Source organism: Pseudomonas oligotrophica (genome assembly GCF_021726475.1).
Classification (GTDB): Bacteria; Pseudomonadota; Gammaproteobacteria; order Pseudomonadales; family Pseudomonadaceae; genus Stutzerimonas; species Stutzerimonas oligotrophica.
On record NZ_JAKJRU010000003.1, the window covers coordinates 333,707 to 386,758 of the forward strand.

The following is a 53,052-nucleotide window of genomic DNA, read 5'->3' on the forward strand; positions in this document are numbered from 1 at the left end:
AATGTCATGTCGGCTCTCCTCAGGCGATGCTGACGACTTCGATCTTCACCGCGCACTTCTTGTAGTCGGTCTGCTTGGAGATCGGGTCGGTGGCGTCGAGGGTGACCTTGTTGATCAGCTTGTTGGCGTCGAAGAAGGGCACGAACACCAGCCCCTGCGGTGGCTTGTTGCGCCCGCGCGTCTCGATGCGCGCCTGCATCTCGCCGCGCCGGCTGATCACCTTAACCACGCTGCCGCGCCGGGCGTTGAGCTTGCGCGCGTCCTCGGGGTGCATGTAGACCAGCGCATCGGGCACGGCCTGGTAGAGCTCGTCGACCCGCTGGGTCATGCTGCCGGTGTGCCAGTGCTCGAGCACCCGGCCGGTGCTGAGCCAGAACGGGTAGTCGTCGTCCGGCACCTCGGCCGGCACCTCGTAGGGCAGGGCGAAGATGATCGCCTTCTTGTCGGCATTGCCGTAGAACTGCACGCCGCTGCCCTTCTCGACGTAGGGGTCGTGGCCCTCGCGGTAGCGCCAGCGGGTCTCCTTGCCATCGACCACCGGCCAGCGCAGGCCGCGTTCCTGGTGGTAGGTGTCGAAGGGCGCCAGGTCGTGGCCGTGGCCACGACCGAATTCGGCGTATTCCTCGAACAGCCCCTTCTGGATGTAGAAACCGAACGCCTCGGCCTCGCGGTTGCGATAGCCCTCGGCGATCTCGCTGCTGGGGAAGCGGTCGACCTGGCCGTTGGTGAACAGCACCTGGTAGAGCGTCTTGCCCTTGAGCTCCGGCGCCTTGGCCAGCAGATCGGCGGGCCAGACCTCGTCGACGGTGAAGCGCTTGGAGAATTCCACCAGCTGCCAGAGGTCCGAGCGCGCCTCGCCGGGTGCATCGACCAGCTGGTGCCAGAACTGCGTGCGCCGCTCGGCGTTGCCGTAGGCGCCTTCCTTCTCCACCCACATGGCGCTCGGCAGGATCAGGTCGGCCGCCTGCGCGGAAACCGTCGGGTAGACGTCCGAGACGATGACGAAGGTGTCCGGGTTGCGCCAGCCGGGCAGCACCTCCTGCATGATGTTCGGCCCGGCCTGCATGTTGTTGGTCACCTGCGTCCAGTAGACCTTGAGCACGCCGTCCTTGAGCATGCGGCTCTGGTCGACGGCATGGAAGCCGGGCTTTTCTTGGATGGTGCCGGCCGGCAGCTTCCAGATCTTCTCGGTGGTCGCGCGGTGCTTGGGGTTGGTCACCGCCATGTCCGCCGGCAGCCGGTGGGAGAAGGTGCCGACCTCGCGCGCGGTGCCGCAGGCCGAGGGCTGGCCGGTGAGCGAGAAGGGGCTGTTGCCCGGCTCGCTGATCTTCCCGGTCAGCAGGTGGATGTTGTAGATCATGTTGTTCGCCCAGACGCCGCGGGTGTGCTGGTTGAAGCCCATGGTCCAGAACGACATGACGCGGGTCTTCGGGTCGGCGTAGAGCCTGGCCAGCGCCTCCAGCCGCTCGGCCGGCACGCCGCTTTCCTGGGCGGCATGCTCCAGGGTGTAGGGCTCGAGGAACTCGGCGAAGTCGTCGAAGCTGATGTCGGTCCAGGTGTTGGCCACCCCGCGGTTCTCGGCCTTGAGCTCCAGCGGGTCGGTCGGGCGCAGGCCGTAGCCGATGTTGGTCGCGCCCTTGGCGAAGCGGGTGTGCTTGTCGACGAACTCGCGGTTCACCGCGCCGCTCTGGATGATGTGGTTGGCGATGTAGTTGAGGATCACCAGGTCGGTCTGCGGCTTGAACACCATGGGGATGTCGGCCAGCTCGAAGCTGCGGTGCTCGAAGGTCGACATCACCGCAACCTTCACGTGCGGCGCGCTGAGGCGGCGGTCGGTGACGCGCGTCCACAGCACCGGGTGCATCTCGGCCATGTTCGAGCCCCAGAGCACGAAGGCATCGGCGGCCTCGATGTCGTCGTAGCAGCCCATGGGTTCGTCCATGCCGAAGGTGCGCATGAAGCCGAACGCCGCCGAGGCCATGCAGTGCCGCGCGTTGGGGTCGAGGTTGTTGGAGCGGAACCCCGCCTTCATCAGCTTGTTGGCGGCGTAGCCTTCCCAGATCGTCCACTGCCCGGAACCGAACATGCCGATGGCCTCGGGGCCGCCGGCCTTGAGCGCGGCCTTGTACTTCTCGGCCATGATGTCGAAGGCCTGGTCCCAGCTGACTGGCTGGAACGCGCCCTGCTTGTCGAACTGGCCGTCCTTCATGCGCAGCAATGGCTGGGTCAGGCGGTCGGCGCCGTACATGATCTTCGACAGGAAGTAGCCCTTGACGCAGTTGATGCCGCGGTTGACCTCCGCCTTGATGTCGCCGTGGGTCGCCACCACGCGGTTCTCGCGGGTCGCCACCATCACGCTGCAACCGGTGCCGCAGAAGCGGCAGGGCGCCTTGTCCCAGTGCAGGTTGGTGGCGTCGGCCTCGGTGATCAGGTTGCTGGCGCTGCTGGCGATCGGCAGGCCGGCCACCGTCGCGGCGATGGCGGCTGCGTTCGCCTTGGCGAATTCACGGCGGGTCAGGCTCATGGGGCTTCTCCTTCGAGGCTGAGGAGTTCTTCGTGATAGATCAGCGCGGCGTTGAGCACGCCGGGCAGCTGCTGGATCTGCTCCAGCGTGGCGAGGATGTGGCGCTCGTGCTCGGCTTCGAGCACCACCACCAGCTTGCCGGCCGGGCTGTGCTGGTGCAGTTCGACGCCGGGCAGCCGGCCGAGGTTGGTCTTCACGGCGTCGAGCCATTCGGGGCGGCAATGGACCAGCAGGCTGGCGATATGCAGGGCGGTTTCCATGAAAGGGCATCCAACCGGGTCGATGGAAAAAGCGGTGCTACGAGCGTTCGGCAGGGGAGGCTTTGCGCTCAGCTCGCCGGGCCCGGCGGGCCGAACAACATCTGCGTGATCCAGACGATGAAGCCGTAGCCGGACACGATCAGTACGCTGAGCAGGGGAAACAGGAACACGATGAGGAAAACGAAGAGACGGGTTTCTTCGCGCTTGCGGGAGGGCTGGTCAGGCGTTTGTGTCGTTGTCATTGCCTCACTCCGAACCGACGTTACAGGGAGTCTAGTAAGGGACTCGGCGTTGGCCAGTAGGTTCGCTGGCTGGCCGACCGGTGGAGCGTCTGCGGCGCCCGTTCGGCGATTTCGGCGCAGCCTGGAGCCGGGCTCGGCGACTGGCGCTTGCCGGGTTGGCGTGGAAGGCATCTGCCGTGGCGCTTATGCCGCTTCGCTGTGCTAGGCTCCGCAGCTTTTTCAGCCTGACGCGCTAGCCTGACGTAATGACCACCGACCCCATCCATAGCCATCTGCGGCAGGGCACACCTGCCTATCGCCGGGCGACCCTGGCGCTGTTCTGCGCCGGTTTCGCCACCTTCGCCATGCTCTATTGCGTGCAGCCGCTGCTGCCGCTGCTGGCGACGCATTTCGGCGTCTCGGCGGCGACCAGCAGCCTGGCGCTGTCGCTGACCACGCTGTGCCTGGCGCTCTGCCTGCTGGTATCCGGCGCGCTGGCCGAGAGCTGGGGGCGCAAGCCGGTGATGGCCGCCGCGCTCGGCCTGGCCAGCCTGCTGGGGCTGGCCTGCGTGCTGGTGGAGTCCTGGAACCTGCTGCTGGTGCTGCGCGCCCTGCTGGGCCTGGCGCTGAGCGGCCTGCCGGCGCTGGCGATGGCCTATGTCGGCGAGGAATTCGACCCGCCGTCGCTGCCGGCGGCGATGGGGCTGTATATCGGCGGCACCGCGCTGGGCGGGCTGCTCGGGCGCCTGCTGTCGGGCCTGCTGAGCGATATCGGCGGCTGGGAGCTGGCCCTGGGCGGTATCGCCGGGCTCGGCCTGCTGGCGCTGGCCCTGTTCGTCTGGCTGCTGCCGGCCTCGCGCCACTTCCGCGCGCAGCCGCTGTCGCTGCGCGTGCTGCTCGGCAACTTCCGCCTGCACCTGGGCAACCCGGTGCTGCGCGGGCTGTTCCTGCAGGGCTTCTTGCTGATGGGCGGCTTCGTCGCGCTGTTCAACTACATCGGCTTCCGCCTGGCCGGGGCGCCGTTCGGGTTGTCCACGACGGTGATCGGCCTGCTCTTCGTGGTCTACCTGGCCGGAATCTTCAGCGCCGGCTGGGCCGGGCGGCTGGTGCCGCGCTTCGGTGCGCGCCAGGTGCTGCGCGGCGGCGTGGGGTTGATGCTGGCCGGCGTCGCGCTGTGCAGCACCGCCTGGCTGGCGGCCATCGTGCTCGGCCTGGGGCTGTTCACCCTGGGCTTCTTCGCCGCCCATGCGGTGGCCAGCGGGCAGGTCGGCGCCCACGCCCAGGGTGCAAAGGCCCAGGCCTCGGCGCTGTACCTGTGCGCCTACTACCTGGGCTCGAGCGTGGTGGGCTATGTCGCCGGCTATGTCTGGGAACACGCCGGCTGGCTACCGTTGATGGCGGTGCTGGCCGGGCTATTCGTCATCGCCGCCTGGCGTGCCCGCAGCCTGTAGGGTGGATAACGGCGCCGCCTATCCACGCACCGGGATCGGCCGGCATCCGTGTTTCGCGAATCGGAACGCGTGGAAAACGCGTTGCGGTTTTCCACCCTACGCACCCTGGTTCGCCAGGGCGCATCACTCGACGCGCTGCTGGCCGCTGTAGGTCAGCGTGGCCCGGCAGCTGCGGCACAGGTAGCGGCGGCCCTTGCGTACCAGCGCGTGGCGTTGCGCGGTGAAGGCGAACTCCTGCTCGGGGCAGCGGCAACGGTACAGGTAGCGGGTGCGCGGGCGGTGCTGGATCTCGTAGGTGTGGCAGCGCTCCGGCGGTAGCTCGTAGACACCGCGCATGATCAGTTGCCATTCCTCGCCATGCGGCTGGATACGCGGCCCGAACATCTGGTGGGCGACCAGGTGGGCGACTTCATGGGCCACCGTCTGGCGCAGGAAATGCTCAGTGTTCTCGCGGTACAGCTGGGCGTTGAAGCGCAGCAGGTTCTGCTGCAGATGGGCGACGCCGGCCTTCTGCCCGCGCAGCCTGAAGCTCACCTGCGGTCGCTCGAAGCGGCGCGCGAAGAACTGTTCGGCAAGCTGGTAGCAGGCCTCGACGCGCGCATGAAGTCGTTCGGGCATAGGGCACTCCTGGGGAGCGCCGCATTATGCCAAACGACTCGCCGTGCGCCAGCGGTGGCGGACAGGCGTCACTCGCCGGGCCGCTCGTTGAAACGCCGCTCGTTGTCCAGGCCGCCGGGCGCTTGCTGCGGACGGTTCTGCTCGACGCCATAGCTCTGGTCCTGCGGTGCGTCGCGCTCGTAGGTCGGGTCCAGCGCCAGCGACCAGAACAGGATCATCGGCACCTTGAGATTGACCAGCACCAGCAGGCCGACGGCCCAGGTGCTGGCGCCGTAGAGGAAGGTGTTGCGGTCGTCGATGCGCATGAACTTCGGCAGGCCGACGAACAGCAGGTAGGTCGAGTACAGGCCGGCCGCCACCAGCACCAGGATGGCGATCCAGCGGGTGGGGTAGAGCGCGCCGAGCCCGGCGATGAAGAACGGGGTGATCACGTAGGCGATGAAGCCGACGCACTGGTTGAAGGTCGGGCGCGCGTCGAAGGTGCGCGACATCCAGCGCAGGAAGAAGCCCATGATGAAGGTGCCGAGGATGATCGTCAGGTAGATCAGCCCGCTCAGCTGCAGTGCGCTGCGGGTGTCCAGCCAGATGCGCTCGTTCTCCACCAGGCTCCAGCCGACCAAGCGTGTGCCGATGAACATGCACACGGCGGGCAGCAGCGCCCATAGCAGCAGGTGCAGCAGGTAGTTCGAGCTGTTCTTCTCCTCGTCGCGGCGGATTTCAGTCCAGGCCTGGTCGGGTCGGGTCATCAAGGTGAAAAAGTGGGGAATCATGGGGAGTCTCCATCTGCCTTGGATGGGCTTGCCACGGCAGCTCGGCCCTGGCCGGCGTTATCGATGTAGAACGGCGGATGGGCCAAGGGTTTCCGCCGTGCGGCGGAACCTGGAAACGCGAAGGGCCGCTCTATGGCGGCCCTTCGACATGGCGCGCGGGAGTCAGCGGACGTAGACCGGGCCCATGCCCATCCCCCAGAGGATCACCGAGATGGCGATGATCGCCACCAGCACCACCAGGCCGACCGCCAGCACCGAGCTGGAGAACATGAAGCCTTCGTCGTCCGGGATGTTCATGAACTTCGGCAGGCCGACGTACAGCAGGTAGGCCGTGTAGCAGACCGCCGCGGTGCCGACGATCATCGCCAGCCACAGGTGCGGGTAGAGCCCGGCCAGGCCACCGATGAACAGCGGCGTGGCGGTGTAGGCGGCGAAGACGATGCACTGGGTCAGCGAGGGGTTGGCGTCGTAGGTGCGCGCCATCCAGTGGATGAAGCCGCCCATGACCGCGACGCCCGCGAGCATCGCCAGGTAGGACATGATCGCCAGTTGCATGCAGCTCGCCTGCGTCAGCTTCACCGGCTCGCCGCCGTTGATGCTCCAGCCGACCTGGGTGGCGCCGATGAAGCCGGCGACCGCGGGGATGGCGGCAAGCAGCAGCACATGGGTCAGGTACATGTGGCTGACGGTCTCTTCCTCACCGCGGATCGTTTGCCACTCCTGGCCGGGGTGGGCGAACAGGCCCCAAACGTGATTGATCATGTCGGCGTCTCCTCAATGGTGGGAGGTCGCTTTGCCATGTTGATACAGTGGTCCCTGGTACGGCTGCTGCGACCTTATGCCGCAGTATAGGAGCGCACCCCGGCGGTGCCGATGGCTCGGTTAGAGCGAATGGAAGCTATGGGGTCAGTGGTAATAGCGCTGCAGTATTTCCAGCGCCAGGTTGATCGACTGCAGCCGCTCGGTGCTGCCGCCGCGGTCGGGATGATGCAAGCCGACCAGTTGCCGGTAGCGCTGCTTGACCAGCACGGCGGTGACCGGCTCGCTGCTGCGGTCCAGCTCGAACAGCTCCAGCGCCGCCTGCTTCTCGTCGCCGCCCTGCATGCGCGTCCAGAAGCTGGCCAGCAGCCGCTCCACGTCCGCCTCGTCGGTATCGCGCAGGTTGTCCAGGTCCAGATAGTAGTCACGCAGCGGGTCGCGTTCGGCCAGTGCGGCCTCGCCGGCGCCGTAGGGCAGCAGGCGGATCGCCATGGGGCTGATCGCCAGGTGCGCGCTGGCCGCTTCGCGCAGGCGGTCGCGCAGCCGGTAGAGGGCGTTGAACACCAGGAAATGGCTGCGGAACAGCACCAGCTTGTCGGTCAATGGCAGGTTGGGAATGTGCGTGCTGTGGCGCCGCTTGAGCGCCTGGATCAGCTCGTACTCGCTCAGGCCCTCGGGGCGTTCGCGCAGCAGCACCAGCAACTGCTCGCAAAGGTCCAGGGCGGGGGAGAGGTCTTCTGTCATCGGCCGACCCTAGCACGCGGCAGTAGCGGCCGGGTGGCGCGGCGTCACAGGCTGGTGACGGTCGGGCTGGGGCGGCGCGCGCTTTGCGCGTAAAATGCGCGGCTTTGCATTCCTCCGGACATCCACCATGGGCACCCTTTCGGTCAACCAGAACAAGCTGCAGAAGCGCATTCGCCGCCTGGCCGGCGAAGCCATCACCGATTTCAACATGATCGAGGACGGCGACAAGGTCATGGTCTGCCTGTCCGGCGGCAAGGACAGCTACACCATGCTCGACGTGCTGCTCTACCTGCAGAAGGTCGCGCCGATCAAGTTCGAGATCGTCGCGGTGAACATGGACCAGAAGCAACCGGGCTTTCCCGAGCACGTGCTGCCCGAGTACCTCAAGGGCCTGGGCATCGAGTACCACATCATCGAGAAGGACACCTACTCGGTGGTCAAGGAGAAGATCCCGGAGGGCAAGACCACCTGCTCGCTGTGTTCGCGCCTGCGTCGCGGCACGCTGTACACCTTCGCCGACGAGATCGGCGCGACCAAGATGGCGCTCGGGCACCACCGCGACGACATCCTCGAGACCTTCTTCCTCAACATGTTCTATGGCGGCACGCTCAAGGCCATGCCACCCAAGCTGCTCTCCGACGACGGCCGCAACGTGGTGATCCGCCCGCTGGCCTACTGCAGCGAGGCCGATATCGAGGCCTATTCGAAGATCAGGGAATTCCCGATCATCCCGTGCAACCTCTGCGGCTCGCAGGAGAACCTGCAGCGCCAGGTGGTCAAGGAGATGCTGCAGGAATGGGAGCGCAAGTCGCCGGGGCGCACCGAGATCATGTTCCGCGCGCTGCAGAACGTGGTGCCCTCGCAATTGGCCGATCGCAACCTGTTCGACTTCCAGAGCCTGCGCATCGACGACAGCGCCACGCCGCGCTTCGTCGAGGTGATGAGCCTGTAATCGGGCGCTTGCCGCTTCCGCAGGGCGGGCTTCAGCCCGCCATTGGCATCCACCCGCTGTTGCGCTGGGCCAAGCCCACCCTGCGGGCTTCTTCTTCGCCATGCGGGTTGAAAGCCGCACGCCGGGCGGAGTATGGTTCGGCCATCGTCTGGAGATCAGCATGTCCCTGAACCCCGTAGCCCTCCCCGTTGTCGATGCCGGTGCCATGTGCGCTGCGCTCGTTCGTGGGCAGGTTGCGGCGGCTGCCTATTACTTTTTCGGGTATTGGTTTAGCCACAGGCGCGCCTGATACCCCACAGGCGCCCTAGCAAGCAGGGTCGCCACCAGAGCAGTTTTCGAACCCCCGGTCGGCCACCCGACCGGGGGTTTTGTTTTTCCGACCGTCCACGATCCAACGCACCGAGGAACACGCCATGACCGCTTACCGCACCGACCGTTACTACCGCTACGACTGGCGATTTAGCCGCTTCACCGCCGCTGTCCTGAAACCGCACGACCGAACACTCGACTAGCGCCGCCGCGGGAACACCCGCGCCGGCAGAAGGAATCGCCAGATCATGACTACCACCGCAACCGTCCAGACCCTCATCGAGCCCAGCACCGCCTGCCGCAGTGCCCAGCCTTTGCCCAGCCCCGCCGTCCTGCGCCAGCGCCTGCCGCTCTCCGCTGAGCTGGCCGCCCGCGTCCACGCCGATCGCAATGCCATCCGTGCCGTCCTCGACGGCCGTGACCCGCGGCTGCTGGTCGTCGTCGGGCCCTGTTCGCTGCACGACCCGGTCGCCGCGCTGGAGTACGCCGAGCGCCTCGCGGCCCTTGCGCCGCAGCTGAGCGACCAGCTTCTGCTGGTCATGCGCGCCTACGTGGAAAAGCCGCGCACCACGGTCGGCTGGAAGGGCCTGCTCTACGATCCGCATCTCGATGGCAGCGGCGACATGGCCGAAGGGCTGCGCCTGTCGCGGCGGCTGATGCTGGATATTCTCGAGACCGGCCTGCCGATTGCCAGCGAGCTGCTGCAGCCGATGGCCGCGGGCTACTTCGACGACCTGCTCGGCTGGGCGGCGATCGGTGCGCGCACCAGCGAATCGCAGATCCATCGGGAGATGGTCAGCGGCCTGGACCTGCCGGTGGGCTTCAAGAACGGCACCGACGGCAGCCTGGGCATCGCCTGCGACGCCATGCGCTCGGCCGCGCATCCGCACCGGCACTTCGGCATCGACGCCCTGGGCCACCCGGCGCTGCTGGAAACCCGCGGCAACCCGGACACCCACCTGGTGCTGCGCGGCGGCCACGGCGCGCCGAACTACGATGCCGCCAGCATCGCCGCCGCACGCGCGGCGCTGCAAAAGCAGGGCATCGCGCCAGGCATCATGGTCGATTGCAGCCACGCCAACAGCGGCAAGGACCCGCTGCGCCAGCCCGCGGTGCTGCAGGCGGTGATCGCCCAGCGCCTGGCGGGCGACGCGAGCCTGCGTGGCGTGATGCTCGAGAGTCACCTGTTCGACGGTTGCCAGCCGCTGTCCGGCGAGCTGCGCTACGGCGTGTCGATCACCGATGGCTGCCTGGGCTGGACCGGCACCGAGCAACTGCTGCGCCAGGCCGCCGAGGCGCTGCGCGGCTGAGTTGACGACCAGCGCCGCGGTGGAAAATCGCCGCGCGGGTTTTCCATCCCTACGGATACCGGAGCCATGGCCGCAGCTGGGCCGCGGATGCCGTAGGGTGGATGGCCGAAGCCATCCACGCGGCTTGGTGGTCGGCCACGCTTCCACGTTCGGCTATGTACAGCGTGGAAAATCGCCGCGCGAGTTTTCCACGCTACGGCTTGACGCTTGCGGCGTACGGTCATCCCCGGCACCCTTTGCCGTCGCTTGCCCACCGAAAGGCCCTGCCATGCACGACTACAAATGGCTGCACGAATACTGCCTCAACCGCTTCGGTTCGGCCGCCGCGCTGGAGGCGCGCCTGCTGCAGCCGCGCAGCGCCGAGGAACTGCGGGCGCTGCCGGATGACCGCTACCTGTCGCAGATCAGCCTGCGCATCTTCCGTGCCGGGCTCAAGCACAGCCTGGTCGACGCCAAGTGGCCTGCCTTCGAGAAGGCTTTCTTCGGCTTCGACCCGGAGAAGGTCGTGCTCATGGGCGGCGAGCACATCGAGCGGCTGATGCAGAACGCCGAGCTGATCCGCCATCTCGGCAAGCTCAAGAGCGTGCCGCGCAACGCCCAGTTCGTGCTCGACGTGGCCCGGGAGCAAGGCAGCTTCGGCAAGCTGATCGCCGACTGGCCGGGCAGCAACATCGTCGGCTTGTGGCGCCACCTGGCCAGGCACGGCAGCCAGCTGGGCGGGCTGTCGGCGCCGCGTCTGCTGCGCATGGTCGGTAAGGACACCTTCATTCCCAGCAACGACGTGGTCGCCGCGCTCAAGGCGCAGGAAGTCATCGACAAGGCGCCCACCAGCCAGCGTGACCTGAGTGCCGTGCAGGCCGCGTTCAACACCTGGCAGCAGCAAAGCGGCCGGCCGCTGTGCCAGCTCTCGGCGATGCTCGCCTTCACCGTCAATCACTGACTTTCCGGGCTTCGCCGAGCCCGGTCGCTGCGCTGCGACGCTTTGTCCCGTTCCGCCGCTTCGGTGGCGGGCCTAGAGTGCAAACATGACCAGCGTCAAGATTTCCCGCAGCCCGCTCGCCTGGATGTTGCTCGCCATCATCCTGGCGAACCTCTATGCCTGCACGCTGGAGCACGGCCGCCACGTCGGCTTCCGCCTGGCGCTCGGCGATCCGGCGCTGTGCCTGTCGACTGCCGATCCGGGCGCTGACGTCGGCCAACCGCCCCTGGCCGGCGGACCTTTGTCCCACCAGATGCCCTACGACTGTCCGCTGTGCAGTGCCGGCCTGCTGGTCGTCGCGCTGCTGCTGTGCCTCGGCTGGCTAGGGCGCGCCGTACGGCGTCGACCACAGCCAGCCGGTGTGCTACCGCGCTCGCCTCGCGCCCACTGGCCTTCGCTGAACCCACGCGCTCCCTGAACCGAACCCGATCGTCGGGCCCCGGCTACCTTGGCCGCCGGGGTGTCTCGCCGCGCCTGCGGCACTCCTGGAGCGCTTCACATGACCGCGATGGAAAGATTTGCCCGCGCCGACGGCCGCGCTGCGTGCCGCCTGCCGTTTCCCGATTACCCGAGCAATGCGCGCAGCTTCGTCCACCTGGATGCCAAGCTGCTGCCGTACTGGCACGCGCTGTTCGACATCTGCCCCGGCCTGCTCAAGCTGGACCCGCCTGACGGCCTGGACTTGTTCCGCCAGTTCATGACCTGGGCCTACGGCCGGCAACTGGCGCTCAACTGGACCTTTCACCTGAACGTCTGCCGCTGGCTGCTCGGCTCGCCCTACGGCCCGCAACTGGACGAGGAACTGGTCGAGACCATGCTGGTGGCCGCGGCGGCGCGCTGGGTCAGCCGCGACGACAGTGCGGCCCTCGGCGTGGTGCTCGGCTGGCAGGGCGGGGTGCGGGTGTTCGACTGGAAAGCCCGGGCGCGCCTGGTCGGCCGTAGCCCGGCGGCGGAGCAGGAGGAACTGCCACCGCTGCCCTGGGACTTTGCCTGGTGCCCGTTGTCCAGCAGCAACGCGAGCGCCTTTCGCCGTTGGCTGAGGGTGTCCTGATGCGACAGTCTGCCGCAGCGAAGGCCGCGCCCGGGCGTTGCCGACCACTCGCTCGCTGCCGTTGGCCGGCCGGCTTGCGTCAGCAATCCGGTGCCGGGTTGATCTGGCGCAGGGTCGCGGCTGATTGCCGGGCGGCAAGCAGGCTGCGGGCGTCTAACCTGGCCAGGCGAAGCGAACCGACCGAGCCCCGGCCTGCGGCGGGCTGTCGCAATTGCCGCGGCAAAGTGCCGGCCGGAGACTACATCTGTCTTCGGCCCGGGCAATCCACGGCAGGGCTTGGGACAACGCGATTGAGCCGGGCAACCACTGCCGGTCCAGGCCCCCGCCCCATCGGGGGCCGTCAATCGCAGACTGCGCGTCGGCTCGCCGGGCGCACCGGCGGCAGGCTGCGTTGAAGGAGCAGACGCAATGTTCAAGTCATCCCTGCGGCGCGATGTCGTCATCATCCTGCTGGTCAAGCTCGCCATTCTCACAAGCATAAAAACCATCTGGTTCGATGCTCCCAGCATTCCCGAAAACGGTTCGGCGAGGGTCGCCGAGCATTTGCTTGATAAGCGGGATGCCAATCCCGAGGGAGGGCCGAGATGATCTCGGAAAGCGTTGTCGATCTGTCACGCCTGCAATTCGCCATGACGGCGATGTACCACTTTCTCTTCGTGCCGCTGACCCTGGGGCTCGCGTTCCTGCTGGCCATCATGGAGTCGGTCTACGTGATGACCGGCAAGCAGGTCTACAAGGACATGACCCAGTTCTGGGGCAAGCTGTTCGGCATCAACTTCGCCCTGGGCGTCACCACCGGGCTGACCATGGAGTTCCAGTTCGGCACCAACTGGGCCTATTACAGCCACTACGTCGGGGACATCTTCGGCGCGCCGCTGGCCATCGAGGGGCTGATGGCGTTCTTCCTCGAATCGACCTTCATCGGCCTGTTCTTCTTCGGCTGGGATCGCCTCTCCAGGGTGCAGCACCTGGCCGTGACCTGGCTGGTGGCGCTGGGCTCGAACCTCTCGGCACTGTGGATTCTCATCGCCAACGGCTGGATGCAGAACCCGGTGGGTTCGGAGTTCAACTTCGAGACCATGCGCATGGAACTGGTGGATTTCGGCGCGCTGCTGTTCAATCCGGTGGCGCAGGTCAAGTTCGTGCACACGGTGTCGGCCGGCTACGTCACCGGCGCGATCTTCGTGCTGGCGATCTCGTCCTTCTACCTGTTGAAGAAGCGTGACCTGGGCTTTGCCCGCCGTTCGTTCGCCATCGCCGCGGTGTTCGGCCTGGCCTCGACGATCTCGGTGATCATCCTCGGTGACGAATCCGGCTATGAGATCGGTGACGTGCAGAAGGTCAAGCTGGCAGCCATCGAGGCCGAGTGGGAGACCCATCCTGCGCCGGCCGGCTTCACCCTGTTCGGCCTGCCGGACCAGGACGCGCAGCGCACCGACTACGCGGTGAAGATCCCCTACGTGCTGGGGCTGATCGCCACCCGCTCGCTGGACGAGGAGGTCAGAGGCATCAAGGACCTGATCGCCGAGCACGAACTGCGCATCCGCAACGGCATGCTTGCCTACGAGCGGCTGCAGGTGCTGCGTAGCGGCGACAAGTCCGCCGAAGCCATCGCCGCCTTCAACGAGGTCAAGCAGGACCTGGGCTACGGCCTGCTGCTGAAGAAGTACACCGCCGATGTGGTGGATGCCAGCGACGAGCAGATCAAGCAGGCCGCGCTGGACACCATTCCCGACGTGTTCAGCCTGTTCTGGACCTTCCGCGCCATGGTTTTCTCGGGCTTCCTGATGCTCGTGCTGTTCGCCCTGGCCAGCTGGGCATCGATCAAGCGCAATGCCGAACGCAAGCCCTGGTTGTTGAAGTTCGCGCTGCTCAGCCTGCCGCTGCCGTGGATCGCGGCGCAGACCGGCTGGTACGTCGCCGAGCATGGCCGCCAGCCGTGGTCGATCGCCGAGGTGCTGCCCACCCATCTGTCCACCTCATCGCTGGCGGCCGGCGACATCTGGGGTTCGCTGATCGCCCTGGTGGCCTTCTACAGCCTGCTGCTGGTGGTGGAGATGTTCCTGATGATCCGCTTCGCGCGTCTCGGCCCGAGCAGCCTGCACACCGGTCGTTATCACTTCGAGCAGGGCGCGACCACGGCGGCCCATACCCCGTCCCACGCCTGAGGAAATCACCATGTTCGATTACGAGATTCTCAAGCTCATCTGGTGGGTGCTGATCGGCGTGCTGCTGATCGGCTTCGCCCTCACCGACGGCTTCGACATGGGCGCCATGGCGCTGATGCCCTTCGTCGGCAAGACCGACAACGAGCGGCGCGTGGCGATCAACACCATCGCGCCGCACTGGGATGGCAACCAGGTGTGGTTCATCACCGCCGGTGGCGCGCTGTTCGCCGCCTGGCCGATGGTCTACGCGGTGGCCTTCTCCGGGCTGTACTGGGCGATGCTGCTGGTGCTGTTCGCGCTGTTCTGCCGGCCGGTGGGCTTCGACTACCGTAGCAAGGTCGAGGACCCGCGCTGGCGCAACGCCTGGGACTGGGCGCTGTTCGTTGGCGGCGCGGTGCCGGCGCTGGTGTTCGGCGTGGCCTTCGGCAACCTGTTCCTCGGCCTGCCGTTCCAGCTCGACGAACTGATGCGCTCGACCTATCACGGCTCGTTCTTCGCCCTGCTCAACCCGTTCGCGCTGCTCTGCGGCGTCGTCAGTCTGAGCATGCTCGGCGCGCATGGCGGCGCCTGGCTGATGCTGCGCACCGACGGCGCGCTGGCCGAGCGCTCGCGCCGGGCGACACGGCTGTGCGTGCTGGTGTTCCTGATCGGCTTCATCGCCGCCGGGGTGTGGCTGGCGCTGGGCATCCAGGGCTTCAGCCAGCTGTCGGTCAGCGATCCGGGCGCGGCGCTCAACCCGCTGCTGGACAAGCAGGTGGCGCAGGACAACGCCGGCTGGCTGGCCAACTACAGCCGCTATCCGGTCACCCTGATTGCGCCGGCGGCGGGCATCCTCGGGGCGTTGCTGGCGCTGCTCGGCTCCAGCCGCAACAGCGGCGGGGTGAGCTTTCTCGGCAGCAGCCTGATGATCGTCGGCGCCATCTGCACGGCGGGCTTCGCGCTGTTTCCCTTCGTCTTCCCGTCGAGCCTCGACCCGGCCTCGAGCCTGACCATCTGGGATGCGGTCTCGAGCCACAAGACGCTGGGCATCATGTTCGTCGTGGCCTGCCTCTTCGTGCCGCTGATCCTCTGCTACACGCTGTGGAGCTACGTGCGCATGTGGGGGCGATTGACCGACAAGAACATCGAAGCCAACCCCCACGGCTTGTACTGAACGCGCGGGCGGGCCGCCGTGCCCGCCCGCCAAGGAGAGACGACTATGTGGTACTTCACCTGGATACTCGGCGTACTGCTGGCCTGCAGCTTCGGCATCATCAACGCGCTGTGGCTGGAAGCGACCCAGAACTTCGACGCGGAGCCGGCCGATGAGCGCGCCGAGCGCTGAGCGGCTGGCCTACCGGCCGGCGGCGCGTGCGCTGTCGCTGCTGCTGGCCGCACCGCTGGCGTTGCTGTTGCTGATCCATCCGGCGGCCATGCTCGACGGGCAGGGCGGCTACAGCCATCCGCAGCTGATGCTGGTGATGTGGGGAATCTCGGCCGGCTTCGTCCACGGGGTCGGTTTCGTGCCGCTGTTCCGGCCCTGGCGCTGGTTGCTCGGGCCGCTGCCGGCCTGGGCACTCTGCGCGCTGGGCTATGCCATCCTGGCCGGGGGTTGAAACGGCGCAGACGTTTTGTCGCACGCCGTGCGTCACATTGGCGTCAATAAAATTTGATTATGAAATCGATAGTGGGCATAGTCGCGCGATCCTGAATTCCAGACACGGTCGTGCCCATGCGCCTACGCTTCGCACCCCTCGTGCCCTATGCACTCATCGCCCTGCTGACGGCCTGTGCCGGCCAGCCGGTGCAGAACCCACCGTCCGAGACCCGCGCGCCGGCCCATGAACAGGCCAGGGCGCAGCAGGATTTCGAGCAGTTCCTGGCGACACTGCAGATCGAAGACGAGCCACTGGCCGAGTTCGACGGCGAGTCCGACTACGCCCTGCCACAGCTGGCCGACAGCGTGATCGAGCGCGGTTTTGCGCTGATGGGCACGCCCTACCGCTACGGCGGCACCTCGGTGAAGACCGGTTTCGATTGCAGCGGCTTCGTCAACTTCGTGTTCCGCAAGGAAGCCGGCCTCGAGCTGCCGCGCTCCACCCGTGAACTGATCAATCTCGACGCCCCGCTGGTCAAGCGTGACGAGCTGGAGCCCGGCGACCTGGTGTTCTTCAACAACCGCGGCCGCGGGCGTGTCAGCCACGCCGGTATCTACATCGGCGACGACCGCTTCATCCATTCCTCCAGCAGCCGCAGCGGCGGCGTGCGGGTCGACAGCCTGCACGACAGGTACTGGCGCGCCAGCTACCTGGAAGCCAAGCGCGTACTCGCCCTGGCCCCGGAACTGCCGCACGCCACGGCGCATCGCTGATCCGCGCGTTCGGCCTGCGCGGGGTTGCGTCGTTCCCCGCGCACCGGCAGAGTGAGGGCTCCCTTGCCAGGATCGCTCTGCCATGCCCCTTCCGGCTCGACTCTCGCTCATCCTGCTGACCCTCCTGCTGACCGCCTGTGCCGGCCGCACGCCGCTACCGGAACCGACCGGCGCGCCGTTCGAGCCGGCCGATGCCGCCTATGCCAACGATGTGCTGTTCCGCGCCCTGGGCCTGGTCGGCACGCCCTATCGCTACGGCGGCAACACGCCGGACAGCGGCTTCGACTGCAGCGGGCTGATCGGCTACGTCTACCGCGATGCCGCCGGGCTGGCGCTGCCGCGCACCACTACACAGATGAGCCAGCTGCGTGCCGCCACCATCGGCCGCGAGGCGCTGCAGGCCGGCGACCTAGTGTTCTTCGCCACCGCCGGTGGGCGCCGGGTCAGCCATGCGGGGATCTACGTCGGCGACGACCGCTTCGTGCATGCCCCGTCGAGCGGTGGCACCGTGCGCCTCGACAGCCTGAACAGCCGCTACTGGACCCGCGCCTACCTGGGCGCCAAGCGCGTGCTCGAGGGCGCGGCGCTGGCGCGCAACCCGTGACCGGCGCTACCAGCCGAGGTTGAAGTGCGAGCCCAGGACGAAGCAGTCGTCGAGCATGTCCCAGCGCTCGACGCAGACCTTCTTCGGCGAGCCGGGGTGCAGCTTCAGGCGGTTGAACGAATTGGGCGAGGTGCCGCGCAGGCGTGACGACAGCGCGGTGCCGGCCTGCACCATCCAGATTTCCCGCGACAGCCTGGGGTACTGCTTCGACAGCGGCAGCACGTAGGGCAGGTGGATGTGCCCGCCCATCACCAGGTCCAGCCCTTGTTCGGCCCAGCGTTCCAGCGCAACGGCGGCGCCGCGCTGCAGGTTGCTGAGGTCGCTCGGCAGCATGGCACCGAACGGCTGGTGCGCCACCACGATGCGGATCTTGCCCGGGTCGCTGGCGGCCAGGCGCCGTGCCACCTCGTCCACCTGTCGCGCGGTCACCACGCCGTCTTTGTGCCGGCGCGGGTGGGTGGTGTTGAGGCCGATCACCAGGGCCTCGTCGTCCTCGTAGACCGGCTGCAGGTCGTCGCCGAAATGCCGGCGATAGTTGGCGTAGGGCGCGAAGACGCGGGCCAGCAGGTTGTACAGCGGGATGTCGTGGTTGCCGGGGATCACCAGCGTGCGGCGCACGCCATGTCGCTCCAGGCGCTGCACGAAGGCCTGGGCGGCGGCGAACTGGCCGCGCCGGGCGCGCTGGGTGATGTCGCCGGAGAACACCAGCAGGTCGACCGCGTGCTCATGGACGTGCCGCGCCAGCGCCTCGACGACGTGGGGCTGTTCGGTGCCGAAATGGGTATCCGAGATCTGCAGGAGCGTAGTCATGGGTCGGCGCGGTCTCGTGGTTCTGGCGAGCAGGGGCATTGTTGCATTCGAAGCCTGCCGGCGTCCGCCGTTCCGCAGCGCAGCCCCGAACCGGGTCGCGGCAAGCGCGCGGTTGCGCCATGCCCGGCCTTGGACTAACCTCCGCGTCGCCTCAGGTGCCCCCTGGCTTTGTGCCAGATGGGTGAAACAGGGAAGCCGGTCCATTCTCACGAAGATTCCGGCGCTGCCCCCGCAACGGTAGGCGAGTCGAGAAACCGCAACGGCCACTGTGCTCAACGCATGGGAAGGCGCGGTTTCGGGTGCCGCACGGCATACGCTCGCAAGCCCGGAGACCGGCCTGTCGCATTTCACTGACAGTGCGGCGGGCGCTGGGCGGGTGCGTATCCCTCGCGGTATTCACTTTCCTTTTGCGGTTCCTCCGTCTGTCTTCGTCGACTTTCAGTCGTGCGGGTGGGCACGACGGAGACCTGAACCTTGACTGGCAAGCCCCGTTTCAAGCCCGCGGCCTATGTGCTGCTCGGCAGTTTTCCCGTTTCCATTGGCCAACTGGCCGCAGCCCCGCTGGATCTCCAGCAACAGGTGGTGACCGCCACCCGTACCGCCCAGACCGCCCAGCAGAGCCTGGCAGCGGTAACCGTGATCGACCGCGAGCGGATCGAGCGCAGCCAGGCGAGTTCGCTGCCGGAGCTGCTCAAGCAGGTGCCTGGCGTTTCGCTGGCCAACAACGGCGGGCTCGGCAAGTCCACCTCGCTGTTCATGCGCGGCACCGAGTCCGACCACGTGCTGGTGATGATCGACGGCATCAAGATCGGCTCGGTGTCCGCCGGCGGCGCGGCCCTGCAGGATCTGCCGCTGGAGCTGATCGAGCGCATCGAGGTGGTACGCGGCCCGCGGTCCAGCCTGTACGGCTCGGAGGCCATCGGCGGGGTGATCCAGATCTTCACCCGCAAGGGCCAGGGGCAGGGCGTCAAGCCGTTCTTCTCGGCCGGCTACGGCACCCACGACAGCTATACCGGCAGCGCCGGCGTGTCCGGCGGCGCCGGCCGTGGCTGGTACAGCCTGGGCGTCAGCGGCTCGGAGAGCGACGGCATCAACGTCAAGTCGCCGGACACCAGCGGCTACGAAAGCGATGCCGATGGCTATCGCAACCTGTCCGCGACGCTGAGCGCTGGCTACCGCTTCGATAACGGCCTGGAGCTGGACGCCAACCTGCTGCAGGCCAAATCCCATAACGACTACGACAGCGTGAACCGGGCCCGCACCTCCGGTTTCGGCGCCAATGCCGATGGTGAGTCGAGGGTCTTCGGAACCCGTGCGCGCTTCAGTCCGCTGGAACCCTGGCGGGTGACGCTGCAGGCCGGGCGCAGCGAAGACAAATCCGATGCCTATCAGGACGGGCAGTTCTATTCACGCTTCGACAGCCGTCGCGACACGCTCAGCTGGCAGAACGATATCGAGCTGACTGCGGGGCATACGCTGACGCTGGGCGCCGACCGCCAGCGCGACGAGGTCAACGGCACCACAGTCTATGCCGAGGACTCCCGGGATAACGACGGCTACTTCGCTCAGTACCTGGGCGAGGTCGGCCGCCATGACTGGCAGCTGTCGCTGCGCCGGGACGACAACGAGCAGTTCGGCCAGCACGACACCGGCAACATCGGCTACGGCTATGCGCTGACCGACTGGCTGCGCGGCACCATCAGCTACGGCACTGCATTCAAGGCACCGACCTTCAACGAGCTGTATTTCCCCAACTACGGCAATCCCGAGCTGGATGCGGAAACCTCCGAGAGCCTTGAGGTTGGTCTTGCCGGGCAGCATGGCTGGGGCCACTGGGCGGTGAATGCCTATCGCACCGTAGTGGATGACCTGATCGCCTATGACGCCAGCATCTCCGCTCCGGCCAACGTGCAGGAAGCGCGCATCCGCGGCGTCGAGCTGGTGCTCGGCAGCCAGCTGCTGGGCTGGGACTGGAACGCCAACTACAGCCTGCTGGAGCCAGAGAACCGCTCCGCCGGCGCCAACCGCGGCAACGAACTGGCGCGCCGCGCCAAGCAGCTGTTCAACCTCGACCTCGATCGCCGTCTCGGCGCCTTCAGCGTCGGCGCCAGCCTGCATGCCGAGGGGCAGCGCTACGACGATCTGGTCAACACCCGCGAGCTGTCCGGCTACGCCACCCTCGACCTGCGCGGCGAGTACCGCATCACCCCCGAGTGGCGCCTGCAGGCGCGCGTCGCCAACCTGCTGGACGCCGACTTTGAGACCGCCGAGGGCTACAACCAGCCCGGCCAGGCCGCTTACCTGAGCGTGCGCTACCAGGCGCTGTAAGACCGCGACGCGGGCATGTCGCCCGCGCCCAGAGAAGGAGACTGCAATGATCAAGCTTGCCCCGAGATACCAGCTGCTGGTCGGCCTCGCGCTTGCCGCGCTGCTGGCCATGACCCGCGGACAGCACTTCGCCAGCGTCAACCTGCCGAGCGCGTCCTGGGCGGTGTTCTTTCTCGCCGGTGTGCTGGTGCGGCCCAGGTGGATGTTTCCGGCGCTGTTTCTCGAGGCTTCGCTGCTCGATTTCGCCGCCATCCAGTGGGCCGGCGTGAGCGACTGGTGCATGTCGCCGGCCTACTGGATGCTGGTGCCGGCCTACGGTTCGCTGTGGTTGGGCGGGCGCCTGTATGCCCGCTGGCATCGCGACCAGTTCAGCAGCCTGGCAACCCTGGCGCTGTGCGTGATGGCGAGCGCCTTCGTCTGCTACCTGTTCTCCGGCGGCGGCTTCCTCTATTTCTCCGGGCGCTACCCCGAGCCGAGCCTGATGCTGCTGGTCGACCGAATCGCCACCTACTACCCGCGTTACCTGTCATCCCTGGCGCTGTATGTCGGCGTCGCCGCGCTGCTGTTCGTCGGTCTGCGCGCCTGGTCCGGGCAGCGCGGCGAGGCGCGGGCATGAGCGAGTCGAGCGAACGCGACGAACGCCACAAGGCGCGCATGCAGCGCAAGAAGGCGCTGATGGACGAGAAGATCGCCGAGGCGCAGGACGAGTACGGCCTGCTGCTGGTGCACACCGGTAACGGCAAGGGCAAGAGCAGCTCGGCTTTCGGCATGGTGGCGCGTGCGCTGGGCCATGGCATCAAGGTCGGCGTGGTGCAGTTCATCAAGGGCGCGGCCAGTACCGGCGAGGAGGCGTTCTTCCGGCGCTTTCCGGACGAGGTGCGCTACCACGTCATGGGTGAAGGCTTCACCTGGGAAACCCAGGATCGCCAGCGCGACATCGCCAAGGCCCGCGAAGCCTGGGCGGTCGCGGCCGAGCTGCTGGCCGATCCCGAGATCGGCCTGCTGGTGCTCGACGAACTGAACATCGCCCTGAAGTACGGCTACCTGGAGCTCGCGCCAGTGCTTGCCGACATCGAGTCGCGACCGCTGCTGCAGCACGTGGTGGTTACCGGCCGCGGCGCGCCCGCCGGACTGATCGAGGCGGCGGACACCGTCACCGAAATGGGCCTGATCAAGCACGCGTTCAAGGCGGGGGTTAAGGCGCAGAAGGGGGTGGAATTCTGATGTCAGCGCCGCAGTTCACGGACCGGCTCCGACCTTGTGGGAGCGGTCTCGACCGCGAACCGGCGATCGGCGCAACGCCGAAACCCCAGCCGTTCCGGATGGAACACGAATCTTTCGAGGGCGCGCGATGACCCGTAGAACCTGCCCGGCGCTGCTGATCGCCGCACCGGCCTCCGGTCAGGGCAAGACCACCGTCACTGCGGCGCTGGCGCGGCTGCATGCGCGGCAGGGCAAGCGCGTGCGGGTGTTCAAGTGCGGGCCGGACTTTCTCGACCCGATGATCCTTGCGCGTGCCAGCGGCAAGCCGGTCTATCAGCTCGACCTGTGGATGGTCGGCGAGGAGGAGTCGCGACGCCTGCTCTGGGAAGCGGCGGGCGAGGCCGACCTGATCCTGATCGAAGGGGTGATGGGCCTGTTCGACGGTGCGCCTTCGGCTGCGGACCTGGCGCGGCGCTTCGGCGTGCCGGTGCTGGCGGTGATCGACGGCTCGGCCATGGCGCAGACCTTCGGCGCGCTGGCTCACGGCCTGAAGAGCTTCCAGCCGGACCTGCCGTTCGCCGGCGTGCTGGCCAACCGGGTCGGCAGCGCGCGGCATGGCGAGATCCTGCGTGACAGTCTTTCGGAGTCGATCCGCTGGTACGGCGCCTTGCCGCGCAGTGCCGAGGTGGAGCTGCCGAGCCGCCACCTCGGGCTGGTGCAGGCCGAGGAACTGGCCGATCTCGATGCGCGCCTGGATGCCGCGGCCGACGCCTTGGCGCAGAGCGCGGAAACCGAACTGCCCCCGGCTGTCAGCTTTGCGGCGCCGACTCGCGTTTCGCTGGAGCCGCTGCTGGCCGGCGTGCGCATCGGTGTGGCGCGCGATGCCGCCTTCGCCTTTCTCTACCAGGCCAACCTCGACCTGTTGCAGGCGCTGGGTGCCGAACTGCTGTTCTTCTCGCCGCTGCGCTTTGCCCGCCTGCCGGCGGTGGACAGCCTGTACCTGCCGGGCGGCTACCCCGAGCTGTATCTGCGCGCGCTGTCGCGCAATGGGCCGATGATGGAGGCGATCCGCGTGCATCATGCCGCCGGCAAGCCGATCCTCGCCGAATGCGGCGGCATGCTCTATCTGCTCGACGGGCTGGCGGATGTCGACGGCAAGCGGGCGGCCATGCTCGGCCTGCTGCCTGGCGAAGCACGCATGCAGCCGCGCCTGAGCGCCCTGGCGCTGCAGGAAGTGGAACTGCCGGAAGGGCGATTGCGCGGCCACACCTTTCACCACTCGACGCTGGAATCGCCGCTGCAGCCGCTGGCCCGCGGCGAGTGTCCGAACTACAGGCGCACCGCCGAGGCGGTCTATCGAAGCGGGCGGCTGACCGCGTCCTACATCCATTTCTACCTGCCGTCCGCTCCGCTGGCGGCCGCGGCGCTGTTCAGGCCATGAGCGCGCACGCCTTCAGCGCCGAGGAGCGCGCCGCGGTCTATCGCGCCATCGGCGAGCGTCGCGACATGCGCCATTTCGCCGGCGGCGAGGTGGCACCGGAACTGCTGTCGAGGCTGCTCAGCGCGGCGCACCAGGCACCCAGCGTCGGCCTGATGCAGCCGTGGCGCTTTATCCGCATCACCCGCCCCGAGTTGCGCACGGCCATCGCCGATCTGGTGGGCGAAGAGCGCCAGCGCACGGCCGCGGCGCTCGGCGAACGCTCCGCCGAGTTCCTGCGGCTCAAGGTCGAGGGCATCGAAGACTGTGCCGAACTGCTGGTCGCCGCGTTGATGGATGGCCGCGAGGGGCACCTGTTCGGCCGCCGCACCCTGCCGGAAATGGATCTCGCCTCGCTGGCCTGCGCGATCCAGAACCTGTGGCTGGCCGCCCGTGCGGAAGGCCTGGGGATGGGCTGGGTGTCGCTGTTCGATCCCTTGGCGCTGGCTGCGCTGCTCGGCATGCCGGAAGGCGCCAAGCCGGTGGCGATCCTCTGCCTCGGCCCGGTGCACGAATTCTACCCGGCGCCGATGCTGGCGCTGGAGGGCTGGACCACGCCGAGGCCGCTGCACGAACTGGTTTTCGAGAACGGATGGGAGGTGACATGAGCAAGGGGCCGCAGCGGATCGTCTGCCTGTCCACCGAGACCTGCGAGACGCTCTACCTGCTGGGCGAGCAGGCACGAATCGTCGGCATTTCCGGTTTTACGGTGCGCCCGCCGCAGGCGCGCAAGGAAAAGCCCAAGGTCAGCGGCTTCACCAGCGTCAAGCACGAGCAGATCCTGGCCCTGAAACCGGACCTGGTACTGGGCTACTGCGATCTGCAGGCCGACATGCTCGCCGAGCTGGCCCGCGAGGGGCTGGAGGTGCATCTGTTCAACCAGCGCGACATTGCCGGCATCCTGCGCATGATCGAGACGCTCGGCGCACTGGTGCACGCCAGCGAGCGTGCGCGGGCGCTGATCGCCGAGCTGCAGGCGGGGCTGGATGTCATCCGCGCCAGTGCCGCTGCCTTGCCGCGCCGGCCGCGGGTGTATTTCGAGGAATGGAACGAGCCGCTGATCTCGGGCATCGGCTGGGTCAGCGAACTGATCGAACTGGCCGGCGGCGAGGACTGCTTCGCCGAGCTGGCGCCGTTCAAGCGCGCCAAGCAACGCATCATCGAGGATCCGCAGGACGTGGTGCGGCGCGCGCCGGAGCTGATCGTCGGCTCCTGGTGCGGGCGCCGTTTCCGCCCGGAGCAGGTGGCGGCCCGGCCGGGCTGGCAGGCGATTCCGGCGGTACGCGATGGCCAGCTCTTCGAGATCAAGTCGCCGGACATCCTCAACCCCGGCCCGGCGGTGCTGACCGATGGCGTGCGGCAGCTGCACGCGCTGATTCGCGCCTGCGCGGAGCGCCCGGCGTGAGCCTGTTCCTCGGCGTCGTGGCGGCGCTGCTGCTGGATGCGCTGCTGGGCGAGCCGAAGCGGGCGCATCCACTGGTGGCCTTCGGGCGCCTGGCCGATCGTCTCGAGCAACGCTTCAACGGTGCCGCAGGTCGTGGCTGGCGCAGCCATGGGGTCAGCGCCTGGTGCCTGGCCGTGCTGCCGCTGACGCTGCTGGCCTGGCTGCTCGCCCGGTTGCCCTATGTCGGCTGGCTGGTGGAAATCGTCCTGCTCTACCTGGCCCTCGGCCTGCGCAGCCTCGGCGAGCATGCGCTGCCGGTGGCCCAGGCGCTGTGGCGGCGTGACCTGCCCGAGGCACGCCGCCGCGTCGGCTGGATCGTCAGCCGCGACACCACGCAGCTGGACGAGGAGGGCGTGGCCCGCGCGGCGACCGAGTCGGTGCTGGAGAACGGCAGCGATGCGGTGTTCGCCGCGCTGTTCTGGTTTGCCGTCGCGGGCGCGCCGGGTGTGGTGCTGTACCGACTGAGCAATACGCTGGACGCCATGTGGGGCTATCGCAACGCGCGCTTCGAGCGCTTCGGCTGGGCCGCCGCACGCATCGACGACGTGCTCAATTACGTGCCGGCACGGCTGGTCGCGCTGACCTACGCACTGCTCGGGCGCACCCGTGGCGCCTTGCATTGCTGGCGTACCCAGGCGCCGCTGTGGGACAGCCCCAACGCCGGGCCGGTGATGGCGGCGGGTGCCGGCGCGCTGGATGTGGCCCTCGGTGGCCCGGCGATCTACCACGGCGAGCATCACGAGCGCCCGCGGCTGGGCAGTGGAGCGGCGCCGCGCGCCAGTCATATCGAATATGCCGTGGATCTGGTCTGGGCCGGGGTACTGGTCTGGCTGCTGGTGCTGCTGTTCGGAGGCTGGCTCTATGCTTGAGCACGGCGGTCGGCTGCGGCTGGCTGCGCAGCGCCATGGCATCCCGTTGTCGGACTTGCTCGACCTGTCCACCGGTGTCGCCCCCTATCACCCGCCGTTGCCGAGCATCGCCGACAGCGCCTGGGCGCGCCTGCCAGAACCCGACGATGGCCTGCAAGCCGCGGCGCGGCGCTACTACGGTGCCCAGGCACTGCTGCCGGTGGCCGGTTCGCAGGCGGCCATCCAGGCGTTGCCGCGCCTGCGCCGGGCGGCTCGGGTCGGTGTCGTCTCGCCCTGCTACGCCGAGCACGCCGCCGCCTGGCGGCGCGCTGGCCATCGCTTGCTGGAGCTGAGCGAGGCGGGCGTGCCAAGGGCGCTGGAGCAGCTCGATGTGCTGCTGGTGGTCAATCCGAACAACCCCACCGGCCAACTCATTGCGCCGCAGCGCCTGCTCGACTGGCATGACGAACTGGCCGCCCGCGGCGGCTGGCTGGTGGTCGACGAAGCCTTCATGGACTGCACGCCCGAGCACAGCCTGGCGGCATACAGCCACCTGCCGGGGCTGCTGGTGCTGCGCTCGTTCGGCAAGTTCTTCGGCCTGGCCGGGGCGCGGTTGGGCTTCGTCCTCGCCGAGTCGGCACTGCTGCAGGCGCTCGCCGAACTGCTCGGCCCCTGGACGGTGAATGGCCCGACGCGCCAGCTCGGCAGCGTGCTGCTGGCCGACTCGGCAGGCCAGCAGCTGCAGCACCAGCGCCTGGTGGCTGACGGCCAGCGCCTGGCCGAGCTGCTGCGTCGCCACGACCTGGCACCACTGGGCGGCTGCGCGCTGTTCCAGTGGTGGGTCGCTGCCGAAGCCGCGCAGTTGCACGAATTTCTCGCCCGCCGCGGCATCCTCACCCGGCTGTTCGCGCAGCCATCCAGCCTGCGCTTCGGGCTGCCGACCGACGCCGGTTGGCAACGCCTGGACCACGCACTGCAGGCCTATCGGGAGCAACATCCATGACCACGCTGATGGTGCAGGGCACCACGTCCGACGCCGGCAAGAGCACGCTGGTGACCGCGTTGTGCCGCTGGCTGGCGCGCCAGGGTATCGCGGTGGTGCCGTTCAAGCCGCAGAACATGGCGCTCAACAGCGCGGTGACCGCCGACGGCGGCGAAATCGGCCGTGCCCAGGCGGTACAGGCGCAGGCCGCCAACCTTGCGCCGCACACCGACATGAACCCGGTGCTCCTGAAGCCCAACAGCGACATCGGTGCCCAGGTGATCATCCACGGCCGCGCGGTGACCAGCATGGATGCCGCTGCCTACCACGACTACAAGCGCGTGGCGTTGCAGGCCGTGCTCGACTCGCATCGCCGGTTGTCCGCGGCGTATCGCGTGGTGATGGTCGAGGGCGCCGGTTCGCCCGCGGAGATCAATCTGCGCGCCGGCGATATCGCCAACATGGGCTTCGCCGAGGCGGTGGACTGCCTGGTGATCCTGATCGCTGATATCGACAAGGGTGGGGTGTTCGCACACCTGGTCGGGACCCTGGCGTTGCTCTCGGAAAGCGAGCAGGCGCGCGTGCAGGGCTTCGTCATCAACCGTTTTCGCGGCGATATCGCGCTGCTGCAACCGGGGCTGGACTGGCTGGAGCAGCGCACCGGCAAGCCGGTACTGGGCGTGCTGCCGTACCTGATGGATCTGCACCTGGAGGCCGAAGATGCCATCGATGTGCGCCAGGCCGGCAAGTCCGCCGAAGTCCTGAAGGTGGTGGTGCCGGTGTTGCCGCGGATCAGCAACCATACCGACTTCGATCCGCTGCGCCTGCATCCGCAGGTCGATCTGCAATTCGTCGGACCCGGCCAGCCCGTTCCCTCCGCGGACCTGATCATCCTGCCCGGTTCGAAAAGCGTGCGTGCCGACCTCGCCTGGCTGCGTGCCAACGGCTGGGAGGCGGCGATCCAGAAGCACCTGCGCTACGGCGGCAAGCTGCTTGGCATCTGCGGTGGCCTGCAGATGCTCGGCACGCGCATCGACGATCCGCTCGGGCTGGAAGGCCCAGCGGGAGAAAGCGCCGGACTTGGTCTGCTGGACTTCGCCACCGTGCTCGAAGCCGACAAGCAGCTGCGTAACGTGCAGGGCCGGCTGCTGCCGGAAGCTGTGCCAGTCACCGGCTACGAGATCCATGCCGGCGTCAGCACTGGGTCGGCCCTCGCCTGGCCCGCGGTGCAGCTGGATGACGGGCGCGGCGATGGCGCCATCAGCGCCGATGGGCAGATCCTCGGCACCTACCTGCACGGCCTGTTCGAAAGTCCCGATGCCTGCGCGGCGCTGTTGCGCTGGGCTGGGCTCGAAGCAGTGCAGCGGGTCGACTACCACGCGCTGCGTGAGCGCGACATCGAGCGGCTGGCCGATCTGGTCGAGACGCATCTGGACACCGCGAAGCTGCGCCGACTCTGCGGGCTGGGAGGCTGACGATGCTGGAACTGATCCTAGGTGGTGCCCGCTCGGGCAAAAGCCGCTTTGCCGAACGTCTGGCTGCCGAAAGCGGCCTGGCGGTCACCTATATCGCCACCAGCCAGGCGCTGGATGGGGAGATGAGCGCGCGCATCGCCCATCATCGGCAACGGCGCCCGGTGCACTGGTCGCTGGTGGAGGAACCGCTGCAGCTGGCGCGGGTGCTGCGCGAGCAGGCCGCGCCGCAGCGCTGCCTGCTGGTCGACTGCCTGACTCTCTGGCTGACCAACCTGCTGATGCTGGACGACGCGGCGCGCCTCGCGGAGGAACGCGATGCGCTGCTCGAATGCCTAGACGGGTTGCCGGGGCGAGTCCTGCTGGTCAGCAACGAGACGGGCCTCGGCGTGGTGCCGCTGGGCGAGCTGACCCGCCGCTATGTGGACGAGGCCGGCTGGCTGCACCAGGCGGTGGCGGATCGGGCGCAGCGGGTGACCTTCATGGTCGCCGGGCTGCCCATGACCCTGAAGGGAGCACAGTGATGCAAGAATGGTGGAACGAACCCTGCCGGCAGCCGGACGAAGCCGCGCGTATCCGTGCCATGGCGCGCCAGGATCAGCTGACCAAACCGCGCGGCGCGCTGGGCCAGCTCGAGGCGCTGGCGGTGAACCTGGCGGCGCTGCAGGCATGCGACCGGCCCGCCGTCGAGCGGCTGCACCTGTGCGTCTTCGCCGGTGACCACGGCGTGGTCGAGGAGGGCGTTTCCGCCTATCCGCAGGCGGTCACCGGGCAGATGTTGCACAACTTCGTCGCCGGTGGCGCGGCACTCTCCGTGCTGGCGCGCCGGCTCGGCGCCGTGCTGGAGGTGATAGACCTCGGCACCGTGGAGCCGCTGCAGCTGGCCGGTGTCACTCATCTGCGATTGGGGCCGGGCACGGCTAACTTCACCCGCGAGCCGGCCATGAGCGAGGTGCAGCTGGATCAGGCGCTGGCGGCGGGGCGGAGCAGCGTCCAGCGCGCAGCGGCGAATGGCGTGCAGCTGTTCATCGGCGGCGAGATGGGCATCGGCAACACCAGCAGCGCCAGCGCCCTGGCCGCGGTGCTGTTGCCGCGCCCACCGCTGACCCTGGTCGGGCCGGGGACGGGCTTGGATGTACCCGGCGTTCGACACAAGGAACAGGTCATCCAGGGCGCCGTGCGCCTGCATGCCGAACATTGCGGCGTGCCGCTGGAAGCCCTGCGCCGGCTTGGCGGATTCGAAGTGGCGGCGCTGGCCGGCGCCTATCTCGCCTGTGCTCAGCAGGGTATTCCGGCGCTCGTGGACGGCTTCATCTGCAGCGTCGCGGCGCTTTGCGCGGTGCGCCTGAACCCGGTGTGTCGGGCCTGGCTGCTGTTCGCCCATCGCTCCGCCGAGCCGGGGCACCTGGCTGTGCTGGAGGCGCTCGAAGCGGCGCCGCTGCTCGATCTGGGCCTGCGTCTGGGCGAGGGCAGCGGTGCGGCGCTGGCGGTACCTCTGCTTCAGCAGGCGTGCGCGCTGCACAACGAGATGGCCACCTTCGCCGAGGCGGCGGTGGCGGACCGGCCGGCATGAGCACACGCATCGACCTGCTGCGCCATGGCGAGACCGAGCGGGGCGGCGGCTTTCGCGGCAGCCTTGACGACGCCCTGACCGCTCACGGTTGGCAACAGATGCGCGATGCGGTGGCGCTTGCCGGCCCCTGGGACGTGCTGGTCAGCTCGCCGCTGCAACGCTGCGCAGCTTTCGCCCGCGAACTGGCCGCCGAGCGCCGGCTGCCGCTCCACATCGAGCCTGAGTTGCGCGAGCTGCATTTCGGCGCCTGGGAAGGGCGCAGCGCCGCCGAGCTGATGACCAGCGATGCCGAGGCGCTGGGCCGCTTCTGGGCCGATCCCTACGGCTTCACTCCGCCGGGCGGCGAGCCGCTGGCGGAATTCCAGGCCCGGGTGCAGGCAGCCATGGCCGGGCTGCAGCAGCGTTTTGCCGGGCAGCGCCTGCTGATCGTCGGCCATGCCGGGGTGATGCGCCTGCTGCTGGCCCGCGCCCGCGGCTTGCCGTGCGAACGCCTGCTGGAGGTGGTGATCGGCCATGGCGAGTTGCTGCCACTGGAGCGGCCGGGGGGGGAGGCCGATGGCTGAACGCGCCCGAGAAACCATGCTGCCGCTGCTGATCGCCCTGCAATTTCTCACCAGCCTGCCAATCCGCCTGCCTGCCATGCCTACGCCGGCGCAGCAGGGCCGTTCGCTGCTGCACTACCCGACGGTGGGTCTGCTGCTCGGCGCGCTGCTCTGGCTGGCGGCGCTGCTGCTCGAGGGTGCCGCGCCACTGCTGCAGGCGGCATTGCTGCTGGCGCTGTGGGTGGCGCTGACCGGCGCGCTGCACCTCGATGGCCTGGCTGACAGCGCCGATGCCTGGCTCGGCGGTTTCGGCGATCGCGCGCGCACCCTGGAAATCATGAAGGACCCGCGCAGCGGCCCGGTGGCCGTGGTGGTGCTGGTGCTGCTGCTGTTGCTCAAGTTCAGCGCCCTGCTGGTGGTGCTGCAGGCGCAGCAGCCCGCCCTGCTGGTCCTGGCGCCCCTGCTCGGGCGCGCGGCGCTGCTGGCGCTGTTTCTCTGCACCCCTTATGTGCGCCCGAATGGCCTCGGCCAGGCATTGGCGGCGAACCTGCCGCGCAGCCGGGCCTTGATGGTGCTGGCATTGGTCGTTATCGGGTGCCTGCTGCTCGGCGCCACCGGCTTGCTGGCCCTGGCGCTGGCCGGCGTGACCTTCCTGCTGGCGCGTCGCGCCATGTGCCGGCGCCTCGGCGGCACCACGGGCGATACCGCCGGTGCGCTGCTGGAGCTGGTGGAATGCGCCGTGCTGGTCGGGCTGGCGCTAGCCGGCTGAGCGAAGGTCAGCCGAGCAGCGCCACCGTCTTGATCTGCGCCCACAGCTGCTGGCCGGGGGCGATCGCCAGCTGATCCGCCGAGCGCCGGGTGATGCGCGCCAGCAGCGGCGTGCCGCCGGCATCCAGGCGGACCAGCACGTGCGCCGGCGTATCGGCTGCGACCATGGCCTCGACACGGGCCGGCAGCAGGTTGGTGATGCTGCTGCCGTCGGCGCGCTGCAGCGCCAGGCTGACGTCGCGCGCATGCACGCGAAAGCGCAGGCGCTGCCCCGGCGCTTCCGGGCGCTGCGAAACCAGCACTTCGCCACCGGGGAAAGTCAGTCGGGTCAGATGGTAGTGGGCGTCGTGCCCGGCGACTTCGGCCTCGACCACCACGCCGGCGTCCTCGCTGAAGGCGGTGGGCAGGTCCAGCCGCGCCAGGGTCTCGCGCAATTCGCCCTGGGCGATGGCCCGGCCCTGCTCCAGCAGCACCACGTGGTCGGCCAGCCGCGCCACTTCGTCCGGCGAGTGGCTGACGTAGAGCACGGGGATATCCAGCTCGTCGTGCAGGCGCTCCAGGTAGGGCAGGATTTCGTTCTTGCGCTTGAGGTCCAGCGCGGCCAGCGGCTCGTCCATCAGCAGCAGGCGCGGGCTGGTCAGCAGTGCGCGGGCGATGCCGACACGCTGGCGCTCGCCGCCGGACAGGCGATCCGGCATGCGCTCGAGCAGGTGGTCGATGCCCAGCAACTCGACCGCCTGGCCGAGCGCCACCCGCCGCTCGCTGGCGGCGACGCGCTTCATGCCGAACTCCAGGTTGCGCCGTACCGAGAGGTGGGCGAACAGGTTGGCGTCCTGGAACACATAGCCGATGGGCCGTCGGTGCGCTGCCACGAACAGGCTGCGCCCGCTGTCCTGCCAGCACTCGCCATTGACCGCCAGCAGCCCCTGGCCGGCGCGCTCCAGCCCGGCGACGCAGCGCAACAGGGTGGTCTTGCCGGAGCCTGAATGGCCGAACAGCGCGGTCACCCCGCGCCCGGGCAAGGCGAGGTCGACCTCCAGGCGGAACCCGGGGTAGTCCAGCGTGAAACGGGCACGAATGCCATGGGCTGCGTTCATCCCTGCCACCCCTGTCTGAAGCGGCTGCCGTAGAGCATCAGCAGCACAAGAAAGGAGAACAGCAGCATGCCGCCGGCCAGCCAGTGGGCCTGGGCGTACTCCATGGCCTCGACGTGATCGTAGATCTGCACCGAGACGACCCGGGTCTTCTCCGGGATGTTGCCGCCGATCATCAGCACCACGCCGAACTCGCCGACGGTATGGGCGAAGCCGAGGATGCTGGCAGTGACGAAACCCGGGCGGGCCAGCGGCAGGGCGACGTGGAAGAAGCTGTCCCACGGCCCGGCGCGCAGGGTGGCGGCGGCCTCCAGCGGGCGTTCGCCGATGGCGGCGAAGGCGTTCTGCAGAGGTTGCACCACGAACGGCATCGAGTAGAGCAGCGAGCCGACCACCAGCCCGGCGAAGCTGAACGGCAGGGTGCCGAGGCCGAGGGCCTGGGTCAGCTGGCCGATGAAGCCGTTGGGCCCCATCGCTACCAGCAGGTAGAAGCCCAGCACCGTCGGCGGCAGCACCAGCGGCAGCGCCACCACCGCGCCGATGGGGCCGCGCCACGTCGAGCGGGTACGCGCCAGCCACCAGGCCAGCGGCGTGCCGAGCAGCAACAGCAGCACGGTGGTGACGCTGGCGAGCTTGACCGTCAACCAGATCGCCGCGAGATCGGCGCTGTCGAAAATCATCGCTTCACTCCACCTGGTAGCCGTAGGTGCGGATCAGCGCACGGGCGTTGTCGCCCTGTAGGTAATCGAGCAGCGCCTGCGCCGCCGGGTTGTGCTCGCCACGGCGCAGCAACAGGGCGTCCTGGCGGATCGGCCGGTGCTGCCCGGCCGGCACGATCCAGGCCGAACCATGGGTGACCCGGCCCTGCTCGAACACCTGCGACAGCGCGACGAAGCCCAGTTCGGCATTGCCGCTGGCGACGAACTGGTGCGCCTGCGCGATGTTCTCGCCCTGCACGAAGCGCGACTGCAGGCGCGCGCGCAGGCCCAGGTGCTCGAGGGCCTGCAGCGCCGCGGCGCCGTAGGGTGCGGTCTTCGGATTGGCCAGCGCCAGGTGGCGGAAGTCGCCGTCGGCGAGAACCCGGCCCTCGGGGTCGATGTAGCCCGCACGTGGCGACCACAGCGCCAGGCGGCCCACCGCATAGGTGAAGCGCCGCCCGGGGACGCCGAGGCCTTCCTCCTGGAGCCGCGCCGGGGTCTGCTCGTCGGCGGCCAGCAACACCTCGAACGGCGCGCCGTTACGGATCTGCGCGTAGAACTTGCCGGTGGCGCCGAAGGCCAGAACGGCGCGGTGGCCGGTGTCGCGGGCGAAGTCTGCGGCGATCTTCTGCATCGGCGCGGTGAAGTTGGCCGCCACCGCCACCTGTACCTCGTCGGCCGTGGCGGCCAGCGGCAGGCAGAGCAGCAGGGCGGTGCAGAATCGGCGGACGCGGCGCATGGCTAATCCTTATCAGTCGATGGCAATGATGACGTGGGAGGCCTTGATCAGCGCGGTACACGGCTGGCCGACCACCAGGCCGAGCGCTTCGATGCTTTCGTTGGTGACCACCGCGCCGAGGGTGCGACCGCCCGGCAGCGCCAGCTTGACCTCGCAGTTCACCGCGCCCGGGCGCAGCGCGCTGATGATGCCGGTGAGGCGGTTGCGCGCGCTGATCTTGACCGCCGGATCGGGCGAGAGCAGCACGAAGCTGGCCTTGATCAGCGCCATGGCGGTCTTGCCCGGCGCCAGCTGCAGCTCGTCGATGCTGTCGTTGGTCAGGGTCGCGGTGATGCTCTGGTCGGCGCCGATGTCCAGGCTCAGGCTGCCGTTGACCGCGCCCCTGGCAACTGAGGTGATGCGGCCGCGGAACTGGTTGCGTGCGCTGGTTTTCATGGCGATGGCCCTCAGCAGCCGGTCGATGTCGTCGAAGCCTTCGATGCCCTCGGCGACCCGGGCGAGGAAGCGCTCGTATTCGGCCTGCATGCGCCGCCATACATGCAGCATCTCGCGGCCGAAGTCGGTGAGCCGGGTGCCGCCGCCACCGGCGCCGCCGGCCGAGCGCAGCACCAGCGGGCGCTCGGCGAGGTTGTTCATGGCGTCCACCGCATCCCATGCCGCCTTGTAGCTGATGCCGGCCGCCTTGGCCGCGCGGCTGATCGAGCCGGTGGCCTCGATCTGCTCCAGCAGGTCGATACGCTTGCCGCTGAGGTAGCCCTTGTCGCCGCGGTTGAAGCGCAGCTCGCCGTCGATGCGCAGGGGCTCTGGAGTCGGGCGATGGTTCATCGTGGCGTGCTCGGTCGGAGAGGGGGCCATTCTGGCGGCGTTATATCTTCATGTATATAGCGCGGGCGAGGTACCTCGTTGCGGCCTGGCGCATTCGCGGCTAGCGTGCTGGAGCACGGTTGGAGGGTTTGATCATGTTGCGATCCTGGCTGCTGGGTTCCCTGTTGTTGACGGTGTCCGCGTTGGCCAGCGCGGGCGACTGTCCGGCGTTGCTGCAGCACGAGCTCCCGGGGCTGCGCTCGAAGGCGTCCATCGATTTCTGCGAGCGCTTCGCCGGCAAGGCGCTGGTGGTGGTCAACACGGCCAGCCATTGCGGCTTCACCCCGCAGTTCAAGGGGCTCGAAGCCCTGTACCAGCGTTATCGCGGACAGGGCCTGGAAGTGATCGGCGTGCCGTCGGACGACTTCTTCCAGGAATCGGACGACGCCGCCGAGACGGCCAAGGTCTGCTACGTCAATTACGGTGTGACCTTCACCATGACCGGCACGCAGCCGGTGCGGGGCAGCGATGCGACGCCGCTGTTCCGTGCGCTGGCCGAACAGGCCGGGCGGGCGCCGCGCTGGAATTTCTACAAGTACGTGGTCGACCGCAACGGTCAGGTGGTGGCGGCTTTCTCCAGCAAGGTCAAGCCGGATGACCCGGAGCTGATCGCGGCGGTCGAGAAGGCGCTCGCGCAGTAGGACGTGGAGAGCGTAGGGCGGGTAGAAAAAAGCAGCCCCGGCATGGCCGGGGCTGTGATGCATCAGAAGCGATAGCTCAGTGCGGCGCCGAAACCGTGGGCGCTGTTTTCGTAGCTGGCTTCGTAGCTGGCGTTCAGCAGGCCGCCCTGGTAGCTGCGGCTGCGGCTGATGTCGACCTCCTCTTCCCAGAGATAGCTGTAGGCCAGGTCGACGGTGATGTCCTCGGTCGGGTTCCAGCCCAGGCCGAAGCTGACCGCGGTGCGATCGCCGGTGGGGATGCGCGGCGAGCGGTGGACGTTGTTGGTCGGGCTCTGGTCGAAGGCCAGGCCGGTGCGCAGGGTCCATTGCGGGCTGAGCTGGTAGGCCGCGCCGATGGCATACGACCAGGTGTCGTGCCAGTCCTGTTCCTCGACGATCGGCGCCAGGCTGCCCTGCAGCGGCACGGGCACGCCCTCGTTCTCGATGATCAGCGACTCGAACTGGCTCCAGCGGGTCAGCATGGCGCCGGCGTACAGGGTCCAGCGGTCGTTCAACTGGTGGGTGAGCGAGACGTCGATCGACTCCGGCGTGGTCAGGTCCAGCTGTGCATCGTACTGGCTGCCGTTGGCCGCACCGAAGCCGGTACCGGAGATGCGGGTGTCGCCCTCGAGGGTGTACTCGACCTTCGAGTGGTAGGTCACGCCGAGGCGGGTGTGTGGGGTGAATTCGTAGAGCAGGCCAGCGTTGAAGCCGATCGCCGTGTCGTCGCCTTCGATCTTCACGCGGCCATCGTTGGCGCCCAGGCTGAGGGCATTCGGCGAGGCGCTCTGCAGCTCGCCGTCGATGCGGTTGAGGGTCGGGCCGAAGCCGATGGACAGCTTGTCGTTGAAGCGATAGCTGACGGTCGGCTGTACGGTGATGACGCGCACCTCGCTGTAGTCGCCAAAGTAGCGCCCCTGAAAGCCGCTCTCGTAGTCGGTGCTCAGGCCGAACGGCACGTAGACGCCGACGCCCAGCGCCCACTTGTCGTCGATCGGCTTGACGTAGTAACCCATCGGAACCGCGGCGAACGGCACCATGTCGCCGTCGTTGCTGCCGCCATAGGGCAGGCTTGCGCCGCCCAGCGCGGGGCCGGAGAACGCGCCGGCGGCGTCGTCGATCTCGGTATTGGCATGGATCGCGGCCATGCCGAAGCTCACTTCCTCGCGCTTGAGGCGGGACATGCCGGCCGGGTTGCCGAACAGGGTGGTGGCGTCGTCGGCGGAGGAAGAGCGGCCGGCGAAGGAGGTGCCCATGCCGCTGATGCTCTGCTCGTTCAAGGCATAGCCGGCGGCCAGCAGCTGCGTGGACATCGCGCTCACGGCCATGGCGAGAGCGGTTTTCAACCATCTTGTTTTCATTGTGTACCCCTCAGGAAAAAGCGGCTCGGAACCTAGCAACTTTGTCTGAGCGACAGCAAATGAAAGAGTGCAATTTTTCGTAATTATGACGACGATCGGTGGCTATCTGAGTCGATTGTCAAGAGAAATGAAAACTCGCCGGTTTCCTTCGTGACCCGTCGGCCACGCAGGCGGCGTGCTCACTGGCCGCGGGCGACCGGCCGGGCCGGATCGGTGATCCATTCGCTCCAGGAGCCGGCATACAGGCGCGGCGGCTCGAGGCCGGCCAGTGCCATGGCGAAGATGGTGTGGCAGGCGGTGACGCCCGAGCCGCAGTAGGCCACCGCCGCGCGCCCGCCCTGTCCGTCGGCGAGTGCCTGGAAGCGCTGGCGCAGCTGCGCGGCATCGAGGAAGCGTCCGTCGGCACCGAGGTTGTCACCGAACGGCGCGCAGAGGGCGCCGGGGATGTGCCCGGCGACCGGGTCGATCGGCTCGACCTCGCCGCGAAAGCGCGGCAGTGCGCGGGCGTCGAGCAGGTGGAAGCGCGCCGGCTCGGCGGCCAGCTCGGCGGCCTCGACCAGCATGCGCGGATCCGGCGTGCCGTCCAGCGTGCCCCGGTCCGGGGTCGCCACGGCAGTTTCCAGCGGCAAGCCGGCGGCGCGCCAGGCGGCGAGCCCGCCATCGAGCAGGTACAGGCCGTCGCGCTTGCCAAGCCAGGCCAGCAGCCACCAGGCGCGCGCGGCGAAGGCGCCGGGGCCGTCGTCGTAGAAGACGATCCGGCTGTCGTTGTCGGCGCCCAGTTCGCGCAGTTGCTCGAGCAGTTGTTGCGGGTCGGGCAGTGGGTGGCGGCCGGTGCGGCCGGGTATGACCGGGCCGGAGAGGTCCTGCTCCAGGTCGAGGAAGCGCGCGCCGGGGATATGCCCGGCGGCATAGCTGCGTTGACCGTAGGCCGGATCCTCGAGGGCGAAGCGGCAGTCGAAGAGGATCGGCTGTGCCGGGCTTTCGGCCAGTTGTTGCGCGGTGGTCAGGCGGGCGAGCGGCATGGCGGTTCCTCGGGCGGGCTGTAGTGCGGTGTGGCTGCAGACCCTAGCAGAGCCGGGCCGTGGCAGAAACGCCTCATCCGCCGGCGCTGGCGATATACTGCCGGCCTCGTTCGGCCGTACGGCGGTCGTCAGCCGAAGCAAAGGAGGCCTCGTGGCCATCGAAACCCAATGGGTGCTGGATGATGAGCACCTGGCGCGCCTGTGCGGCGCCTGGCGGCAACTGCCGTTCGTGGCGCTGGACACCGAATTCATGCGCGTCGACACCTTCTATCCGATCGCCGGCCTGCTGCAGGTTGGCGACGGTCGCTGCGCCTATCTCGTCGACCCGCTGCGCATCTCCGATTGGTCCGCCTTTGCCGGGCTGCTCGAGGACCGGCGGGTGACCAAGGTCCTGCACGCCTGCAGCGAAGACCTCGAAGTACTGCTGCGCCTGGTGGGCAGCCTGCCGCTGCCGTTGTTCGACACACAGCTGGCGGCCGCCTACCTGGATATCGGTTTTTCCATGGGCTATTCGCGGCTGGTGCAGGCCGTACTCGGCATCGAGTTGCCCAAGGGCGAGACGCGCTCGGACTGGCTGCAGCGGCCGCTCAGCGAAATGCAGGTGCGCTACGCCGCCGAGGATGCACAGCACTTGGCCGAGCTCTACGAGGCGCTGCTGCCCAGGCTGGATGACGACAAGCGCGCCTGGCTGCTCGAGGATGGCGAGGAACTGGTGACCAACCTGCAGCGCCAGAGCGATCCGCAGGAGGCCTACCGCGAGGTCAAGCAGGCCTGGCGACTGCGGCCGCAGCAGCTCTGCGTGCTGCGCGCGCTGGCGGCCTGGCGCGAGCACGAGGCGCGGGCGCGCAACCTGCCGCGCAACCGCATCCTGCGCGAGGCGAGCCTTTGGCCGCTGGCGCGCACGCAGCCGAAGGATCTGGTCAGCCTGGCGCGTATCGAGGACATGCATCCGCGCACGGTGCGCCAGGATGGCGAGACGATCCTCGAACTGATCCGCGAGGCGGCGGCCTGTGCGCCGGAATCCTGGCCGGCACCACTGGCCGAACCGCTGCCGCTGGAGGCCAGCGCGCTGCTGAAGAAGCTGCGTGCGGTCGGCCAGCGCGAGGCTACCCGGCTGGGCATTGCGCCGGAGCTGATGCTGCGCAAGAAAACCCTCGAAGCGCTGCTCAAGAGTGGCTATCCGCAGGGGCCCTACCGGTTGCCCGATTCGCTCAAGGGCTGGCGCCGCGACCTGATGGGCCAGGCCCTGCTCGACGTTCTGGAAGTGAACTCATGAAACTGATCTGTTCGGTCTACAAGAGCCCGCGCAAGCGGGAGATGTATCTCTACGTGGAAAAGAAGGACGCACTCAAGCGCGTTCCAGAAGGCCTGCTGGCCGCCTTCGGCCCGCCGCAGCTGGCCTTCGACCTGGTGCTGACGCCCGAGCGCCAACTCGCGCGCGAGGATATCCACAAGGTGCTGGCCAATATCCGCGAGCAGGGCTACCACCTGCAGATGCCGCCGCCCGAGGAGGAGTACATCGAGCATCTGCCCGAGGAGCTGCTGCGGATGAACGACCCGGTGTGACCTCGGGTCGCAATACCCCTGTTTGGTCAAGGGCAGCATCGCGCGCGGGTCTATGCTCTCCATGGGTTGGAAAACGCCAAGGAGATGCGCAATGAAAATGCAATCGATGCTGTTGAGCGCCGTCCTGCTCGGGGCGGCCGTGAACGTGCAGGCCCAGGATGCCGCCACCGATGAGTCGGCCTGGCAGAAACACTGGCAGCAGATGCAGGAATACCGCCAGGCCTGGCAAAACGCGAAGACCCCCGAGGAACGCAGCAAGCTGCGCGAGCAGCACTGGCAGAGCATGCAGTCGGGTGTCGGCTGGATGGGCGGCTGCCCCATGACCGGCGCGGACGGCATGCCGATGGGTGGCAAGGGCATGGGAATGGGCATGCAGGGCGGCAAGGGCATGGGCCCGGGCGCCATGGCCGGCGCGCCGACCAAGGAAATGCTCGACATGCGCATCGAGCGCATGGAACAGGTGCTGGAGCAGATGCGCGAGCACCGCAAGATGCTCGACAAACAGCAGTGATGGCCGCCGGCCTGCGCGGTCGGTAGGGCGGTTCCGCTTCGGCGAATCTTTTCGCGGCCTGACCATCCGGGCCTCCGCCGGTCGCCGGCTTGTCGCCTCGACGAGTGGCGTCGTGGCGGCGGCTTGGCCGGCGTCCGGCCAGCGACTAGACTTGCGCCCTTTGTTTCAGCGGTGGCGGAGCATGGCGGCAAGAGTCGAACCCTTCTGGAAGCGCAAGACGCTTGCCGAACTCGATGGCGACGAGTGGGAATCGCTGTGCGATGGCTGCGGGCTCTGCTGCCTGCAGAAGCTCGAGGACGACGAAGACGGTGCCATCTACTACACCCGCATTGCCTGCCGGCTGCTCGATCTGCAGAGCTGCCGCTGCAGCGACTATCCCAATCGGCGCGCCAGCGTGCCGGACTGCATCCAGCTCAGCCCTAAGGATGCCGTCCAGTTCAAATGGCTGCCGCCCACCTGTGCCTACCGCCTGGTCGCCGAGGGCAAGGACCTGCCGCTGTGGCATCACCTGGTGTGCGGCGACCGCGAGCGAGTCCATGCCGAGCGCATCTCCCAGGCCGGCCGGATGCTCGCCGAGGGCAGCGTGCCCGAGGACGATTGGGAAGAGCATCTGATTTTCCGTGCCGGTTGAATCCAACCAGCGCCGGCGACGTCTTAGCTGAACCACCCTGCGGAGTCCATCCACATGCGCGTCCGTTTGCCGTTGCTGTTCTCCCTGCTGCTGTGCGCAGTTCATGCCCAGGCCGCCCAGCGCGTCGATCTCGATTATCACGTGCGGCTTGTCCCTCAGGCTGACCAGGCCGAGGTCCGCCTGACCCTGGAGAAAGGCGAGGTGATTCGCAGCCTCGATTTCAACCTTGGCGAGGAGGGTACGTATAGCGACTTCCAGGCCGATGGCCAGTGGAGCCAGGAGCAGCCAGGCCGCGGCGTGTGGAAACCGGCCGCCGGCAAGGCACAACTCAGCTACCGGGTGCGCATCAGCCATGCGCGTGGCGATGGGCGCTTCGATGCCCGGATGACCGAAGACTGGGCGCTGTTCCGCGGCGATGACCTGGTGCCGCCGGTGCACCTGGACGAGGTCGATGGCACCGTGCTGGTGGCCCGGCTGCAGTTCGAGTTGCCGGAAGGCTGGAAGAGTATCGAGACCGGCTGGAAACGCATCGGCAAGAACCGCTTCCGCATCGACAACCCCGAGCGCCTGTTCGACCGGCCGACCGGCTGGATGCTGGCCGGCAAGCTCGGCACCCGCCGCGCCCGGCTGGGCGAGACCGACGTGACCGTCGCCGCACCGATCGGCGAGGGCGTGCGGCGGATGGATATCCTCACCCTGCTCACCTTCGTCTGGCCGGAACTGCAGAACGTCTTTCCGCGCGACCCGGGCAAGCTGCTGATCGTCGGCGCCGGCGAGCCGATGTGGCGCGGCGGCCTGTCCGGGCCGAACTCGCTGTACATGCACGCCGACCGTCCGCTGGTCAGCGAGAACGGCACCAGTTCGCTGGTCCACGAGCTGGTCCACGTGTTCAGCCGCATCAGCGACGCCGATCGCAGCGACTGGATCAGCGAAGGCCTTGCCGAGTACTACGCCATCGAACTGATGCGCCGCGCCGGCGGCCTCAGCGAGGATCGCTACCAGGTCGTGCGCGAGCACCTGGGCAAGTGGAGCCGCGACGTCAGCAGCCTGCGTACCGAGCGTTCCTCCGGGCCGGTGACCGCGCGGGCGGTGCTGATGCTGCAGGAGCTCGATCGCGAGATCCGCCAGCGCAGCAAGGGGCGTCATTCGCTCGACGACGTCGCCCGCGGCCTGATGCGCCTGGACAAGGTCACCACCGACGATTTCATCGATATCACCGAGACCCTGCTCGGCGGTGGCTCCAAGGCCCTCGACATGCGCCTGCTGCGCTGAGGGCTGCCGCGCAGGCGGCGGCCTTGCCCGGCGCCTGCGGGCCATGCGCACCCATGGCGTGCCGGCAGGCCAGGCGCGGCGCGTCGAATGGCTTGATTCTATTGCAGCGATCCCCTATACCCGGCGCGCAGGCCCGATATAATGCGGCCCTTTGCCGACTACCTTTGCGGTAGTTGTGAAGCGCCCGGCGGTGCCGCCACGCCGTGACGTTTTGCAGCCGCTCGGCCGCAGTCTTCTGGAAGAAATCAATGAAAAGCGCAGAAATCCGCGAAGCCTTCCTCCGCTTCTTCGAAGAGAAGGGCCACACCCGCGTCGCCTCCAGTTCGCTGATCCCGGCGAACGATCCGACCCTGCTGTTCACCAACGCCGGCATGAACCAGTTCAAGGACTGCTTCCTCGGCCTGGAGAAGCGCGCCTACACCCGCGCGACCACCAGCCAGAAGTGCGTGCGTGCCGGTGGCAAGCACAACGACTTGGAGAACGTCGGCTATACCGCGCGCCATCACACCTTCTTCGAGATGCTCGGCAACTTCAGCTTCGGCGACTATTTCAAGCGCGATGCCATCCACTACGCCTGGGAATTCCTCACCAGCGACAAGTGGCTGAACCTGCCCAAGGAAAAGCTCTGGGTCACCGTCTACGCCACCGACGACGAGGCCTACGACATCTGGACCCGCGAAGTCGGCGTGCCGGCCGAGCGCATGGTGCGCATCGGCGACAACAAGGGCGCGCCCTACGCCTCCGACAATTTCTGGGCGATGGGCGACACCGGCCCGTGCGGCCCCTGCACCGAGATCTTCTTCGACCACGGCGAGCACATCTGGGGCGGCCCGCCCGGCTCGCCCGAGGAAGATGGCGACCGCTACATCGAGATCTGGAACAACGTGTTCATGCAGTTCAACCGCACCGCCGATGGCGTGCTGCACCCGCTGCCGGCGCCCAGCGTGGACACCGGCATGGGCCTGGAGCGCATCAGCGCCGTGCTGCAGCACGTCAACTCCAACTACGAGATCGACCTGTTCCAGAGCCTGCTCGATGCCTCTGCCGCGGCCATCGGCTGCGCCAACGAGGGCCAGGCGTCGCTCAAGGTCGTCGCCGACCACATCCGTTCCTGCGGCTTCCTGATCGCCGACGGCGTGACGCCGTCCAATGAAGGGCGCGGCTATGTGCTGCGTCGCATCATTCGTCGCGCCTGCCGCCACGGCAACAAGCTGGGCGCCAAGGGGGCGTTCTTCCACCGCATCGTCGCTGCACTGGTGGCGGAGATGGGCGAGGCCTTCGTGGAACTCAGGCAGCAGCAGGCGCATATCGAGCGCGTGCTGAAGAACGAGGAGGAGCAGTTCGCCAAGACTCTCGAGCAGGGCCTGCGGATCCTCGAGCAGGACCTGGCCGGGCTCGAGGGCAGCGTGATCCCGGGGGCGTTGGTGTTCAAGCTGTACGACACCTATGGCTTCCCGGTCGACCTGACCAACGACATCGCCCGCGAGCGCAACCTGACCCTCGATGAGGAGGGCTTCGAGCGCGAGATGGACGTCCAGCGCGAACGTGCTCGCTCGGCCAGCGCCTTCGGCATGGACTACAACAGCCTGGTGAAGATCGAGGGCCAGACCCAGTTCACCGGCTACCAGGGTACCCGTGACAGCGGCAGGGTGCTGGCGCTGTTCAAGGAAGGCATGGCCGTGCAGGCGCTTTCCGCCGGCGAGGAGGGCGTCGTGGTGCTCGACCGCACCCCGTTCTACGCCGAGTCCGGTGGGCAGGTCGGCGACTGTGGCTACCTGTCGGCCGAGGGGCTGCGCTTCGACGTGCGCGATACCACCAAGGCAGGCGCGGCCTTCCTTCATCACGGCATCCTCGACCGCGGCGTGCTGGAGGTCGGCGCGCAGGTCGAGGCCATCGTGGACGATTCGGTGCGCCAGGCCACGGCGCTGAACCACTCGGCTACCCACCTGTTGCACGCCGCGCTGCGCCAGCTGCTTGGCGAACATGTCACGCAGAAGGGCTCGCTGGTCGACAGCCAGCGGCTGCGTTTCGACTTCAGCCACTTCGAGGCGATCCGGCCCGAGCAGATCAAGGCGCTGGAAGACCTGGTCAACGCCGAGATTCGGCGCAATACCCCCGTCGAGATCGAGGAAACCGACATCGACTCGGCCAAGGCCAAGGGCGCGATGGCACTGTTCGGCGAGAAGTACGGCGAGACGGTGCGCGTGCTGAGCATGGGCGGCGGCTTCTCGGTGGAGCTCTGCGGCGGCACCCATGTCTCGCGTACCGGCGACATCGGCCTGCTGAAGATCGTCAGCGAAGGTGGCGTCGCGGCTGGCGTGCGTCGTATCGAGGCGGTGACCGGTGCCGCGGCCCTGGGCTACCTGAACCAGGCCGAGGAGCAGCTCCGCGAGGCGGCCAGCCTGGTCAAGGGCAGCCGGGAAAACCTGCTCGACAAGCTAGGCGCTATGCTTGAGCGCAATCGCCAGCTGGAAAAGGAACTGGAGCAGCTCAAGGCCAAGGCGGCCAGCGCCGCAGGTGACGACCTGGCGGGCTCGGCGGTCCGGGTCGGGGATGTCAATGTCCTGGCTGCCCGGCTCGACGGCCTCGATGGCAAGGCGTTGCTGGCACTGGTCGATCAGCTGAAGAACAAGCTGGGCAGTGGCGTGATCCTGTTGGGTGGCGTGCAGGACGACAAGGTCGTGCTGGTAGCTGGCGTGACCCAGGATCTGACCGGCCGCTTCAAGGCCGGCGAGCTGATGAAGCAGGCCGCTGCGGCGGTCGGCGGCAAGGGCGGCGGACGGCCGGACATGGCCCAGGGCGGCGGTACCGATGCGACCCGGCTCGACGAGGCCCTGGCGCTGGCTGCGCGCTTCGTCGAGGGGCTGTGAGCCCGGCGCGCATGCCGAGTAGACGACTTGTAATCAACGGATGCCCTTCAGGGGCTTAGGCGGCATGAAATGGCTTTGATCGTACAGAAGTTTGGTGGCACTTCGGTCGGCACCGTCGAGCGCATCGAGCAGGTGGCAGAGAAGGTCAAGAAGTTCCGCGACGCCGGGGACGATATCGTGGTCGTGGTGTCGGCCATGAGTGGCGAGACGAACCGACTGATCGAGCTGGCCAGGCAGATCAGCGAGCAGCCCGTGCCGCGGGAACTCGACGTCATGGTCTCCACCGGCGAGCAAGTGACGATCGCCTTGCTGGCCATGGCGCTGATCAAGCGCGGCGTGCCCGCGGTGTCCTATACCGGCAATCAGGTGCGCATTCTCACCGACAGCGCCTTCACCAAGGCGCGTATCCTGCAAATCGACTCGCAGCGTATCCAGCGCGACCTCAAGGCGGGGCGCGTCGTGGTGGTCGCCGGCTTCCAGGGTGTGGACGAGAAGGGCAATATCACCACGCTCGGCCGCGGCGGTTCCGACACCACCGGCGTTGCCCTGGCCGCGGCGCTGAAGGCGGACGAATGCCAGATCTATACCGATGTGGATGGCGTCTACACCACCGATCCGCGGGTGGTGGCCAAGGCGCAGCGACTGGACAAGATCACCTTCGAGGAAATGCTGGAAATGGCCAGCCTGGGCTCGAAGGTGCTGCAGATCCGTGCAGTCGAGTTCGCTGGCAAGTACAGCGTGCCCCTGCGGGTGCTGCACAGTTTTCAGGAGGGTCCGGGTACCCTCATTACCCTTGATGAAGAGGAATCCATGGAACAGCCCATCATTTCCGGCATCGCTTTCAATCGCGACGAGGCCAAGCTGACCATCCGTGGGGTGCCGGATACACCGGGCGTGGCGTTCAAGATCCTCGGCCCGATCAGTGCGGCCAACGTCGAGGTCGACATGATCGTGCAGAACGTCGCGCACGATAACACCACCGACTTCACCTTCACGGTCCACCGCAACGACTACAACAACGCCCTGAAGGTGCTGAACGGCATCGCCCAGGAGATGGGTGCGCGCGAAGTGATCGGCGATACCGACATTGCCAAGGTGTCGATCGTTGGGGTCGGAATGCGCTCACATGCCGGCGTCGCCAGCCGTATGTTCGAGGCGCTGGCGAAGGAAAACATCAATATCCAGATGATCTCGACCTCCGAGATCAAGGTGTCGGTGGTGATCGAGGAGAAGTATCTCGAGCTGGCCGTGCGTGCCTTGCACACGGCCTTCGAACTGGACGCACCGGCTGGCGCAGGCGAGTAATGGCCTGAATACGGGGCCCCGCGCGCCTTCTGTCGTGTTTTTGGCGGCGCGCGAGGAACTTTAGCGTCCCGCGCGCTGGTCAATAGCTGGTGCAAGCTTTGGCTATATGTGCAACGGAACATATCCGTTTTTATTCTTTGCAGACTGCTTACTGACTGAATCCGTTGAAGGAGAAAGGAATGCTGATTCTGACTCGCCGGGTCGGAGAGACCCTGATGGTGGGTGACGATGTTACGGTCACCGTGTTGGGCGTAAAGGGGAACCAGGTACGTATCGGCGTGAACGCACCGAAGGAAGTCGCGGTGCATCGCGAGGAGATTTACCAGCGGATCCAGAAAGAAAAGGATCAGGAACCAAGCCACTAATTTTTATGTAATTTTTGGCTTTGCAAACGGGGTAAAGATCGGTATCATGCGCCCCGTGTTGCGGAGAGGTGGCCGAGTGGCCGAAGGCGCTCCCCTGCTAAGGGAGTACACCTCAAAAGGGTGTCGGGGGTTCGAATCCCCCCTTCTCCGCCATATTGCATTGTCGGTTGGTGTGTCGCTCCAGGTGGTTTTGTCAGTGCTGAATTGAAGCTTGACGATCGGAGATACCTACCTATAATGCGCACGCTCAGCGCACTCATAGCTCAGCTGGATAGAGTACTCGGCTACGAACCGAGCGGTCGGAGGTTCGAATCCTCCTGAGTGCGCCACTTTTAGAATCCATTGCTTAGGTGGTGGATGCTGGAAAACCAGGGCGATCTGGTCTAACAAAGTCGCATCACGCACTCATAGCTCAGCTGGATAGAGTACTCGGCTACGAACCGAGCGGTCGGAGGTTCGAATCCTCCTGAGTGCGCCAAACGAAGGGCCTGCAGAAATGCAGGCCCTTTTTCGTTCTAGCGATTGCCGACGACGCAGCCTTGCGGGTCGAGGTTGACCACCTGGGTTCGGCCCTGGCTGTTCCTGTAGCGCAGGCGAGCCTTGCCGTTGCTGGTCGTGACGTCGTCGGGCTTGCCCAGTGCGCTTTCGACGTCGGCCCGTGTCATGCCAGGCTGGATATGCTTCTCGATGATGGCCCGGCGGCGTTGCTGGCCGGTCAGTGTCGCGCCGCAGGGGTTGTCCTGTACGCCGACGACCACCAGCTCGGCGTCCGCCCGCGACTTGTGCTTGTGCGGGGTTGCCATGGGGCGGACCTTGCCTGAGCTGGGGCCGGCGCTATCGATCTCCTGCACCGAGCCGTTGTCCTTCTCGGGGCAGCCTTGCTGCCGAAAGCTGATCCGGCCGGCCTCGTCCACGCAGCGGTATACGGTGGCTGCTGCGGCATGGCTGCTGCAGAGCAGCAGGCAGCATATCGAAGTGGTGAGTTTGAGCATTCTGTCGTCCTCCATGACGGTTGGTCTCGCTTGCCTAGCCTAGCGGGTTGTGGCGGTGTCGGGACTGGTGTCTTTTCTGCGCGTGACGGCGTCGACAGGGAGTGTCGCGACAGCGCGTTGGCGCTCCACGCAAACGGTTGTATTGGCAGTGAAAGTCGCGTCAGCCAAGCGTTGCGATGGTATGATTGCGCGGTTCGCCCTCAGGGCTCGTGGACCCATCCCCCCATGGACTTACCCAGTAGTCGTTCAACGTTCCTGTCTGCCAGCCTGATTGTCTGATTCCCCCGGCGTGCCCCGCAGTCGGGGGTGGAGTGCGCCATGACCGAAGTAGAAGCCAAAAAGCCGCAAGAAACCTTGCAGGATCGCCTGGCGCAGGTGATCGAGCTGCTGCATCGTAACGACCTGGCCGAGCATCTTGCCGGCCTGCGTGGTGATCGTCCCTCGCAGGGGCTCGCCGATCCGCTGCTGATCGAGGATCTGGCCCAGCTGCAGCTCAAGCTGGATGAGTTGCACCCTGCCGACGTCGCTCACATCCTCGAGGCCCTGCCGCTCGACGAGCGTCTTGCCGTCTGGCAGCTGGTCAAGACCGAGCGCGACGGTGACATCCTGCTCGAAGTGTCCGATGCGGTCCGCGAGACGCTGATTGCGGACATGGACGACCAGGAGCTCCTGGCTGCGGCGAAAGAGATGGACGCCGACGAGCTGGCCGACCTGGCGCCCGAATTGCCGCGCGACGTGGTGCACGAGCTGATGGAAAGCCTCGATGCACAGCAGCGCGAGCGAGTCCGTTCGGCGCTCTCCTACGACGAGGACCAGGTCGGCGCGCTGATGGACTTCGAGATGGTCACCATTCGCGAAGATGTCAGCCTGGAAGTGGTGCTGCGCTATCTGCGGCGCTTGAAGGAACTGCCTGGGCACACCGACAAGTTGTTCGTCGTCGATTACGACGGCGTGCTCAAGGGTGTCCTGCCGATCAAGCGCCTGTTGGTCAACGACCCGGAGAAGCAGGTCGCCGAAGTCATGGCTACCGATCCGGTCACCTTCCACCCCGACGAGGACGCCTACGAGGCGGCGCAGGCGTTCGAGCGTTATGACCTGGTGTCGACGCCGGTCGTGGACAAGGGAGGCAAGCTCATCGGTCGCCTGACCATCGACGAGATGGTCGACCTGATTCGTGAGGAGAGCGAAAGCGAAGTCCTCAGCATGGCCGGTCTGCGCGAGGAGGAGGATATCTTCGCCTCGGTTTGGAAGTCGGTACGCAACCGTTGGGCCTGGCTGGCGATCAATCTGATCACCGCATTCATCGCCTCGCGGGTCATTGGCCTGTTCGACGGTGCCATCGAGAAGCTGGTGGCCCTGGCGGCGCTGATGCCGATCGTGGCCGGTATTGGTGGTAACTCCGGCAACCAGACCATCACCATGATCGTGCGGGCCATGGCGCTGGACCAGGTCGGCACTGGTAACACGCTCAGGTTGTTGCGCAAGGAGGCAGGGGTCGGATTGGTCAATGGCGTGCTCTGGGGTGGCGTGATCGGTTTCGTTGCCTACTGGCTGTACGGCAACTGGGCGCTGGGTGCGGTGATGACGGCGGCCATGACCCTGAACCTCCTGCTGGCTGCGCTGATGGGCGTGCTCATCCCGATGACGCTGGCCCGGCTTGGTCGCGATCCGGCAATGGGTGCGAGCGTGATGATAACCGCGATGACCGACAGTGGCGGTTTCTTCATCTTCCTGGGCTTGGCGAGCCTGTTCCTGCTGTAGCGAAGGCGACACATCGCCCAATAAAAAGCCGGCTAAGCCGGCTTTTTATTGGGTTCGCAAAGGCGATTCAGCTGTCTTCCCTGGCCAGTTCCGTGTCCTGGGCGATCAGGGCGATCAATGCATTCTGCTGGCGATGAGTGAGTTGGCGGAACCGCTGCAGCAGTTCGCGCTCGTGAAGGGTCAGCTCCGGGCTGTCCAGGCGCATGCTCAGGTCTTCGTCCAGAGCGCCTTCCTGAAGCAGGCTCTGCTCGAGGCGAGCGATGATTTCTGAGTTCATGCTTCGATGATGGTTGCGCGCAACATCGGCGATACGCTCGCGCATGCCGTCGGGTAGTCGAACCACAAATTTGTCAGCGGTACGGCTGGAATAAACTGCCTGTTTCATAGGGCGCATAGGAAAACCGGTTAGTCAAGTTGACGTGGTAGCGTATTGCCGTGGAAGTCATCGGTCTGACAACCGCCCACACTTGCTGTTCCGTTAGCCAGTAAAACTTTCTTCCATGGTCGGCTTGCTGACGTCAATTGTACGTCTTCGGTTCTATTAGTAAAGGCGTTTTGCTATCAGTGCGTCCGGATGTGACGGGCGCCCCAGTCCGTCTTGCGTGCACGCCCCGGGGTAGAGCGGTTTCAGCGTAACACCGGATCGAACTTCACACGCCGACCGAGGACCAATCCTGTCAGGAGGGAGAGGGCGAACAGCCCCGTTCCGTAAGTGCCGGCTTTCTGCAGTATATCGCTCGGCGCCCATAACATCGCGAATAGGCAGGTCGTGAGGAGGATCAGGCTGGACAGGGCAAGTTTGGACATCGACGTTCTCCTTGGCGGAATCCTGGTATGGCCGAACTAGAAAACCCAGCGCTGCTGGGCTGGCGTGGGCGCGCTGACGGACTCGCCGCTCAGCTTGAAGAGCTTGGCGGCAGGGGGCGCGGGCTGATGCAAAGAGCTGGGCATGTAGGACGGCGCGTGGCTGCCGGGCTCGATGGCGGAAAACTGCAGGGCGAAAACGGCGACGAGGAGTGATGCGGCTGTCGTGCTGATGAGATAGAGCGGCCTGGGCATGTCTGCGTTTCCTTCGCTGGGGCAGTTCGATGGCCAGTTAGGAAAGCAGCTGTCATGCCAAGCTTCTTTTTTAAATAAAATCCTTATAAATCAAGGTGTTGTAAGTATTTTGTGGGGTGATTGATCTCGCGTTTTGCACAGTCGCGCTCTAACGTTCTTGCAATTTGCAATGTGGTTCGTAGCCCATGCCTGGCATGACAAACCGCTCACGTGCCGCTAACATGCGGCCCGCACGTCCCAGTAGCTCAATTGGATAGAGCATCCCCCTCCTAAGGGGAAGGTTGTGAGTTCGAACCTCGCCTGGGACGCCATTCTCGTGCCACCATGCAGCCATGGGCCCGTGCGATCGTGCAGGGCTTCACTCCTGGCGTCTTGCCTCACGTTGCAGCTGATAGACGAAGCGCTCAATCTGCCGTTGCAGCAGGCCGCTGATCTGGTGGAAGCGAATGCCGCAATAGGTCACGTCCTGGCGCTCGTCGTGGGCAGCATGGCGCAACTCCACGGCGCAGTTGATCGACCCGCCCGGCAGTTGCGCACAGAAGTCGCTGTAGACCTCGCCCGGATGCAGTCGGGCCTGGACGTTGCCCTTGATGCTTACCTTGCAGCCAGTGGCCGAGATATCCAGCAGTCGTCCCTCCAATGCCCCGCTCAGCGGCGCGCCGCCCAGGCTGATGCCGATCGGCATGGCGTCCAGGCGTGCGCGATAGGCATTGCGGCGCTGGTGGTAGGTCAGTTCGCTGGGAATGGGGCTCCAGAAGCAGCGTGCGCCGTCGTATTCGGCCGGATGGACTGGCCCCCCGCAGGTCCACAGCAGGCGGGCGCCTTCGTGGAAGGCTTCGACTTCGAAGGCTTCGCCGGCGAGCATCAGGCGCTCGCCGTCATTGGGGATCAGCTCGTCGAGGGCCAGCCAGCCCTTGTCGCGATGAAGTTCGATCAGGTAGCTCTGGTAGTGCTGGTTGCGCTCGAGAAAGCGGATGCTGAGCGGAACGTTGTTGTCCAGCAGCTGCTTGAGGTTGGCCTGTATTTCCAGCGGGGTCGTCAGCACTTTAGGCGGCTGCGGGCCGGCTTCTTCAAAGAACGGATTCGACACGTCCGTTGTTCTCCAGCAGCCGCTGCTGCATGACGGGCGCGTGCCCGAACTTCCTGGGTGGCGCCGCGCGCCTCAGGCCTGGCTCAGCGGGCGTTGCTGGCTGGACCTGGCGGTGTTGCCGCGACGGTTGTAAAGGTCTGGCGTCTCGTTGCTGCCGTTCAGGATCGCCAGCATGCTGCCGACCGCGCTCTGGTTCGCCTTGATCAGCCGCCCGTTGCGCGCATTCGCCTCCTGGCAGGCCTGCAGCGCCTGCTCGAGCTCAGTCGAGCGCTCGAGGATCGACTCGCCGAGGGCGCTGTTGCGGGCAAAGGCTTGAAGCCCACTCCGATCGGCGCTCAGCTGGCGCTCGCTGAGCAGCTTGCTGCGCTCGGCACCATGCTGGCCGAGCAGTGCAAGCAGCGGCTGCTTGCGCGACAGGAGGCCTTCGAGCTCGCCCAGATTCCTTTCGCTGAGCGCGACCAGTTCCTGCTCGATCAGCTCGAGCAGCTGGCGGGCGATGTCGAGATCATCGGTCAGTTGCTGCAGAAAGGCTTCGTCGCGCATCGGTTACCTGGGTCTGGGCGTGGTTGGGCGTCAGTGCTGGGACTCGAAGGCCGTCAGCTTGGCGGCCAGCCGCTTCGGGTCGATCTCGTAGCTGCCATCGGCGATCGCCTGCCTGATGCGCTCCACGCGGGCCTGGTCGACGGTCGGTTGCAGTTCGAGCTTTTCGGTGGCCTGCTGCAGGCGCTGCGCTTCCGGGCTCAGCTGCACGGATTCGCCAGTGCCGGCGTTCGACTCCGGGGCTGCGGCGGCAGTTTCCGCAGGCTGTGCGGCACCCGGCCGCTCGCTGCCTTGAACCTGGTTGCCGCGGGCGGCACCCGGGCCGGCGGCGCCATTGGGTCTGTTGAAGTCGATAACCATGATGAAAAACCTCGGGAATCAGTACGCTTGCCTTGCTTTCGGCCACGCGCACGGAAACTTTAGTACTTTTTCTGGCGCTGGCAGCCGCAGGCGACGAGTCGGTGGCGCCGCTGCCTCACATGGCGACTTCGACCTGGCCGGGGCCGGCAACGCGGGCCCTGACTATACGCCCGGAGCGAAGGTTCTTCACGCGAATCTGCTGGCCCGGTGCGCCATCGTCCAGGGCTTCGCCCGGCATGCGCACGCTGACCGAGCCGTTGCCGCTGCTGATGACCACCTGGTCGCCTTTGCGCACGACTTCGGCCAGCTCGAGCATGCTCGGCGTCAGCGGCTGGCCGGCCTGGGCCAAGCGGGTGAGCTTGTTGCCCAGCACTTCTGCGGTATCGGTCAGGTAGCCTTGGGCGAGCAGCGAGACGTCGTGCTCGGCCAGGCCCAGGTCGCCGGGGCCGAGCGCGCTGCCGCGCTGCAATGCGCGGCTGGTGACGATCACCTGGCGATAGAGCCTGACCTGCGCCGGGACGAAGACCGACCAGGGGGCGCTGCCGGTGCAGCTGACACGCAGGGTCACGCGGCCGATCGGTTGCTTGTTGCCTTCCAGCTGGACGTCCAGCGGTATGTCGCATCGGGCCAGGCGCAGGCGCGGATCGAGGCGGTTGACCTGTATCTCGTGGCGGCCCTGCAGTTCGCCGCGCTGCAAATAATTGTCGACGGCCTGCTCAAGAAACCCGCGGGCCGCGTCGATAAGCTCGTCAGGATGCATCGTGGTAGCCGCCTGCGAGGCGGTTGCCACCAGCAACAAGGCCAGGCCGGCCAGCTGCGCATGGCGCCGGCGGGCTGGATGTCGGGAAAACGTCGTTCGCCTGTTCATGCATCGCCAAGTGCAAAGTACATGCCTGCAGCGCGGGCGTCTTCCTTCATTCAGAGAGGTCACTGGCATGGCCGGTGTTTTGGATTCGGTTAACCAGCGCACTCAACTCGTCGGGCAGAACCGGCTGGAACTGCTGCTGTTCCGCCTCGATGGCGCGCAGCTCTATGGCATCAACGTGTTCAAGGTGAAGGAGGTGCTGCCCTGTCCGAGGCTGACGCACATGCCGCAATCGGCGCGCGTCATCCGCGGGGTGGCTTCGATTCGCGGCAATACGCTGCCGATTCTCGATCTCGCGTTGGCCACCGGCCGGCCGGGGCTCGACGACCTGCAGCACAGCTTCGCCATCATCACCGAATACAACAACCGGACGCTGGGCTTCCTGGTGCGCTCGGTCGAGCGCATCGTCAACATGAACTGGGAGAAGATCCTGCCGCCGCCCAAGGGGGCGGGGCGCGATCACTACTTGACGGCGGTCACCCACATCGATGGCAGCCTGGTCGAGATCATCGACGTGGAGAAGGTGCTGGCCGAGGCGACCCCGGGCGCCGATGCGGTGCCGATGACGCCGGTGGACACCGAGGTGCAGTCCCGGGCAGTTTCCTGCCGGGTGCTGATCGTCGATGACTCGTCCGTGGCGCGCAAGCAGGTCAGTCGCTGCCTGCAGAACATCGGGGTCGAGGTGGTCGCCCTGAACGATGGTCGCGAGGCGCTGACTTACCTAAAGCAGATGGCCGATAACGGACAGGCCCCGGCGCACGAGTTCCTCATGCTGATCTCGGACATCGAGATGCCGGAGATGGATGGTTATACGCTGACTACCGAGATCCGCCGCGATCTGCGCATGCAGGGCATGCACATCCTGCTGCATACTTCGCTTTCCGGCGTGTTCAACCAGAACATGGTCAAGC

The 53,052-nt window shown here is 67.0% G+C and carries 60 protein-coding genes, 4 tRNA genes and 1 riboswitch (2 of these 65 only partly in view); of the genes, 41 read left to right on the forward strand and 23 right to left on the reverse strand.

What is annotated here, in order from left to right:
• From L3N39_RS08565 to napE, 4 genes are all read right to left on the reverse strand, one after another.
• A protein-coding gene (locus L3N39_RS08565; RefSeq protein WP_237256905.1) for a nitrate reductase cytochrome c-type subunit crosses the window boundary here: on the reverse strand, window positions 1-8 show its beginning. 481 nt of this gene lie to the left of the window's left edge; only the first 8 of its 489 coding nucleotides appear in the window; the start codon lies at window positions 6-8; the stop codon falls past the left edge of the window.
• Window positions 9-19: 11 nt separating this feature from the next.
• Window positions 20-2,524 carry a nitrate reductase catalytic subunit NapA gene (gene napA, locus L3N39_RS08570; RefSeq protein WP_237256906.1) on the reverse strand — a complete coding sequence of 835 codons (2,505 nt, stop codon included), beginning with the start codon at window positions 2,522-2,524 and terminating at the stop codon, window positions 20-22.
• The gene (locus tag L3N39_RS08575) at window positions 2,521-2,784 is read right to left on the reverse strand and encodes a chaperone NapD (RefSeq protein ID WP_237256907.1); all 264 of its coding nucleotides are present in this window, start codon (window positions 2,782-2,784) and stop codon (window positions 2,521-2,523) included. The genes napA and L3N39_RS08575 overlap by 4 nt, the downstream gene beginning before the upstream one ends.
• A gap of 68 nt (window positions 2,785-2,852) precedes the next feature.
• Window positions 2,853-3,026, reverse strand: coding sequence for a periplasmic nitrate reductase, NapE protein (napE, locus tag L3N39_RS08580; protein WP_237256908.1), 174 nt, complete (start codon window positions 3,024-3,026; stop codon window positions 2,853-2,855).
• Between the two features lie 245 nt (window positions 3,027-3,271).
• On the opposite strand from napE, the gene L3N39_RS08585 reads away from it, so the two are divergent.
• Window positions 3,272-4,456, forward strand: a complete 1,185-nt coding sequence (locus L3N39_RS08585) for an MFS transporter (protein ID WP_237256909.1) — start codon at window positions 3,272-3,274, stop codon at window positions 4,454-4,456.
• A 123-nt stretch (window positions 4,457-4,579) separates the two neighbouring features.
• Here L3N39_RS08585 and L3N39_RS08590 read toward each other — a convergent pair whose 3' ends face one another.
• The 4 genes from L3N39_RS08590 to L3N39_RS08605 form a co-directional block, all read right to left on the reverse strand.
• Complete coding sequence (locus L3N39_RS08590) at window positions 4,580-5,074, reverse strand: SprT family zinc-dependent metalloprotease (RefSeq protein ID WP_237256910.1); 495 nt, start codon at window positions 5,072-5,074, stop codon at window positions 4,580-4,582.
• Between the two features lie 68 nt (window positions 5,075-5,142).
• Entirely contained in the window at window positions 5,143-5,844 is a 702-nt protein-coding gene (locus L3N39_RS08595) for a Yip1 family protein (RefSeq protein ID WP_237256911.1), read from the reverse strand.
• Between the two features lie 162 nt (window positions 5,845-6,006).
• The gene (locus L3N39_RS08600; RefSeq protein WP_237256912.1) at window positions 6,007-6,606 is read right to left on the reverse strand and encodes a Yip1 family protein; all 600 of its coding nucleotides are present in this window, start codon (window positions 6,604-6,606) and stop codon (window positions 6,007-6,009) included.
• 144 nt (window positions 6,607-6,750) lie between these two features.
• Window positions 6,751-7,347 (reverse strand): DNA-J related domain-containing protein, encoded by a 597-nt coding sequence (locus tag L3N39_RS08605; RefSeq protein WP_237256913.1) that lies wholly within the window; start codon window positions 7,345-7,347, stop codon window positions 6,751-6,753.
• Between the two features lie 127 nt (window positions 7,348-7,474).
• Here L3N39_RS08605 and ttcA point away from each other — a divergent pair, with 127 nt between their 5' ends.
• The 12 genes from ttcA to L3N39_RS08665 all read left to right on the forward strand — a co-directional run bounded on the left by ttcA (window position 7,475) and on the right by L3N39_RS08665 (window position 17,070).
• On the forward strand, window positions 7,475-8,299 hold the full coding sequence (ttcA, locus tag L3N39_RS08610) for a tRNA 2-thiocytidine(32) synthetase TtcA (RefSeq protein WP_237256914.1): 825 nt from the start codon (window positions 7,475-7,477) through the stop codon (window positions 8,297-8,299).
• Window positions 8,300-8,856: 557 nt separating this feature from the next.
• Entirely contained in the window at window positions 8,857-9,918 is a 1,062-nt protein-coding gene (locus L3N39_RS08615; protein ID WP_237256915.1) for a 3-deoxy-7-phosphoheptulonate synthase, read from the forward strand.
• Window positions 9,919-10,186: 268 nt separating this feature from the next.
• Entirely contained in the window at window positions 10,187-10,858 is a 672-nt protein-coding gene (locus tag L3N39_RS08620) for a DNA-3-methyladenine glycosylase I (RefSeq protein ID WP_237256916.1), read from the forward strand.
• A gap of 85 nt (window positions 10,859-10,943) precedes the next feature.
• On the forward strand, window positions 10,944-11,315 hold the full coding sequence (locus L3N39_RS08625) for a DUF2946 family protein (RefSeq protein WP_237256917.1): 372 nt from the start codon (window positions 10,944-10,946) through the stop codon (window positions 11,313-11,315).
• 81 nt (window positions 11,316-11,396) lie between these two features.
• Window positions 11,397-11,948: a putative natural product biosynthesis protein gene (locus tag L3N39_RS08630; RefSeq protein ID WP_237256918.1), complete on the forward strand. Its 552-nt coding sequence runs from the start codon at window positions 11,397-11,399 to the stop codon at window positions 11,946-11,948.
• A gap of 408 nt (window positions 11,949-12,356) precedes the next feature.
• Window positions 12,357-12,536 (forward strand): cytochrome oxidase putative small subunit CydP, encoded by a 180-nt coding sequence (gene cydP / locus L3N39_RS08635; RefSeq protein WP_237256919.1) that lies wholly within the window; start codon window positions 12,357-12,359, stop codon window positions 12,534-12,536.
• Window positions 12,533-14,116, forward strand: coding sequence for a cytochrome ubiquinol oxidase subunit I (locus tag L3N39_RS08640; RefSeq protein WP_237256920.1), 1,584 nt, complete (start codon window positions 12,533-12,535; stop codon window positions 14,114-14,116). The genes cydP and L3N39_RS08640 overlap by 4 nt, the downstream gene beginning before the upstream one ends.
• Before the next feature lie 10 nt (window positions 14,117-14,126).
• Window positions 14,127-15,269 carry a cytochrome d ubiquinol oxidase subunit II gene (cydB, locus tag L3N39_RS08645; protein ID WP_237256921.1) on the forward strand — a complete coding sequence of 381 codons (1,143 nt, stop codon included), beginning with the start codon at window positions 14,127-14,129 and terminating at the stop codon, window positions 15,267-15,269.
• Window positions 15,270-15,314: 45 nt separating this feature from the next.
• Window positions 15,315-15,440, forward strand: a complete 126-nt coding sequence (cydX, locus tag L3N39_RS08650) for a cytochrome bd-I oxidase subunit CydX (protein ID WP_237256922.1) — start codon at window positions 15,315-15,317, stop codon at window positions 15,438-15,440.
• Window positions 15,421-15,711 carry a cyd operon YbgE family protein gene (locus tag L3N39_RS08655; RefSeq protein WP_237256923.1) on the forward strand — a complete coding sequence of 97 codons (291 nt, stop codon included), beginning with the start codon at window positions 15,421-15,423 and terminating at the stop codon, window positions 15,709-15,711. Before cydX ends, L3N39_RS08655 begins: the two co-directional genes overlap by 20 nt.
• 116 nt (window positions 15,712-15,827) lie before the next feature.
• Entirely contained in the window at window positions 15,828-16,466 is a 639-nt protein-coding gene (locus L3N39_RS08660; protein ID WP_237256924.1) for a C40 family peptidase, read from the forward strand.
• An 82-nt stretch (window positions 16,467-16,548) separates the two neighbouring features.
• Complete coding sequence (locus L3N39_RS08665) at window positions 16,549-17,070, forward strand: C40 family peptidase (RefSeq protein WP_237256925.1); 522 nt, start codon at window positions 16,549-16,551, stop codon at window positions 17,068-17,070.
• Between the two features lie 6 nt (window positions 17,071-17,076).
• Here L3N39_RS08665 and L3N39_RS08670 read toward each other — a convergent pair whose 3' ends face one another.
• Complete coding sequence (locus L3N39_RS08670; RefSeq protein WP_237256926.1) at window positions 17,077-17,880, reverse strand: metallophosphoesterase family protein; 804 nt, start codon at window positions 17,878-17,880, stop codon at window positions 17,077-17,079.
• A gap of 136 nt (window positions 17,881-18,016) precedes the next feature.
• Window positions 18,017-18,235: riboswitch (cobalamin riboswitch) on the forward strand.
• Between the two features lie 119 nt (window positions 18,236-18,354).
• Between L3N39_RS08670 and btuB the strand changes: the two genes are divergently transcribed.
• From btuB to L3N39_RS08735, 13 genes are all read left to right on the forward strand, one after another.
• The gene (btuB, locus tag L3N39_RS08675) at window positions 18,355-20,208 is read left to right on the forward strand and encodes a TonB-dependent vitamin B12 receptor (protein ID WP_237256927.1); all 1,854 of its coding nucleotides are present in this window, start codon (window positions 18,355-18,357) and stop codon (window positions 20,206-20,208) included.
• Between the two features lie 46 nt (window positions 20,209-20,254).
• On the forward strand, window positions 20,255-20,824 hold the full coding sequence (locus L3N39_RS08680) for a hypothetical protein (protein ID WP_237256928.1): 570 nt from the start codon (window positions 20,255-20,257) through the stop codon (window positions 20,822-20,824).
• Window positions 20,821-21,432 carry a cob(I)yrinic acid a,c-diamide adenosyltransferase gene (gene cobO, locus L3N39_RS08685; protein ID WP_237256929.1) on the forward strand — a complete coding sequence of 204 codons (612 nt, stop codon included), beginning with the start codon at window positions 20,821-20,823 and terminating at the stop codon, window positions 21,430-21,432. The genes L3N39_RS08680 and cobO overlap by 4 nt, the downstream gene beginning before the upstream one ends.
• A 127-nt stretch (window positions 21,433-21,559) precedes the next feature.
• Window positions 21,560-22,852, forward strand: a complete 1,293-nt coding sequence (locus L3N39_RS08690) for a cobyrinic acid a,c-diamide synthase CobB (RefSeq protein ID WP_237256930.1) — start codon at window positions 21,560-21,562, stop codon at window positions 22,850-22,852.
• Complete coding sequence (bluB, locus tag L3N39_RS08695) at window positions 22,849-23,496, forward strand: 5,6-dimethylbenzimidazole synthase (protein WP_237256931.1); 648 nt, start codon at window positions 22,849-22,851, stop codon at window positions 23,494-23,496. The genes L3N39_RS08690 and bluB overlap by 4 nt, the downstream gene beginning before the upstream one ends.
• Complete coding sequence (locus L3N39_RS08700; RefSeq protein ID WP_237256932.1) at window positions 23,493-24,293, forward strand: cobalamin-binding protein; 801 nt, start codon at window positions 23,493-23,495, stop codon at window positions 24,291-24,293. The genes bluB and L3N39_RS08700 overlap by 4 nt, the downstream gene beginning before the upstream one ends.
• Entirely contained in the window at window positions 24,290-25,201 is a 912-nt protein-coding gene (gene cbiB / locus L3N39_RS08705; RefSeq protein ID WP_237256933.1) for an adenosylcobinamide-phosphate synthase CbiB, read from the forward strand. The genes L3N39_RS08700 and cbiB overlap by 4 nt, the downstream gene beginning before the upstream one ends.
• Window positions 25,194-26,183, forward strand: a complete 990-nt coding sequence (gene cobD / locus L3N39_RS08710) for a threonine-phosphate decarboxylase CobD (protein WP_237256934.1) — start codon at window positions 25,194-25,196, stop codon at window positions 26,181-26,183. The genes cbiB and cobD overlap by 8 nt, the downstream gene beginning before the upstream one ends.
• Window positions 26,180-27,637 carry a cobyric acid synthase gene (locus tag L3N39_RS08715; RefSeq protein WP_237256935.1) on the forward strand — a complete coding sequence of 486 codons (1,458 nt, stop codon included), beginning with the start codon at window positions 26,180-26,182 and terminating at the stop codon, window positions 27,635-27,637. The genes cobD and L3N39_RS08715 overlap by 4 nt, the downstream gene beginning before the upstream one ends.
• Window positions 27,638-27,639: 2 nt before the next feature.
• Window positions 27,640-28,158, forward strand: a complete 519-nt coding sequence (cobU, locus tag L3N39_RS08720) for a bifunctional adenosylcobinamide kinase/adenosylcobinamide-phosphate guanylyltransferase (RefSeq protein ID WP_237256936.1) — start codon at window positions 27,640-27,642, stop codon at window positions 28,156-28,158.
• The gene (gene cobT / locus L3N39_RS08725; protein WP_237256937.1) at window positions 28,158-29,207 is read left to right on the forward strand and encodes a nicotinate-nucleotide--dimethylbenzimidazole phosphoribosyltransferase; all 1,050 of its coding nucleotides are present in this window, start codon (window positions 28,158-28,160) and stop codon (window positions 29,205-29,207) included. Before cobU ends, cobT begins: the two co-directional genes overlap by 1 nt.
• Window positions 29,204-29,770, forward strand: coding sequence for an alpha-ribazole phosphatase family protein (cobC, locus tag L3N39_RS08730; RefSeq protein WP_237256938.1), 567 nt, complete (start codon window positions 29,204-29,206; stop codon window positions 29,768-29,770). Before cobT ends, cobC begins: the two co-directional genes overlap by 4 nt.
• A 16-nt stretch (window positions 29,771-29,786) precedes the next feature.
• A complete protein-coding gene (locus L3N39_RS08735; RefSeq protein WP_237257077.1) occupies window positions 29,787-30,518 on the forward strand; it encodes an adenosylcobinamide-GDP ribazoletransferase in 732 nt (243 codons plus the stop codon).
• 7 nt (window positions 30,519-30,525) lie between these two features.
• Here L3N39_RS08735 and modC read toward each other — a convergent pair whose 3' ends face one another.
• Genes modC through L3N39_RS08755 form a run of 4 tightly spaced genes read right to left on the reverse strand, consistent with a single transcriptional unit; the run spans window position 30,526 to window position 33,873 of the window.
• Window positions 30,526-31,614, reverse strand: a complete 1,089-nt coding sequence (gene modC, locus L3N39_RS08740; RefSeq protein ID WP_237256939.1) for a molybdenum ABC transporter ATP-binding protein — start codon at window positions 31,612-31,614, stop codon at window positions 30,526-30,528.
• Window positions 31,611-32,291 (reverse strand): molybdate ABC transporter permease subunit, encoded by a 681-nt coding sequence (modB, locus tag L3N39_RS08745; RefSeq protein ID WP_237256940.1) that lies wholly within the window; start codon window positions 32,289-32,291, stop codon window positions 31,611-31,613. Before modB ends, modC begins: the two co-directional genes overlap by 4 nt.
• A gap of 4 nt (window positions 32,292-32,295) precedes the next feature.
• On the reverse strand, window positions 32,296-33,048 hold the full coding sequence (gene modA / locus L3N39_RS08750; RefSeq protein ID WP_237256941.1) for a molybdate ABC transporter substrate-binding protein: 753 nt from the start codon (window positions 33,046-33,048) through the stop codon (window positions 32,296-32,298).
• Window positions 33,049-33,060: 12 nt separating this feature from the next.
• A complete protein-coding gene (locus tag L3N39_RS08755; RefSeq protein WP_237256942.1) occupies window positions 33,061-33,873 on the reverse strand; it encodes a TOBE domain-containing protein in 813 nt (270 codons plus the stop codon).
• A 134-nt stretch (window positions 33,874-34,007) separates the two neighbouring features.
• Here L3N39_RS08755 and L3N39_RS08760 point away from each other — a divergent pair, with 134 nt between their 5' ends.
• On the forward strand, window positions 34,008-34,553 hold the full coding sequence (locus L3N39_RS08760) for a glutathione peroxidase (protein ID WP_237256943.1): 546 nt from the start codon (window positions 34,008-34,010) through the stop codon (window positions 34,551-34,553).
• Between the two features lie 62 nt (window positions 34,554-34,615).
• Here L3N39_RS08760 and L3N39_RS08765 read toward each other — a convergent pair whose 3' ends face one another.
• The gene (locus tag L3N39_RS08765) at window positions 34,616-35,932 is read right to left on the reverse strand and encodes an OmpP1/FadL family transporter (protein ID WP_237256944.1); all 1,317 of its coding nucleotides are present in this window, start codon (window positions 35,930-35,932) and stop codon (window positions 34,616-34,618) included.
• A gap of 179 nt (window positions 35,933-36,111) precedes the next feature.
• Window positions 36,112-36,954, reverse strand: coding sequence for a sulfurtransferase (locus L3N39_RS08770; RefSeq protein WP_237256945.1), 843 nt, complete (start codon window positions 36,952-36,954; stop codon window positions 36,112-36,114).
• 151 nt (window positions 36,955-37,105) lie between these two features.
• On the opposite strand from L3N39_RS08770, the gene rnd reads away from it, so the two are divergent.
• The 11 genes from rnd to L3N39_RS08825 all read left to right on the forward strand — a co-directional run bounded on the left by rnd (window position 37,106) and on the right by L3N39_RS08825 (window position 45,952).
• Window positions 37,106-38,230, forward strand: a complete 1,125-nt coding sequence (gene rnd, locus L3N39_RS08775) for a ribonuclease D (protein WP_237256946.1) — start codon at window positions 37,106-37,108, stop codon at window positions 38,228-38,230.
• Window positions 38,227-38,520: a YcgL domain-containing protein gene (locus L3N39_RS08780; RefSeq protein ID WP_237256947.1), complete on the forward strand. Its 294-nt coding sequence runs from the start codon at window positions 38,227-38,229 to the stop codon at window positions 38,518-38,520. Before rnd ends, L3N39_RS08780 begins: the two co-directional genes overlap by 4 nt.
• Window positions 38,521-38,611: 91 nt before the next feature.
• Entirely contained in the window at window positions 38,612-39,031 is a 420-nt protein-coding gene (locus L3N39_RS08785; protein WP_237256948.1) for a hypothetical protein, read from the forward strand.
• Window positions 39,032-39,212: 181 nt separating this feature from the next.
• Window positions 39,213-39,662 carry a YcgN family cysteine cluster protein gene (locus L3N39_RS08790; RefSeq protein WP_237256949.1) on the forward strand — a complete coding sequence of 150 codons (450 nt, stop codon included), beginning with the start codon at window positions 39,213-39,215 and terminating at the stop codon, window positions 39,660-39,662.
• A gap of 54 nt (window positions 39,663-39,716) precedes the next feature.
• Window positions 39,717-40,934, forward strand: coding sequence for a hypothetical protein (locus tag L3N39_RS08795; protein ID WP_237256950.1), 1,218 nt, complete (start codon window positions 39,717-39,719; stop codon window positions 40,932-40,934).
• A gap of 248 nt (window positions 40,935-41,182) precedes the next feature.
• Window positions 41,183-43,804, forward strand: coding sequence for an alanine--tRNA ligase (gene alaS / locus L3N39_RS08800; RefSeq protein ID WP_237256951.1), 2,622 nt, complete (start codon window positions 41,183-41,185; stop codon window positions 43,802-43,804).
• A 69-nt stretch (window positions 43,805-43,873) separates the two neighbouring features.
• On the forward strand, window positions 43,874-45,109 hold the full coding sequence (locus tag L3N39_RS08805) for an aspartate kinase (RefSeq protein WP_237256952.1): 1,236 nt from the start codon (window positions 43,874-43,876) through the stop codon (window positions 45,107-45,109).
• 179 nt (window positions 45,110-45,288) lie between these two features.
• Window positions 45,289-45,474: a carbon storage regulator CsrA gene (gene csrA, locus L3N39_RS08810; RefSeq protein WP_003283978.1), complete on the forward strand. Its 186-nt coding sequence runs from the start codon at window positions 45,289-45,291 to the stop codon at window positions 45,472-45,474.
• Between the two features lie 62 nt (window positions 45,475-45,536).
• Window positions 45,537-45,627 (forward strand) — tRNA-Ser (locus L3N39_RS08815).
• Window positions 45,628-45,726: 99 nt separating this feature from the next.
• Window positions 45,727-45,803, forward strand: a tRNA-Arg gene (locus L3N39_RS08820).
• Window positions 45,804-45,875: 72 nt separating this feature from the next.
• Window positions 45,876-45,952 (forward strand) — tRNA-Arg (locus L3N39_RS08825).
• A gap of 37 nt (window positions 45,953-45,989) precedes the next feature.
• On the opposite strand, the gene L3N39_RS08830 is transcribed toward L3N39_RS08825, so the two are convergent.
• Complete coding sequence (locus tag L3N39_RS08830; protein WP_237256953.1) at window positions 45,990-46,466, reverse strand: DUF4124 domain-containing protein; 477 nt, start codon at window positions 46,464-46,466, stop codon at window positions 45,990-45,992.
• Window positions 46,467-46,784: 318 nt separating this feature from the next.
• Between L3N39_RS08830 and mgtE the strand changes: the two genes are divergently transcribed.
• On the forward strand, window positions 46,785-48,227 hold the full coding sequence (mgtE, locus tag L3N39_RS08835; RefSeq protein WP_237256954.1) for a magnesium transporter: 1,443 nt from the start codon (window positions 46,785-46,787) through the stop codon (window positions 48,225-48,227).
• 67 nt (window positions 48,228-48,294) lie between these two features.
• On the opposite strand, the gene L3N39_RS08840 is transcribed toward mgtE, so the two are convergent.
• The 3 genes from L3N39_RS08840 to L3N39_RS08850 form a co-directional block, all read right to left on the reverse strand.
• Window positions 48,295-48,621, reverse strand: a complete 327-nt coding sequence (locus tag L3N39_RS08840) for an Arc family DNA-binding protein (protein ID WP_237256955.1) — start codon at window positions 48,619-48,621, stop codon at window positions 48,295-48,297.
• Window positions 48,622-48,854: 233 nt separating this feature from the next.
• Window positions 48,855-49,034, reverse strand: a complete 180-nt coding sequence (locus L3N39_RS08845) for a PA3371 family protein (protein WP_237256956.1) — start codon at window positions 49,032-49,034, stop codon at window positions 48,855-48,857.
• Between the two features lie 36 nt (window positions 49,035-49,070).
• Window positions 49,071-49,286, reverse strand: a complete 216-nt coding sequence (locus tag L3N39_RS08850) for a hypothetical protein (RefSeq protein ID WP_237256957.1) — start codon at window positions 49,284-49,286, stop codon at window positions 49,071-49,073.
• A gap of 234 nt (window positions 49,287-49,520) precedes the next feature.
• Here L3N39_RS08850 and L3N39_RS08855 point away from each other — a divergent pair.
• Window positions 49,521-49,597: transfer RNA gene (locus L3N39_RS08855), tRNA-Arg, on the forward strand.
• A gap of 47 nt (window positions 49,598-49,644) precedes the next feature.
• On the opposite strand, the gene L3N39_RS08860 is transcribed toward L3N39_RS08855, so the two are convergent.
• The 4 genes from L3N39_RS08860 to flgA form a co-directional block, all read right to left on the reverse strand.
• Window positions 49,645-50,376, reverse strand: coding sequence for a flagellar brake protein (locus L3N39_RS08860; RefSeq protein ID WP_237256958.1), 732 nt, complete (start codon window positions 50,374-50,376; stop codon window positions 49,645-49,647).
• Between the two features lie 72 nt (window positions 50,377-50,448).
• On the reverse strand, window positions 50,449-50,919 hold the full coding sequence (locus tag L3N39_RS08865) for a flagella synthesis protein FlgN (protein WP_237256959.1): 471 nt from the start codon (window positions 50,917-50,919) through the stop codon (window positions 50,449-50,451).
• A gap of 30 nt (window positions 50,920-50,949) precedes the next feature.
• Window positions 50,950-51,276 carry a flagellar biosynthesis anti-sigma factor FlgM gene (gene flgM / locus L3N39_RS08870; RefSeq protein WP_237256960.1) on the reverse strand — a complete coding sequence of 109 codons (327 nt, stop codon included), beginning with the start codon at window positions 51,274-51,276 and terminating at the stop codon, window positions 50,950-50,952.
• Between the two features lie 115 nt (window positions 51,277-51,391).
• Window positions 51,392-52,144, reverse strand: coding sequence for a flagellar basal body P-ring formation chaperone FlgA (flgA, locus tag L3N39_RS08875; protein WP_431978013.1), 753 nt, complete (start codon window positions 52,142-52,144; stop codon window positions 51,392-51,394).
• 67 nt (window positions 52,145-52,211) lie between these two features.
• Here flgA and L3N39_RS08880 point away from each other — a divergent pair, with 67 nt between their 5' ends.
• Window positions 52,212-53,052, forward strand: the 5' portion of a protein-coding gene (locus tag L3N39_RS08880) for a chemotaxis protein CheV (RefSeq protein ID WP_237256962.1). It continues 92 nt past the right edge of the window; the window shows 841 of its 933 coding nt (coding positions 1-841); its start codon is at window positions 52,212-52,214; its stop codon lies off the right edge, out of view.

What these genes read in the sequence shown, in the direction of transcription:
- L3N39_RS08760 (WP_237256943.1), top strand. Translation starts at nt 34,008, where the DNA reads ATGTTGCGATCCTGGCTGCTGGGTTCCCTGTTGTTGACGGTGTCCGCG.
- L3N39_RS08795 (WP_237256950.1), top strand. Translation starts at nt 39,717, where the DNA reads ATGCGCGTCCGTTTGCCGTTGCTGTTCTCCCTGCTGCTGTGCGCAGTT.
- L3N39_RS08625 (WP_237256917.1), top strand. Translation starts at nt 10,944, where the DNA reads ATGACCAGCGTCAAGATTTCCCGCAGCCCGCTCGCCTGGATGTTGCTC.
- L3N39_RS08660 (WP_237256924.1), top strand. Translation starts at nt 15,828, where the DNA reads ATGCGCCTACGCTTCGCACCCCTCGTGCCCTATGCACTCATCGCCCTG.
- modB (WP_237256940.1), bottom strand. Translation starts at nt 32,291, where the DNA reads ATGATTTTCGACAGCGCCGATCTCGCGGCGATCTGGTTGACGGTCAAG.
- L3N39_RS08605 (WP_237256913.1), bottom strand. Translation starts at nt 7,347, where the DNA reads ATGACAGAAGACCTCTCCCCCGCCCTGGACCTTTGCGAGCAGTTGCTG.
- cydX (WP_237256922.1), top strand. Translation starts at nt 15,315, where the DNA reads ATGTGGTACTTCACCTGGATACTCGGCGTACTGCTGGCCTGCAGCTTC.
- modC (WP_237256939.1), bottom strand. Translation starts at nt 31,614, where the DNA reads ATGAACGCAGCCCATGGCATTCGTGCCCGTTTCACGCTGGACTACCCC.
- L3N39_RS08590 (WP_237256910.1), bottom strand. Translation starts at nt 5,074, where the DNA reads ATGCCCGAACGACTTCATGCGCGCGTCGAGGCCTGCTACCAGCTTGCC.
- flgM (WP_237256960.1), bottom strand. Translation starts at nt 51,276, where the DNA reads ATGGTTATCGACTTCAACAGACCCAATGGCGCCGCCGGCCCGGGTGCC.
- L3N39_RS08670 (WP_237256926.1), bottom strand. Translation starts at nt 17,880, where the DNA reads ATGACTACGCTCCTGCAGATCTCGGATACCCATTTCGGCACCGAACAG.
- L3N39_RS08595 (WP_237256911.1), bottom strand. Translation starts at nt 5,844, where the DNA reads ATGATTCCCCACTTTTTCACCTTGATGACCCGACCCGACCAGGCCTGG.
- L3N39_RS08655 (WP_237256923.1), top strand. Translation starts at nt 15,421, where the DNA reads ATGAGCGCGCCGAGCGCTGAGCGGCTGGCCTACCGGCCGGCGGCGCGT.
- L3N39_RS08845 (WP_237256956.1), bottom strand. Translation starts at nt 49,034, where the DNA reads ATGTCCAAACTTGCCCTGTCCAGCCTGATCCTCCTCACGACCTGCCTA.
- L3N39_RS08575 (WP_237256907.1), bottom strand. Translation starts at nt 2,784, where the DNA reads ATGGAAACCGCCCTGCATATCGCCAGCCTGCTGGTCCATTGCCGCCCC.
- ttcA (WP_237256914.1), top strand. Translation starts at nt 7,475, where the DNA reads ATGGGCACCCTTTCGGTCAACCAGAACAAGCTGCAGAAGCGCATTCGC.
- L3N39_RS08790 (WP_237256949.1), top strand. Translation starts at nt 39,213, where the DNA reads ATGGCGGCAAGAGTCGAACCCTTCTGGAAGCGCAAGACGCTTGCCGAA.
- L3N39_RS08615 (WP_237256915.1), top strand. Translation starts at nt 8,857, where the DNA reads ATGACTACCACCGCAACCGTCCAGACCCTCATCGAGCCCAGCACCGCC.
- L3N39_RS08755 (WP_237256942.1), bottom strand. Translation starts at nt 33,873, where the DNA reads ATGAACCATCGCCCGACTCCAGAGCCCCTGCGCATCGACGGCGAGCTG.
- L3N39_RS08600 (WP_237256912.1), bottom strand. Translation starts at nt 6,606, where the DNA reads ATGATCAATCACGTTTGGGGCCTGTTCGCCCACCCCGGCCAGGAGTGG.
- L3N39_RS08805 (WP_237256952.1), top strand. Translation starts at nt 43,874, where the DNA reads ATGGCTTTGATCGTACAGAAGTTTGGTGGCACTTCGGTCGGCACCGTC.
- cydB (WP_237256921.1), top strand. Translation starts at nt 14,127, where the DNA reads ATGTTCGATTACGAGATTCTCAAGCTCATCTGGTGGGTGCTGATCGGC.
- L3N39_RS08765 (WP_237256944.1), bottom strand. Translation starts at nt 35,932, where the DNA reads ATGAAAACAAGATGGTTGAAAACCGCTCTCGCCATGGCCGTGAGCGCG.
- cobU (WP_237256936.1), top strand. Translation starts at nt 27,640, where the DNA reads ATGCTGGAACTGATCCTAGGTGGTGCCCGCTCGGGCAAAAGCCGCTTT.
- modA (WP_237256941.1), bottom strand. Translation starts at nt 33,048, where the DNA reads ATGCGCCGCGTCCGCCGATTCTGCACCGCCCTGCTGCTCTGCCTGCCG.
- mgtE (WP_237256954.1), top strand. Translation starts at nt 46,785, where the DNA reads ATGACCGAAGTAGAAGCCAAAAAGCCGCAAGAAACCTTGCAGGATCGC.
- cobO (WP_237256929.1), top strand. Translation starts at nt 20,821, where the DNA reads ATGAGCGAGTCGAGCGAACGCGACGAACGCCACAAGGCGCGCATGCAG.
- napA (WP_237256906.1), bottom strand. Translation starts at nt 2,524, where the DNA reads ATGAGCCTGACCCGCCGTGAATTCGCCAAGGCGAACGCAGCCGCCATC.
- csrA (WP_003283978.1), top strand. Translation starts at nt 45,289, where the DNA reads ATGCTGATTCTGACTCGCCGGGTCGGAGAGACCCTGATGGTGGGTGAC.
- L3N39_RS08830 (WP_237256953.1), bottom strand. Translation starts at nt 46,466, where the DNA reads ATGCTCAAACTCACCACTTCGATATGCTGCCTGCTGCTCTGCAGCAGC.
- L3N39_RS08735 (WP_237257077.1), top strand. Translation starts at nt 29,787, where the DNA reads ATGCTGCCGCTGCTGATCGCCCTGCAATTTCTCACCAGCCTGCCAATC.
- L3N39_RS08715 (WP_237256935.1), top strand. Translation starts at nt 26,180, where the DNA reads ATGACCACGCTGATGGTGCAGGGCACCACGTCCGACGCCGGCAAGAGC.
- L3N39_RS08620 (WP_237256916.1), top strand. Translation starts at nt 10,187, where the DNA reads ATGCACGACTACAAATGGCTGCACGAATACTGCCTCAACCGCTTCGGT.
- napE (WP_237256908.1), bottom strand. Translation starts at nt 3,026, where the DNA reads ATGACAACGACACAAACGCCTGACCAGCCCTCCCGCAAGCGCGAAGAA.
- L3N39_RS08840 (WP_237256955.1), bottom strand. Translation starts at nt 48,621, where the DNA reads ATGCGCCCTATGAAACAGGCAGTTTATTCCAGCCGTACCGCTGACAAA.
- L3N39_RS08850 (WP_237256957.1), bottom strand. Translation starts at nt 49,286, where the DNA reads ATGCCCAGGCCGCTCTATCTCATCAGCACGACAGCCGCATCACTCCTC.
- alaS (WP_237256951.1), top strand. Translation starts at nt 41,183, where the DNA reads ATGAAAAGCGCAGAAATCCGCGAAGCCTTCCTCCGCTTCTTCGAAGAG.
- L3N39_RS08665 (WP_237256925.1), top strand. Translation starts at nt 16,549, where the DNA reads ATGCCCCTTCCGGCTCGACTCTCGCTCATCCTGCTGACCCTCCTGCTG.
- cobT (WP_237256937.1), top strand. Translation starts at nt 28,158, where the DNA reads ATGCAAGAATGGTGGAACGAACCCTGCCGGCAGCCGGACGAAGCCGCG.
- L3N39_RS08585 (WP_237256909.1), top strand. Translation starts at nt 3,272, where the DNA reads ATGACCACCGACCCCATCCATAGCCATCTGCGGCAGGGCACACCTGCC.
- L3N39_RS08680 (WP_237256928.1), top strand. Translation starts at nt 20,255, where the DNA reads ATGATCAAGCTTGCCCCGAGATACCAGCTGCTGGTCGGCCTCGCGCTT.
- L3N39_RS08700 (WP_237256932.1), top strand. Translation starts at nt 23,493, where the DNA reads ATGAGCAAGGGGCCGCAGCGGATCGTCTGCCTGTCCACCGAGACCTGC.
- L3N39_RS08630 (WP_237256918.1), top strand. Translation starts at nt 11,397, where the DNA reads ATGACCGCGATGGAAAGATTTGCCCGCGCCGACGGCCGCGCTGCGTGC.
- L3N39_RS08640 (WP_237256920.1), top strand. Translation starts at nt 12,533, where the DNA reads ATGATCTCGGAAAGCGTTGTCGATCTGTCACGCCTGCAATTCGCCATG.
- L3N39_RS08770 (WP_237256945.1), bottom strand. Translation starts at nt 36,954, where the DNA reads ATGCCGCTCGCCCGCCTGACCACCGCGCAACAACTGGCCGAAAGCCCG.
- L3N39_RS08865 (WP_237256959.1), bottom strand. Translation starts at nt 50,919, where the DNA reads ATGCGCGACGAAGCCTTTCTGCAGCAACTGACCGATGATCTCGACATC.
- bluB (WP_237256931.1), top strand. Translation starts at nt 22,849, where the DNA reads ATGAGCGCGCACGCCTTCAGCGCCGAGGAGCGCGCCGCGGTCTATCGC.
- L3N39_RS08785 (WP_237256948.1), top strand. Translation starts at nt 38,612, where the DNA reads ATGAAAATGCAATCGATGCTGTTGAGCGCCGTCCTGCTCGGGGCGGCC.
- L3N39_RS08780 (WP_237256947.1), top strand. Translation starts at nt 38,227, where the DNA reads ATGAAACTGATCTGTTCGGTCTACAAGAGCCCGCGCAAGCGGGAGATG.
- cobD (WP_237256934.1), top strand. Translation starts at nt 25,194, where the DNA reads ATGCTTGAGCACGGCGGTCGGCTGCGGCTGGCTGCGCAGCGCCATGGC.
- cobC (WP_237256938.1), top strand. Translation starts at nt 29,204, where the DNA reads ATGAGCACACGCATCGACCTGCTGCGCCATGGCGAGACCGAGCGGGGC.
- flgA (WP_431978013.1), bottom strand. Translation starts at nt 52,144, where the DNA reads ATGAACAGGCGAACGACGTTTTCCCGACATCCAGCCCGCCGGCGCCAT.
- L3N39_RS08690 (WP_237256930.1), top strand. Translation starts at nt 21,560, where the DNA reads ATGACCCGTAGAACCTGCCCGGCGCTGCTGATCGCCGCACCGGCCTCC.
- cydP (WP_237256919.1), top strand. Translation starts at nt 12,357, where the DNA reads ATGTTCAAGTCATCCCTGCGGCGCGATGTCGTCATCATCCTGCTGGTC.